General features: G+C 45.4%; 58 protein-coding genes (1 of these 58 only partly in view). 40 read left to right on the top strand and 18 right to left on the bottom strand.

Features of this window, described 5'->3' with window-relative positions:
- Positions 1-13 precede the first annotated feature (13 nt).
- The gene (locus ACFTRD_RS16975; RefSeq protein ID WP_228469456.1) at positions 14-358 is read left to right on the top strand and encodes a cupin domain-containing protein; all 345 of its coding nucleotides are present in this window, start codon (positions 14-16) and stop codon (positions 356-358) included.
- A gap of 125 nt (positions 359-483) precedes the next feature.
- Here ACFTRD_RS16975 and ACFTRD_RS16970 read toward each other — a convergent pair whose 3' ends face one another.
- The 5 genes from ACFTRD_RS16970 to ACFTRD_RS16950 are packed head-to-tail and all read right to left on the bottom strand — an operon-like array spanning position 484 to position 3,278.
- Complete coding sequence (locus ACFTRD_RS16970) at positions 484-783, bottom strand: metal-sulfur cluster assembly factor (protein WP_379383096.1); 300 nt, start codon at positions 781-783, stop codon at positions 484-486.
- 31 nt (positions 784-814) lie between these two features.
- Complete coding sequence (locus ACFTRD_RS16965) at positions 815-2,047, bottom strand: YceK/YidQ family lipoprotein (RefSeq protein ID WP_379382082.1); 1,233 nt, start codon at positions 2,045-2,047, stop codon at positions 815-817.
- Between the two features lie 13 nt (positions 2,048-2,060).
- A complete protein-coding gene (locus ACFTRD_RS16960) occupies positions 2,061-2,666 on the bottom strand; it encodes a DUF2249 domain-containing protein (protein ID WP_379382080.1) in 606 nt (201 codons plus the stop codon).
- The gene (locus ACFTRD_RS16955; protein ID WP_379382078.1) at positions 2,653-3,027 is read right to left on the bottom strand and encodes a hypothetical protein; all 375 of its coding nucleotides are present in this window, start codon (positions 3,025-3,027) and stop codon (positions 2,653-2,655) included. Before ACFTRD_RS16955 ends, ACFTRD_RS16960 begins: the two co-directional genes overlap by 14 nt.
- Before the next feature lie 17 nt (positions 3,028-3,044).
- A complete protein-coding gene (locus tag ACFTRD_RS16950; protein WP_379382076.1) occupies positions 3,045-3,278 on the bottom strand; it encodes a DUF2249 domain-containing protein in 234 nt (77 codons plus the stop codon).
- Between the two features lie 317 nt (positions 3,279-3,595).
- Between ACFTRD_RS16950 and moaA the strand changes: the two genes are divergently transcribed.
- From moaA to ACFTRD_RS16920, 6 genes are read left to right on the top strand one after another with little or no spacing between them, the layout of a single operon-like run.
- Positions 3,596-4,597, top strand: coding sequence for a GTP 3',8-cyclase MoaA (gene moaA, locus ACFTRD_RS16945; RefSeq protein WP_379382074.1), 1,002 nt, complete (start codon positions 3,596-3,598; stop codon positions 4,595-4,597).
- Positions 4,598-4,654: 57 nt separating this feature from the next.
- Positions 4,655-8,407, top strand: a complete 3,753-nt coding sequence (locus ACFTRD_RS16940) for a nitrate reductase subunit alpha (RefSeq protein WP_379382072.1) — start codon at positions 4,655-4,657, stop codon at positions 8,405-8,407.
- Positions 8,397-9,866 (top strand): nitrate reductase subunit beta, encoded by a 1,470-nt coding sequence (narH, locus tag ACFTRD_RS16935; RefSeq protein WP_379382070.1) that lies wholly within the window; start codon positions 8,397-8,399, stop codon positions 9,864-9,866. The genes ACFTRD_RS16940 and narH overlap by 11 nt, the downstream gene beginning before the upstream one ends.
- Positions 9,867-9,889: 23 nt before the next feature.
- A complete protein-coding gene (gene narJ / locus ACFTRD_RS16930; protein ID WP_379383094.1) occupies positions 9,890-10,540 on the top strand; it encodes a nitrate reductase molybdenum cofactor assembly chaperone in 651 nt (216 codons plus the stop codon).
- Positions 10,537-11,262, top strand: a complete 726-nt coding sequence (narI, locus tag ACFTRD_RS16925; RefSeq protein ID WP_379382068.1) for a respiratory nitrate reductase subunit gamma — start codon at positions 10,537-10,539, stop codon at positions 11,260-11,262. Before narJ ends, narI begins: the two co-directional genes overlap by 4 nt.
- Complete coding sequence (locus tag ACFTRD_RS16920; RefSeq protein WP_379382066.1) at positions 11,263-12,777, top strand: nitrate/nitrite transporter; 1,515 nt, start codon at positions 11,263-11,265, stop codon at positions 12,775-12,777.
- A 156-nt stretch (positions 12,778-12,933) separates the two neighbouring features.
- On the opposite strand, the gene ACFTRD_RS16915 is transcribed toward ACFTRD_RS16920, so the two are convergent.
- Positions 12,934-13,635 carry a Crp/Fnr family transcriptional regulator gene (locus ACFTRD_RS16915; protein WP_379382064.1) on the bottom strand — a complete coding sequence of 234 codons (702 nt, stop codon included), beginning with the start codon at positions 13,633-13,635 and terminating at the stop codon, positions 12,934-12,936.
- Between the two features lie 49 nt (positions 13,636-13,684).
- Here ACFTRD_RS16915 and ACFTRD_RS16910 point away from each other — a divergent pair, with 49 nt between their 5' ends.
- Both ACFTRD_RS16910 and ACFTRD_RS16905 read left to right on the top strand, forming a co-directional pair.
- The gene (locus ACFTRD_RS16910) at positions 13,685-14,407 is read left to right on the top strand and encodes a YwiC-like family protein (protein ID WP_379382062.1); all 723 of its coding nucleotides are present in this window, start codon (positions 13,685-13,687) and stop codon (positions 14,405-14,407) included.
- Positions 14,408-14,600: 193 nt separating this feature from the next.
- Positions 14,601-15,332, top strand: a complete 732-nt coding sequence (locus ACFTRD_RS16905) for a ZIP family metal transporter (protein WP_379382060.1) — start codon at positions 14,601-14,603, stop codon at positions 15,330-15,332.
- 86 nt (positions 15,333-15,418) lie between these two features.
- Here ACFTRD_RS16905 and ACFTRD_RS16900 read toward each other — a convergent pair whose 3' ends face one another.
- The 3 genes from ACFTRD_RS16900 to ACFTRD_RS16890 form a co-directional block, all read right to left on the bottom strand.
- Positions 15,419-15,844, bottom strand: a complete 426-nt coding sequence (locus ACFTRD_RS16900) for a YlbF/YmcA family competence regulator (RefSeq protein ID WP_379382058.1) — start codon at positions 15,842-15,844, stop codon at positions 15,419-15,421.
- 119 nt (positions 15,845-15,963) lie between these two features.
- Positions 15,964-16,566, bottom strand: a complete 603-nt coding sequence (locus ACFTRD_RS16895) for a Crp/Fnr family transcriptional regulator (protein WP_192268146.1) — start codon at positions 16,564-16,566, stop codon at positions 15,964-15,966.
- A gap of 134 nt (positions 16,567-16,700) precedes the next feature.
- Complete coding sequence (locus ACFTRD_RS16890) at positions 16,701-17,702, bottom strand: multicopper oxidase domain-containing protein (protein WP_379382055.1); 1,002 nt, start codon at positions 17,700-17,702, stop codon at positions 16,701-16,703.
- A gap of 294 nt (positions 17,703-17,996) precedes the next feature.
- Between ACFTRD_RS16890 and ACFTRD_RS16885 the strand changes: the two genes are divergently transcribed.
- From ACFTRD_RS16885 to ACFTRD_RS16860, 6 genes are all read left to right on the top strand, one after another.
- Positions 17,997-18,605 carry a hypothetical protein gene (locus ACFTRD_RS16885; RefSeq protein ID WP_379382053.1) on the top strand — a complete coding sequence of 203 codons (609 nt, stop codon included), beginning with the start codon at positions 17,997-17,999 and terminating at the stop codon, positions 18,603-18,605.
- A gap of 31 nt (positions 18,606-18,636) precedes the next feature.
- Positions 18,637-19,293, top strand: a complete 657-nt coding sequence (locus ACFTRD_RS16880) for a hypothetical protein (protein WP_379382051.1) — start codon at positions 18,637-18,639, stop codon at positions 19,291-19,293.
- Entirely contained in the window at positions 19,290-19,847 is a 558-nt protein-coding gene (locus tag ACFTRD_RS16875) for a hypothetical protein (protein WP_379382049.1), read from the top strand. Before ACFTRD_RS16880 ends, ACFTRD_RS16875 begins: the two co-directional genes overlap by 4 nt.
- A gap of 118 nt (positions 19,848-19,965) precedes the next feature.
- Positions 19,966-20,718 carry an SMI1/KNR4 family protein gene (locus ACFTRD_RS16870; protein ID WP_379382047.1) on the top strand — a complete coding sequence of 251 codons (753 nt, stop codon included), beginning with the start codon at positions 19,966-19,968 and terminating at the stop codon, positions 20,716-20,718.
- A 3-nt stretch (positions 20,719-20,721) separates the two neighbouring features.
- Positions 20,722-22,023, top strand: a complete 1,302-nt coding sequence (locus ACFTRD_RS16865) for a hypothetical protein (RefSeq protein WP_379382045.1) — start codon at positions 20,722-20,724, stop codon at positions 22,021-22,023.
- 93 nt (positions 22,024-22,116) lie between these two features.
- Entirely contained in the window at positions 22,117-22,728 is a 612-nt protein-coding gene (locus ACFTRD_RS16860; RefSeq protein WP_379382043.1) for an SMI1/KNR4 family protein, read from the top strand.
- 106 nt (positions 22,729-22,834) lie between these two features.
- On the opposite strand, the gene ACFTRD_RS16855 is transcribed toward ACFTRD_RS16860, so the two are convergent.
- Entirely contained in the window at positions 22,835-23,143 is a 309-nt protein-coding gene (locus ACFTRD_RS16855) for a hypothetical protein (RefSeq protein ID WP_379382041.1), read from the bottom strand.
- Between the two features lie 106 nt (positions 23,144-23,249).
- On the opposite strand from ACFTRD_RS16855, the gene ACFTRD_RS16850 reads away from it, so the two are divergent.
- From ACFTRD_RS16850 to ACFTRD_RS16840, 3 genes are all read left to right on the top strand, one after another.
- Positions 23,250-24,071 (top strand): leucine-rich repeat domain-containing protein, encoded by an 822-nt coding sequence (locus ACFTRD_RS16850; protein WP_379382039.1) that lies wholly within the window; start codon positions 23,250-23,252, stop codon positions 24,069-24,071.
- 17 nt (positions 24,072-24,088) lie between these two features.
- Entirely contained in the window at positions 24,089-24,301 is a 213-nt protein-coding gene (locus ACFTRD_RS16845; protein WP_379382037.1) for a hypothetical protein, read from the top strand.
- A gap of 146 nt (positions 24,302-24,447) precedes the next feature.
- Complete coding sequence (locus tag ACFTRD_RS16840) at positions 24,448-25,152, top strand: cupin domain-containing protein (protein ID WP_379382035.1); 705 nt, start codon at positions 24,448-24,450, stop codon at positions 25,150-25,152.
- 164 nt (positions 25,153-25,316) lie between these two features.
- Here ACFTRD_RS16840 and ACFTRD_RS16835 read toward each other — a convergent pair whose 3' ends face one another.
- Positions 25,317-26,333: a Rieske 2Fe-2S domain-containing protein gene (locus ACFTRD_RS16835; protein ID WP_379382033.1), complete on the bottom strand. Its 1,017-nt coding sequence runs from the start codon at positions 26,331-26,333 to the stop codon at positions 25,317-25,319.
- Positions 26,334-26,692: 359 nt separating this feature from the next.
- Between ACFTRD_RS16835 and ACFTRD_RS16830 the strand changes: the two genes are divergently transcribed.
- Together ACFTRD_RS16830 and ACFTRD_RS16825 are read left to right on the top strand one after the other, a co-directional pair.
- The gene (locus ACFTRD_RS16830) at positions 26,693-27,139 is read left to right on the top strand and encodes a carboxymuconolactone decarboxylase family protein (RefSeq protein ID WP_379382031.1); all 447 of its coding nucleotides are present in this window, start codon (positions 26,693-26,695) and stop codon (positions 27,137-27,139) included.
- Positions 27,140-27,176: 37 nt separating this feature from the next.
- On the top strand, positions 27,177-28,103 hold the full coding sequence (locus ACFTRD_RS16825; protein ID WP_379382029.1) for a sigma-70 family RNA polymerase sigma factor: 927 nt from the start codon (positions 27,177-27,179) through the stop codon (positions 28,101-28,103).
- 153 nt (positions 28,104-28,256) lie between these two features.
- Here ACFTRD_RS16825 and ACFTRD_RS16820 read toward each other — a convergent pair whose 3' ends face one another.
- Both ACFTRD_RS16820 and ACFTRD_RS16815 read right to left on the bottom strand, forming a co-directional pair.
- A complete protein-coding gene (locus ACFTRD_RS16820) occupies positions 28,257-29,213 on the bottom strand; it encodes a hypothetical protein (protein ID WP_379382027.1) in 957 nt (318 codons plus the stop codon).
- Between the two features lie 275 nt (positions 29,214-29,488).
- Complete coding sequence (locus ACFTRD_RS16815; protein WP_379382025.1) at positions 29,489-30,130, bottom strand: spore coat protein; 642 nt, start codon at positions 30,128-30,130, stop codon at positions 29,489-29,491.
- Between the two features lie 118 nt (positions 30,131-30,248).
- Between ACFTRD_RS16815 and ACFTRD_RS16810 the strand changes: the two genes are divergently transcribed.
- Both ACFTRD_RS16810 and ACFTRD_RS16805 read left to right on the top strand, forming a co-directional pair.
- Entirely contained in the window at positions 30,249-30,782 is a 534-nt protein-coding gene (locus ACFTRD_RS16810; protein WP_379382023.1) for a hypothetical protein, read from the top strand.
- A 36-nt stretch (positions 30,783-30,818) separates the two neighbouring features.
- Complete coding sequence (locus ACFTRD_RS16805; RefSeq protein WP_379382021.1) at positions 30,819-31,535, top strand: DUF1361 domain-containing protein; 717 nt, start codon at positions 30,819-30,821, stop codon at positions 31,533-31,535.
- Positions 31,536-31,687: 152 nt separating this feature from the next.
- Here the strand turns inward: ACFTRD_RS16805 and ACFTRD_RS16800 are convergent, their stop codons facing one another.
- Positions 31,688-32,704, bottom strand: coding sequence for an alpha/beta fold hydrolase (locus ACFTRD_RS16800; protein ID WP_379382019.1), 1,017 nt, complete (start codon positions 32,702-32,704; stop codon positions 31,688-31,690).
- 104 nt (positions 32,705-32,808) lie between these two features.
- Between ACFTRD_RS16800 and ACFTRD_RS16795 the strand changes: the two genes are divergently transcribed.
- On the top strand, positions 32,809-33,402 hold the full coding sequence (locus ACFTRD_RS16795; protein ID WP_379382017.1) for a TetR/AcrR family transcriptional regulator: 594 nt from the start codon (positions 32,809-32,811) through the stop codon (positions 33,400-33,402).
- A 230-nt stretch (positions 33,403-33,632) separates the two neighbouring features.
- A complete protein-coding gene (locus tag ACFTRD_RS16790; RefSeq protein WP_379382015.1) occupies positions 33,633-34,679 on the top strand; it encodes a serine hydrolase domain-containing protein in 1,047 nt (348 codons plus the stop codon).
- Between the two features lie 127 nt (positions 34,680-34,806).
- Here ACFTRD_RS16790 and ACFTRD_RS16785 read toward each other — a convergent pair whose 3' ends face one another.
- Positions 34,807-35,793 carry a serine hydrolase domain-containing protein gene (locus tag ACFTRD_RS16785; protein WP_379382013.1) on the bottom strand — a complete coding sequence of 329 codons (987 nt, stop codon included), beginning with the start codon at positions 35,791-35,793 and terminating at the stop codon, positions 34,807-34,809.
- 303 nt (positions 35,794-36,096) lie between these two features.
- Between ACFTRD_RS16785 and ACFTRD_RS16780 the strand changes: the two genes are divergently transcribed.
- The 5 genes from ACFTRD_RS16780 (at position 36,097) to ACFTRD_RS16760 (ending at position 40,422) form a co-directional block, all read left to right on the top strand.
- Positions 36,097-37,164 carry an ankyrin repeat domain-containing protein gene (locus tag ACFTRD_RS16780; RefSeq protein ID WP_379382011.1) on the top strand — a complete coding sequence of 356 codons (1,068 nt, stop codon included), beginning with the start codon at positions 36,097-36,099 and terminating at the stop codon, positions 37,162-37,164.
- Between the two features lie 297 nt (positions 37,165-37,461).
- The gene (locus ACFTRD_RS16775; RefSeq protein ID WP_379382009.1) at positions 37,462-38,766 is read left to right on the top strand and encodes an SPFH domain-containing protein; all 1,305 of its coding nucleotides are present in this window, start codon (positions 37,462-37,464) and stop codon (positions 38,764-38,766) included.
- Positions 38,767-39,510 carry a hypothetical protein gene (locus ACFTRD_RS16770; RefSeq protein ID WP_379382007.1) on the top strand — a complete coding sequence of 248 codons (744 nt, stop codon included), beginning with the start codon at positions 38,767-38,769 and terminating at the stop codon, positions 39,508-39,510.
- A gap of 26 nt (positions 39,511-39,536) precedes the next feature.
- Complete coding sequence (locus tag ACFTRD_RS16765; RefSeq protein ID WP_192268102.1) at positions 39,537-39,926, top strand: hypothetical protein; 390 nt, start codon at positions 39,537-39,539, stop codon at positions 39,924-39,926.
- Between the two features lie 43 nt (positions 39,927-39,969).
- The gene (locus tag ACFTRD_RS16760) at positions 39,970-40,422 is read left to right on the top strand and encodes a hypothetical protein (RefSeq protein WP_379382004.1); all 453 of its coding nucleotides are present in this window, start codon (positions 39,970-39,972) and stop codon (positions 40,420-40,422) included.
- A gap of 127 nt (positions 40,423-40,549) precedes the next feature.
- Here ACFTRD_RS16760 and ACFTRD_RS16755 read toward each other — a convergent pair whose 3' ends face one another.
- Positions 40,550-42,082 carry a hypothetical protein gene (locus tag ACFTRD_RS16755; RefSeq protein WP_379382002.1) on the bottom strand — a complete coding sequence of 511 codons (1,533 nt, stop codon included), beginning with the start codon at positions 42,080-42,082 and terminating at the stop codon, positions 40,550-40,552.
- A 167-nt stretch (positions 42,083-42,249) separates the two neighbouring features.
- Between ACFTRD_RS16755 and ACFTRD_RS16750 the strand changes: the two genes are divergently transcribed.
- From ACFTRD_RS16750 to ACFTRD_RS16735, 4 genes are all read left to right on the top strand, one after another.
- Positions 42,250-43,056: a helix-turn-helix transcriptional regulator gene (locus ACFTRD_RS16750; RefSeq protein WP_379382000.1), complete on the top strand. Its 807-nt coding sequence runs from the start codon at positions 42,250-42,252 to the stop codon at positions 43,054-43,056.
- A 129-nt stretch (positions 43,057-43,185) separates the two neighbouring features.
- Positions 43,186-44,139: an aldo/keto reductase gene (locus tag ACFTRD_RS16745; protein WP_192272660.1), complete on the top strand. Its 954-nt coding sequence runs from the start codon at positions 43,186-43,188 to the stop codon at positions 44,137-44,139.
- Between the two features lie 117 nt (positions 44,140-44,256).
- Complete coding sequence (locus ACFTRD_RS16740; RefSeq protein WP_192268096.1) at positions 44,257-44,841, top strand: cupin domain-containing protein; 585 nt, start codon at positions 44,257-44,259, stop codon at positions 44,839-44,841.
- 170 nt (positions 44,842-45,011) lie between these two features.
- Positions 45,012-45,680: a hypothetical protein gene (locus ACFTRD_RS16735; RefSeq protein WP_379381998.1), complete on the top strand. Its 669-nt coding sequence runs from the start codon at positions 45,012-45,014 to the stop codon at positions 45,678-45,680.
- Positions 45,681-45,788: 108 nt separating this feature from the next.
- Here the strand turns inward: ACFTRD_RS16735 and ACFTRD_RS16730 are convergent, their stop codons facing one another.
- Complete coding sequence (locus tag ACFTRD_RS16730) at positions 45,789-46,676, bottom strand: LysR family transcriptional regulator (protein WP_379381996.1); 888 nt, start codon at positions 46,674-46,676, stop codon at positions 45,789-45,791.
- Positions 46,677-46,788: 112 nt separating this feature from the next.
- On the opposite strand from ACFTRD_RS16730, the gene zwf reads away from it, so the two are divergent.
- From zwf to ACFTRD_RS16710, 4 genes are all read left to right on the top strand, one after another.
- The gene (gene zwf, locus ACFTRD_RS16725; RefSeq protein ID WP_192268090.1) at positions 46,789-48,306 is read left to right on the top strand and encodes a glucose-6-phosphate dehydrogenase; all 1,518 of its coding nucleotides are present in this window, start codon (positions 46,789-46,791) and stop codon (positions 48,304-48,306) included.
- 51 nt (positions 48,307-48,357) lie between these two features.
- Positions 48,358-49,023: a fructose-6-phosphate aldolase gene (gene fsa / locus ACFTRD_RS16720; RefSeq protein ID WP_024630525.1), complete on the top strand. Its 666-nt coding sequence runs from the start codon at positions 48,358-48,360 to the stop codon at positions 49,021-49,023.
- 70 nt (positions 49,024-49,093) lie between these two features.
- Positions 49,094-50,512, top strand: coding sequence for an NADP-dependent phosphogluconate dehydrogenase (gene gndA, locus ACFTRD_RS16715; protein WP_379381993.1), 1,419 nt, complete (start codon positions 49,094-49,096; stop codon positions 50,510-50,512).
- A gap of 297 nt (positions 50,513-50,809) precedes the next feature.
- The gene (locus ACFTRD_RS16710; protein ID WP_379381991.1) at positions 50,810-51,913 is read left to right on the top strand and encodes a metallophosphoesterase; all 1,104 of its coding nucleotides are present in this window, start codon (positions 50,810-50,812) and stop codon (positions 51,911-51,913) included.
- 216 nt (positions 51,914-52,129) lie between these two features.
- On the opposite strand, the gene ACFTRD_RS16705 is transcribed toward ACFTRD_RS16710, so the two are convergent.
- The gene (locus ACFTRD_RS16705; RefSeq protein ID WP_379381989.1) at positions 52,130-53,152 is read right to left on the bottom strand and encodes a hypothetical protein; all 1,023 of its coding nucleotides are present in this window, start codon (positions 53,150-53,152) and stop codon (positions 52,130-52,132) included.
- A 261-nt stretch (positions 53,153-53,413) separates the two neighbouring features.
- Between ACFTRD_RS16705 and licT the strand changes: the two genes are divergently transcribed.
- From licT to ACFTRD_RS16690, 3 genes are all read left to right on the top strand, one after another.
- Positions 53,414-54,256 carry a BglG family transcription antiterminator LicT gene (gene licT, locus ACFTRD_RS16700; protein ID WP_379381987.1) on the top strand — a complete coding sequence of 281 codons (843 nt, stop codon included), beginning with the start codon at positions 53,414-53,416 and terminating at the stop codon, positions 54,254-54,256.
- A gap of 144 nt (positions 54,257-54,400) precedes the next feature.
- Positions 54,401-56,320 carry a beta-glucoside-specific PTS transporter subunit IIABC gene (locus ACFTRD_RS16695; protein WP_379381985.1) on the top strand — a complete coding sequence of 640 codons (1,920 nt, stop codon included), beginning with the start codon at positions 54,401-54,403 and terminating at the stop codon, positions 56,318-56,320.
- A gap of 53 nt (positions 56,321-56,373) precedes the next feature.
- Positions 56,374-57,671: the 5' portion of a glycoside hydrolase family 1 protein gene (locus ACFTRD_RS16690; protein ID WP_379381983.1), read on the top strand. It continues 166 nt past the right edge of the window; only the first 1,298 of its 1,464 coding nucleotides appear in the window; it begins with the start codon at positions 56,374-56,376; its stop codon lies off the right edge, out of view.

Here is a 57,671-nt window from a genome sequence, read left to right as displayed (position 1 = left end):
GAAGGAGGAAAAAATGATGAGTATTACGTCTTTGCAAGCAGTAAGGGAGTTTAACGCAGACCGTTTTACAAAACGTGTTTTATTTCAGCAGGGAGGTGGGGTCACCTTTGTGCTTCATTTTCTGCCAGGACAACAGCTTCCGGTTCACAAACATCCGGGGACAGACGTTATCTTGCTGGTGGTCGAAGGTACAGGAACCATCATTCTTGACGGGAAAGGACAGGAAGTGAAGCAGGAAGATGTGATCTGCTGCAGCGGTGAGACTGAGTTTGCATTCCACAATACTGGAGATCATGAAGTACGCTTGTTTGTAGTATTGAATCAAGTGCCGGATGCCTCGTACGCTCAGGATGTGTAACTTGACATCCTATCTGATGAATAACCCTGTTTAAGAACAACAAAAAGCGTACTTTACTCTGAGAGGATCAGAGCTTAAGTACGCTTTTTCCACGTTAGGAGCAGTCCTGAATAATTCATGTTCCATTAGAAATATCCTAGCATTTCCTTGGCTTCACTAGACATGAGTTGGGGGGTCCAATGAGGCTCCCACACGACCTGAACCTCAATATCGGTCTTATTCGTATTCTCCTGCAATACCCACTTCACAGCACCTACAATGGTGTCGTGCAGAGGACAGCCTGGTGTAGTCAACGTCATCCGTACGTATACCCGCTCCGGTTCTTCCCGTACTTCATACACAAGCCCCAGGTCAACAATATTAACACCTAGCTCAGGATCATATACTTCCTTCAGAAATTCCAGCAAATGAGTCGTTTGTTCCATCCTTTTCACTCTCCAGTCCACCTTATAAATATTAACGTCTGAATACCAAAGCAATATTTGCAATATAAACGATTGAGACAAGAGATAAAATCGTCCCTCCAACCATCATAACCTCTGCCACATTAATCAGAATTCCACTGACAAGCAGAAGGCTTCCAGCCACCATAGCGAGCATACCCCAATTGACGTTCCGTTCACTCAACATACCGGCCATCAGCGGTGTTCCGGGTCTGCCTGCCTGCTTGCCATATTTGTGGGTCCACCACAGAAAAGGCACGATTTTGGAGGAGTAGCCAAGTATGGTGAGTGACACCCAACCCCCGAGATATACCCATCCAGACAGTAGAACAACACGTGGATGGAGCAGCAGTTCGATCCCTTGTGCAGAGTAGATCAGCAGGGCGACAGCATATACGGCTAAGGCACGGCTTACATAAACAGACCAGCGGATGCCTGGACCAGGGTTGCTTTTGTGCCGGTTCTCCTGAATTTGTTCCAGATGATACACATAGAAGAGAATGGCTGCGGTAAGAAGTAATAGAGCAAACCAGAGCAATCCACCTTTTATTCCTGTCAGAAAAGCAACCACACCTGTGATTACAGCTGCATTCCACAGGATCAAGACCACTTTTTGCAGTCGAATGGAATAATTGTGGGACAAGTAGAACATGGGCAGCATTTTGTAACTGAACCCGGTAATTAACATGCCAAACCAGCCGAGTGTTCCCATCCAGATATGTGCGCCGAATAACCGTTCATGCAGGCCATTCCAATCCCCAAAGGCAAAATTCAGACCCATCAGCATACCGGATAGCCCGGTGAGCACCAGATAGAGGCAGGCGCAGGCGGCGCTAATCGTCACCGGATTCCACTGTGAAGCTCGGAAGAGGGTAACGGTCATATTCCAGCCGAACAAAAGTATACCCAATAGCGCCAGTGTGGCAGAACCCGCAATCCAGCTAACATCTCCTCGAATGAAGCTATATAACATGCCCGTAATTCCGATTGTGAACAAGACGTAATGACAATAACCGAGAAACAGACTGTAAATATTGGATTGCAAAATAACATGTATCAACTGATAAACGGCACCCATGGCCAGCATGGTTGCCCACCCGAGCACAAACAGATGGGCATGAAACCAGCCTTCGGGTCCTCTTAATTCATCACCAAGCCAGCCTGTCAGCGAGAGCAGGGAGAAGGCGTGATACATTACAAATCCAAAGATGCCCGTGATGATAAAAAGAAACGGCAACCTGGACATGGCTTTCGCCTCCTTACCCTTTTTCAATTCTCACTTTGGCCGTACCATCGGCCTGATCCTCAATCATATAAGGACAGCCCAGATTGTTCAGCTCCTCTATCAAAAATACAGGGACTCGATCGTTGTGAATCAGTACGACTTCCCCAGGTTTGCAACGCTCCAGTGCGGCAAGAGTTCGCATCATGGGCTGTGGCGGTTCCAATCCGCGATTGTCCAGTATAACTTTGGGCGACTGTTGAGCTTCAATGTTTTGATTTGCAACAGCATGCTCCTCTGGATGTCCATGGCATGAAGCTGATTCTTCTTCTGAATCGGGTTTCGTATTAGCATCTGATCCAGATAAAACCATTGCAGATAATGCCTTTGCACCGGTTTTATTTTTTTTGTGCACAAATGTGGTGACCCAGTGATCTGAACTCTTACGTTCAGATGAATTGGAGTATCCCTTCAGCTTGAGAATACCGAGCAGGGGGGTTGGTTTGAATGGAGCATGGAGTACAAACACATCCTCGGGTCGTAGCCCTTTTACCGTATCCATAATTAACTGGAACGGCTCCAGCTTTTTACTTAGATGAGGACGCACATCCAATTCAACAATATGGACATCAAATGGAGACATGTGCGTTCACATCCGATCCTGCACCAGCTACATCCGTCTGCTGTACCAACTCTAGAGATGATTCATACAGGGCAGCCATACCACCGTACAACGCATAGAAGAATGACTCCGGCGCATCGAGGGAGAACGACAGATACGCTTTGGGGTCCATGCCGAGCACATGTTCAAAAAGTCTTGCACTGTCATAGGCGTAAAAACAGAAATGAGTATATTCGAATACAGGCATTTTTTCGTAAATGGTAATAATCTCTTGCGCATATTCCGCTTGCTCACGCTGTGCCATTTGCACCATGGCGATTGCATCTTCCAGCCCAAGCATAATGCGAAGCGTAGTATCATTAATGATTTCAACGTGTGGCATAACGGTTCAGCCCCAATCTATAATTTGCTGATTTTGACCTGAAACGTTATAGGGCCCTGTTCAACATACTCCCACTCAAAGCCTTCAGGGTGTGTGGATTGGAACTGGAATCTCAAAGGTTTCGGATCGTGATCATTGATGAGCAGCATGGCTTCCTGAGGTTTCAACTGATCAAAGGTTTCGAAAATGATTTTATGCTTCAGGTGTGGTGGATACTCCGTGGCATTGATGGTAGCTGCATATGTGTTCATAGGTCGTTCCTCCTAATTGGGATGTTGTGTTGCAATTTGATTATAGAAAACGCAATGAGGGGTCTGTGTGAGTCCGCTCACATATTTTCGTTTGTCATAATCTTGACTTATTTATAGCAAAATCCTGTTTGGAAAAGGGTTCCTGGAGCATATATAAGTGTGCAACTGTGTGCTATGTTTCACTTCTTGTGATATTTTGCACAGTTCGGCGAGAGAGACATCCTTATATTTAGCGTCAAGATGACACTGGATGAGAGGAAGCAGGTTTCTCCTTCGGCTGATGTTAAGACAGCACCCTAGAGAAGGGAGGTACGTGTATGGAATCAAAATTAATGGACCCGTTTGGAAGAGTGCATGATTATTTAAGAATTTCGGTTACGGATCGCTGTAATCTCCGCTGTGTGTATTGCATGCCAGAGGAAGGAATGCAGTTTGAACCGACAGAACGAATTCTGTCCTATGAAGAAATCACGTCCATCGTTAAGGCGCTTGCTCCACTGGGCATTCGGAAATTGCGTTTGACCGGAGGGGAGCCTCTAGTTCGCAAGGGGCTGGATCAACTGATTGCGATGTTATCCGCTATTCAAGGAATTGAGGATATTGCACTGACAACGAATGGCATCTACTTGGCAGCTTATGCCGATTTGCTCAAAGCTGCTGGGCTGACTCGAGTCAACATTAGCCTGGATTCTTTAAAGCCTGATCGTTTTGCCAGCATTACAAGGGGAGGGAAATTACAACGTGTGCTTGAAGGCATTAGAGCCAGTCAAAAAGCCGGATTTCATCCAATCAAGCTGAACGTGGTGCTGATGAAGGGTGTGAATGAGGATGAGGTGCAAGATTTTCTGCAGATGACCCAGGAAGAACCGATCCATATTCGTTTTATTGAATACATGCCCATAGGTGAAAGTGGAGAAATCTGGAAATCAGGGTATATGCCTCTTGAACATGTTCTGGAAACGTGCGGAGCCCTATGGGAGTACGAAAGCTGCGCAGAGATCTATGGTAACGGTCCGGCAGATAGTTACCGCATACGGGGAGCGGCTGGAACCTTTGGTCTGATTCATCCGGTGAGCAGTCACTTTTGTGGAAACTGCAATCGGTTAAGACTAACGGCAGACGGCAATATCAAACCATGTCTCTACTGGTCGGATGAATTCAATGTTCGCCCCTTAATAGGTGATGAGAAGGCGGTTCAGGCTCTGTTTTACAAGGCTCTCGGTGCTAAACCCGAGACACATGAGATGGTCAAAGCTTTGAACGGGCAGCTGATCGAGGGCGTTCCGACGGTGCGACATATGTCGCAAATCGGAGGTTAGAAACAGCAGTTCAGGATTCAGATTCACACTATAGGTCATATTTGTGGGAGGACAACAATGAGTAAGCAAAGCACGCCCTGGATGGGCAAACTCAAATATTTCGCCAAACGTGAAAAAAATGCGGAAGGCTGGAGTGAAATGTCCCCAGTAAACCGGGATTGGGAGGACGTGTATCGACGCCGCTGGCAGCATGACAAAGTGGTGCGATCTACACACGGAGTCAACTGTACCGGATCATGCAGCTGGCAGATCTATGTGAAAGACGGCATTGTAACTTGGGAAACGCAGGCTACCGACTATCCTTCAACCGGACCGAATATGCCGGAATTTGAACCACGGGGATGTCCACGTGGAGCGAGCTTCTCCTGGTATCTGTACAGTCCGCTGCGTGTCAAGCATCCTTACGTACGCGGTGCATTACTGGATCTCTGGCGTGACGCACTTCAGGTGCATGGTGATCCGGTCAAAGCTTGGTCCAGCATTGCAGATGATCCTGTCAAAGTGAAAAGATACAAGTCCGTACGTGGAAAAGGTGGTCTGATTCGTGCGTCCTGGGGTGAAGTGACACAGATTATCGCCGCTTCGCTGATTCATACGATTAAAGCATACGGACCGGACCGAATCATTGGCTTTTCGCCGATTCCAGCCATGTCGATGGTGAGTTATGCAGCAGGCTCGCGATTCTTATCCCTGATGGGATCACCATTGCTCAGCTTCTATGACTGGTATGCGGATCTCCCTCCGGCTTCACCTCAGATCTGGGGCGATCAAACGGATGTGCCGGAGAGCAGTGACTGGTACAACTCGGGATACATTCTGGTTTGGGGCTCCAATCTGCCAATGACTCGGACACCGGATGCCCACTTCCTGGCTGAAGCACGTTATCGGGGAACGAAAGTGGTGTCGATCAGCCCGGATTATGCGGAGTATGTGAAATTCGCTGATACGTGGATGTCAGTAAAACAAGGAACGGACGGCGCTCTGGCGATGGCTATGGGCCATGTCATCTTGAAAGAGTTTTATATTGAAAAACCTACGGACTATTTCATGCAATATGCCAAACAGTATACGGACTTTCCAAATCTGCTGATTGTGGAAGAAAAAGATGGCGTACACACAGCAGGCCGATTTCTCGTTGGGGAAGACCTGGGCATCACGGGCAATAACATGGCATGGAAAACGCTTGTTTACGATGAGAACACTGGAACCTATGCGGTGCCAAAAGGCAGTTTGGGCTTCCGCTGGGGGGAAGAAGGCACCTGGAATCTGAAAATGGAACAAGTAGAAAACGGCGATCCGATTGATCCACGCCTCTCCATGCTCGGTGTTCACCAAGATCTGTTGACGATTCAATTGCCATACTTTGATGACGTGGGAAAACATGTGATGCAGCGGCAGATTCCTGTTCGTCAGATCTGGGTGGGAGACAGATGGATTACAGTGACAACAGTATACGATCTGGTACTTGCGAAGTACGGCATTGAACGGGAGATGACCCGTTCTGCGGATTCAACAGAAGTAGTAGCTGTTACAGATAAGGGCGGTCCGCAGAACAACGGAGAGCAGGAGAAGTTGCATGGTCAGCAAGAACAGCCTTTTACCCCTGCTTGGCAAGAGAAAATTACGGGTGTAGACCAGAAGACCGTAGTTCAGATTGCCCGCGAGTTTGCACAAAATGCGATCGATACCAAAGGTCGTTCCATGATCATCATGGGAGCCGGCATTAACCACTGGTATAACTCCGACGTAATCTATCGCGCGATTATCAATCTGATCCTGATGACTGGCTGTCAGGGTGTGAATGGCGGCGGCTGGGCCCACTATGTCGGTCAGGAGAAACTGCGTCCAGCTGAAGGCTGGCAGACGATTGCCTTTGCACGCGACTGGACCGGACCTGCACGTCTGCAGAACGGAACATCGTTCTTCTATTTTGCAACAGATCAGTGGAGATACGAGGAAACCCAAGTAGGAGAGTTGACCTCGGCGCTTGAGGGAGAACCGCGGTTCCAGCATGTGGCTGATTATAATGTCATGGCTGCACGTATGGGCTGGCTCCCGTCCTATCCACAATTCAATCGCAACTCGATTGATCTGCATCAGGATGCATTGCAAGCCGGAGCAACGACGAAGGATGAGATTGGTGCTTATGTAGCCTCTGAATTGCAGAACAAAAATCTGAAGTTCTCGATTGAGCAACCGGATGATCCAGCGAATTTCCCGCGTGTGTTATTTGTATGGAGAGCGAATCTGATCTCAAGTTCCGGGAAAGGACATGAATATTTCCTCAAGCATCTGCTTGGTGCAACGAACGGATTGCTAAACGATGACGATCATGGACTGCGTCCAGAGCATGTGGAGTGGGTGGATGAAGCCCCGGAAGGCAAGCTTGACCTGATGATTAATATGGATTTCCGGATGGCAGGTACAGCGATGTATTCCGATATTGTTTTGCCAGCAGCGACCTGGTATGAAAAAAGCGACCTGAGCAGTACGGATATGCACCCATTTGTTCATCCATTCAACCCGGCTGTAGCCGCACAGTGGGAATCCCGTTCAGATTGGGATACCTTCAAGGAAATTGCGCGTGTGTTCTCCGAGATGGCTGTGCAGCAATTCGATGGGCCGAAGAAGGAGATCATAGCTACACCGCTCTTGCATGATTCACCGGATGAGCTTGCTCAACCGTACGGAGAGATCAAAGACTGGAGTGCGGGAGAATGTGAAGCGATCCCTGGGAAAACGATGCCGCATATTCAGGTCGTGGAACGTGACTATGCTGCCGTATATAACAAAATGATCAGCCTTGGACCTGTTGTGAAGGATAAACCAATTGGTACCAAAGGCATATCCTGGTCTGCTAGTGAAGAGTATGAAAAACTCAAGGGCATTCTGGGCGTTCACCGTAAAGATGGTGTTGGAAAAGGATGTCCGGATCTGAGCACAGACCGTAATGTTGCAGAGGCCATTCTGACCTTGTCGAGTACAACGAACGGCAAGATGGCTGTACGTGCGTGGGAAGCGCTTGAACAGAAAACGGCGTTGCATCTGAAAGACCTGGCTGAAGAGCGGTCGGAGGAATGCTTTACATTTGATGAGATTACTTCGAAACCGAAAACGGTCATCACGTCACCTGCATTCAGCGGATCGGAAAAAGGGGGCCGTCGATATTCACCATTCACCACTAACGTTGAGCGTCTGATTCCTTGGCGTACATTGACGGGTAGACAGCAGTTCTATATTGATCATGCCATGCTCCGTGAGTTCGGGGAGACGCTGGCGACGTTTAAACCTGTGTTGAAACATACGCCATTCCATCCAAACAGCAAACGTCCGATTGAAGGTGGCAAGGAAATTGTTCTCAACTATCTGACCCCGCATAACAAGTGGTCGATCCACAGCATGTATTATGATGCTCTGCCGATGCTTACCCTGTTCCGTGGAGGACCGACGATCTGGATGAACCATGAGGATGCGGAGGAAGCCGGGCTGGTCGACAATGATTGGATCGAATGCTTTAACCGTAACGGTGTCGTGGTTGCCCGAGCAGTTGTGACACACCGCATTCCTCGTGGGATGGCGTTCATGTACCATGCCCAGGACCGACACATTAACGTTCCGGGAACGAAGATATCACAGACACGTGGCGGTACGCACAACAGCCCGACCCGTATTCATGTGAAACCCACCCATATGATTGGCGGTTATGCCCAGTTAAGTTACGGGTTCAACTATTATGGCCCGACAGGCAACCAACGTGACCTGAACGTCATCATAAGAAAACTGCAGGAGGTGGATTGGCTTGAAGATTAAAGCACAAGTCAGCATGGTCATGAATCTGGACAAATGTATCGGGTGCCATACATGCAGTGTAACGTGCAAAAACACGTGGACAAACCGACCTGGTGCAGAATATATGTACTGGAACAATGTAGAGACCAAACCAGGTGTGGGTTACCCGAAACAATGGGAGGACCAGGAGCGTTATCGCGGCGGCTGGGAAATAAAAAATGGCAAACTGGAGTTGAAATCGGGCACACGTGCCAGACGCCTGCTCAATATTTTCCACAATCCGGATCAGCCGACCATCGATGATTATTACGAGCCGTGGACGTATGAGTATGAGAAACTGACGAATAGTCCGGAGAAGAAACATCAGCCTGTTGCGAGACCGAAATCCCAGATTACCGGAGAATATATGAATCTGGAATGGGGACCGAACTGGGAGGATGATCTGGCGGGTGCTCATGTAACAGGTATGGAAGATCCTAACATGAAAGATGTCGAGGAATCGATCAAAATGGATTTTGAACAGGTGTTCATGATGTACCTGCCCCGGATCTGTGAACACTGTCTCAATCCATCCTGTGTGTCCTCCTGTCCTTCCGGAGCGATGTACAAACGGGAAGAAGACGGCATCGTGCTGGTAGATCAGAATGCTTGCCGGGCCTGGAGATTTTGTGTATCGAGTTGCCCGTACAAAAAAGTCTACTTCAACTGGCAGACGAACAAGGCCGAGAAATGTACCCTTTGCTTCCCACGGATTGAAGCGGGTCTGCCAACGATCTGTTCCGAAACCTGTGTGGGACGTATCCGTTATATCGGCTTGATGCTGTATGATGCAGACCGTGTAGAAGCTGCAGCTTCTGTTGAAAATGACCAGGATCTCTATGAATCCCAGATGGATATTTTTCTTGATCCGAAAGATCCTGAGGTTATTCGTGAAGCGCGCGAGGCAGGAATCCCAGAGGATTGGATTATTGCGGCCCAGCAGTCCCCCATTTACAAAATGGTTATAGACTGGAAAATTGCGCTCCCGCTTCATCCTGAATACCGGACCATGCCAATGGTATGGTACATTCCGCCGCTTAGTCCGATTACCAATCGGGTAGAGGGACAGGGAAGTTCGCTGGAGGCCAATGACATTTTCCCGGCAATTGATAACATGCGTATTCCGGTGGAATACCTGGCCAATCTGCTTACGGCAGGAGATACGGGTCGAATCCGTGAAGTGCTGCGGAAAATGGCAGTTATGCGCATTCACATGCGTAACCAGCAGACTGGTAAGACCAGTGAGTCGGTATTGCTGGAGGGTGTAGGCATGGATGCTCAGGAAGTGGAGGACATGTACCGTCTGCTCGCCATAGCGAAATATAATGACCGTTTTGTGATCCCGCCAGCTCACCGTGAGGAAGTGGAAGATCTCTTCAGTGAACAGGGCAGCTGTGGACTTGATTTTGCAGGTGGTCCGGGTTCCTGCGGGGTATTCTGATGGGAGAGGAGACAACGACAGTGATGACAATCGATACTAATGGAGTGACGAGCCCGACTCTCGGTTGTGGAACAGATCTGAACAGAATGGTATGTAAACTCATCTCCTATCTGTTGCAATATCCCGATGCGGAGTGGAGAGAAGGACTGCCGGGTGTCCGGGAAGCTGTACAGTCGATATCGGATGAAACGATAAACCAAATCCTGTTGACGTTTGTAGATGAAGCCATGTCTTCCGGTTCCATTCCGTGGCAGGATGCCTATGTTCGTACTTTTGATTTTGACAAAAAATCCAATCTGTATCTGACCTACGCCATACATGGAGATGAACGGGATCGAGGCCCGGCGTTGATTGAATTGAAGCGCAGATATGAAGCTGCGGGATTTTATATGGAAGTTAGTGAGTTGCCGGATTATTTGCCCATGGTACTTGAATTTGTGGCTGAGGCTCCCGAAGAAGATGCAATGGGAGTTCTCTCCAGCTGCCTTAAGGCTCTGGTCACGATGACAGAAAGCATAGCAGGACAGAGCAGCCCGTATGCACCATTGCTCAGCCTGATGCTACAGGTTATCCTTGAGCCTGCTCCTGCACCAACGAAGCCTGGAGAAGAGAACAGCCAACTTCCTGAAGCAAGACAACAGATGGAAGCTCAGATGAGGAGGGGGAATCGGTGAGTACACTGGAACTGCTATTGTGGGGCGCTCTCCCTTATATGGTCATTGTTTTCTGTATAACAGCGACGATCTGGCGATATGTGACTAATCCCTTCAGCTGGACGTCCAAGTCCAGTGAGATGCTGGAGAAACGAATGCTGAAATGGGGCAGTCTGCTCTTTCATATTGGAATATTTGCTGTAATCTGTGGGCATATTGCCGGTTTGCTTGTTCCAGTGGAATTCTATCGGTGGATTGGTCTTAGTGACGAAGGCTATCACCTGATGGCTATTGCAGGTGGACTGCCTGCAGGGATTATTGCATTTGCAGGTGCAGTCATATTGCTGGTACGCCGATATGTTGCTCGCAGAGTGCGGGCAACAAGCAGTATCGGTGACTGGCTGGCACTCGCCATGCTGATCATTGTCATTGTAACCGGGATTCTAGCGACCTCAGCGAATGCGGTGAATCATAGTGGATTTGACTATCGAACAACGATCAATCCATGGCTGCGCGGCCTGATGGTGTTTCAGCCTGACCCGGTTCTGATGCAGACGGTGCCGCTGAATTTCAAAGTGCACATTCTGCTCACATTTGTATTGTACTGCGTTTTTCCATTTACACGTCTGGTTCATATGCTGAGCATGCCTCTTGGTTATCTGAAACGCAGTTATGTGTTATACCGGAGAAGAGACGGAGCTGTTTATCCTGATCAGAAATCAAAAAAAGAAAGGGCGATGTAAATGCAGCATAAAGGAAAAGTTCAACTGCCCTTGCAAACGGCAAGTCTGATCCTTGGCTTCATGGTATGGGTTATCCTGTCCTCCCTGATGCCGTTTATCAAAGAGGATATCGCTATGACCTCCTCCCAGCTTGCATGGGCGACAGCCATTCCCGTATTGATTGGCTCGATCGCCCGTATCCCGATTGGCTATTGGACGAATCGATACGGGGCACGGAACATATTCATCATCAGCTTTGTGCTGCTATTGGCTCCTATATGGTGGATTAGCCGTGCAACGACCTTTGGTGACCTGGTTACGGGTGGTCTGTTTCTCGGTATTGGAGGAGCTGTCTTCTCGGTCGGTGTAACTTCACTACCCAAATACTATCCCAAAGAGCGACATGGATTCGTCAATGGAATCTATGGCATTGGTAATCTGGGGACGGCACTTTCGGCGTTCGGAGCCCCGCTTATCGCGGATCGACTGGGGTGGTCTACAACCGTTCTGCTATACAGTATTTTGTTAATAGGCATGGCGTTGTTGAATTTTGTTCTGGGTGACAAACAAGAAGCCCGCGTTAACGCTCCACTGATGCAGCAGTTGAAGGCGGTGTCACGCAACAATAAACTATGGCTGCTCTGTTTGTTCTATTTCCTGACCTTTGGTTCGTTCGTGGCGTTTACGGTTTATTTGCCGAATTTCCTGGTCAGCTACTTTCAGATGGACAAAGTGGATGCAGGGATTCGCACAGCAGGATTTATTCTCGTTGCAACCATCATGCGGCCAGTTGGAGGATGGCTGGGAGACCGTTTTAATCCATTTAAGATATTAATATTTGTTTTTGGCGGATTAACGATCGCCGCGATCGTATTATCCTTCGCACCATCAATCTACATCTACACAATCGGGTGTTTGACGGTGGCTTTGTGCGCAGGTACGGGTAACGGTACCATTTTCAAATTAGTGCCAATGTATTTCGTTAAACAACCAGGTATCGCTAACGGGATTATATCCGCCATGGGTGGCTTGGGTGGGTTTTTCCCACCACTTATGCTCACTTTGCTCTACAGCATGACTGGACATTATGCCATTGGTTTCATGGCTTTATCCCAGATTGCATTGGTCAGTCTGGTACTCGTTATCTGGATGTTCTATCAGGAGAAACTTCAGTTATCTGCGAGCATTCTGGAGAATACAATTGAAGCGATATTGATTACAGATACGAACAGTGTTATTCGTAGTGTGAACCCAGCCTTTACTGCGGTCACTGGCTACAGTGCTGAGGAGGCAGTTGGACAGAAGCCAAGTCTGCTGAAATCGGGCAAGCAGGATAAAGGTTTCTATGAACAATTATGGCATGAGTTGAGGCAAAAAGGGTATTGGCAGGGCGAGATATGGAACCGGAAGAAAAACGGAGAGATATATCAGGAATGGCTGAGTATTACGGCAATCCGTAACGAAGCTGGCGAAGTAAAATATTACGCGGGCATGTTCAGTGATATGGGCAAACCAGATCTCTCGATTGCCAGATAGTTGTACGGGTGATTATGCATACAGCAAGAGACCTTAACAAGGAGTATCAGGCGTTAAGGTCTCTTTTGCACACAGTATTGTGTAAAGTGTTGTGGTGCACAACCTGTGATATCGCCACACTCACAGGGGGGAGGAAGAGATCAAAGGGCTGGGCGATCAGCTATCTCTTTGTTGCTTCAACCCTTGCAAATCATAAATAATAATTCGGCTGCGATCTACCTCGAGCAGATGTTCCTTCGTAAGCTGATTCAGGAGACGATTGGCCGTTTCCCTTGTTGTACCGATGGAATTGGCAAACTCCTGATGGGTCATGGGCAGGTTGATGATGACTTTCTGACCATCCGACTGACCGTGCTGCTCCGCTAACATCAGCAGGAAGGAAAGCACACGGTTTCGTACGTCCTGACCGGAGAGTACCTGCAATTTATCCTGTAATTCGCGTATTTTATCGCCTAGCACTCGCATGATTTTGATCGCAATCGACGGCGTGTTCAGCATTATTCGTTCGAACAGCCTGACGGGAATGGCAAGAAGTTCGGTAGGGGTGATTGCTTCAGCTGTGGCAGGGTAGGGATGTGTGTTGAAAAAGCCGGTGTGTGGGAACATATCGCCTGTTTTCAGGAAGGAGACAATTTGTTCATGTCCATTTTCGTCCGTTTTGTAAGCTTTAACGATTCCGGTTCGGATGAAAAATACGGCTTCCTTCTCACTGCCTTCGGCAAAAATCACCGTTTTTTTGTGAATGGTTCTGGAAATGGAAATATCCTCTATCTGGTTCAGTTCCTCCGGGGTAAGATCCTGGAAGATGGGGAATTGCTGTAAAAACTCCGCTGCCGTATCTTTGTTTTCCCTGCGCATAACTATTCGTCCTTTCTAGGTCATTAATATTAAGGAGGTTAACTGTGAAGTGTCAAATCATAAAATCGTTATCCCTCATGAACATGGCGGATGGGCCATGGTTAGTGTGCCTTTTTTCGTAGGTGTAGTCGCGAGCAATCCACAGTGGCTGCATGTCCCGTTATTTATCGCCTGGCTTGGACTCTATCTCGCCGCGTATCCGATGCTTCAGTCTCTGAAAAGAAAGTCCAATCGAACTCGCTTTTACAGATGGGCCGGAATATACGGTTTGGCAGCCGTGATCTGTCTGATCCCACCGATCATTAAACAATCCTCCCTGTTATTCTTCGGTCCGGTCTTGGGCGGGCTGCTGCTTGTGAACATTTGGCATGTCAGGCACAAAGCTGAACGCTCACTGACCAATGACCTTTGTGCGATGTTGATGTTCTCTCTCGGAGGTGCGGCTGCTTATCTCATTGGCGGCGGCAGCTGGGATATCAAAATGGGTGCAGTCATTCTGTTTTGTTTTCTTCATTTTACAGGAAGTACGTTTTTTGTGAAATCCGTCTTCCGGGAACGGACCAACAAACGCTGGTTAATGTTGACACGTCTGGTCCATCTGCTCCTGTTAGTGATCCCTGCAGTGATCGGTTATCCATGGATGATACTGGCTTATATCTATTCGGCTGCACGAACCTTCATTTATGCGGGAAAATCTCTACGTCCCATGAAGGTAGGCGTCATTGAGATTGTTGGTGCGGTGCAATTTTTGTTATGGTCTGTCCTGTTATAAGTCTGATCCCTCCATCATACCGTGATTACGGATTCTGACAGGTGATATAAATCACAAGGGTATCTTTTCATTGCAAATGATCGGGTGATTTACTGAGGGGCGTACAGTCATTAGTCCGGTTTCCTGTTTTTGAAGTCATTCCCCGGGTTAATGGATGGATAGATCTAAATGGACAGAAGAGGGGGCGGCCTGGATGTGGATTGCGCTCATGTGGGGCGGCATCTCCGCCTCAGCGGTTGTGATTGGGGCGCTTGCGGCGCTGTTTCTGAAGATTCCGAAACGGGTCATCGGTTGGATTATGGCTTTTGGTACAGGGACTCTGATCGGTGCAGCTGCATTTGAGCTTATTGGTGATGCATTGAATGATGGAGGAATTGTACCGACAGCGATCGGTTTCACTTCGGGGGCGGTTGTATATACGCTGTTCGATCTGCTTATTTCCAGTAAGGGAGGGGCAGGGCGTAAACGTTCAGGAGAGGTTGGCACAGGAGAATCGAACCAAAGTGGGCTTGGCATTTTTGCAGGTACGGTTATGGATGCCATTCCGGAATCAATCATGCTTGGGGCAAGTCTGCTGACCGGGAATGGCATCAGCGTTGTACTTGTCGTCTCCATCTTTGTCAGCAACATTCCTGAAGGTCTGTCCAGTACCGTTGGACTGCAGCGTAATAAATATACACGGTCCAAAATTATGTTGATGTGGCTGGGTGTACTGCTGATCTCCGCGCTGGCAGCCCTGGGTGGATATTTGTTCCTGGAACAGCTGCCCAAGGAGATGGGAGCGGCTATTGGTGCATTTGCAGGTGGAGGAATTATAGCCATGATCTGTTCCACCATGATGCCTGAAGCCTTTGAAGAAGGTGGTCCCGTAGTAGGATTTATTGCTTCCATGGGATTGTTGGTATCACTTTTGCTTGATTTATAACGATGATATGGAAGTGCAAATAAGAGTATCCATTCAGATGATGAACTGATCATGGATACTCTTATTTTTGCGTTCAATGTGAGATTCTAGTGTCCACCGGAACAGTTTCCTCCACAACCGCATGCTTCCTTGTGTAGTTCCTTCGGTTCGGGTAAACGGTTCAACTCAACCGATTTTGTAAAATAGTGGCTGATCTGCTGATGCAGCTGGCTAAATTCGCGTTGTGCATATATGAATCTGCGAATGAGCGGATGATCATACAGCGCACGTTCTTCCTCTTCATACACCTGAATTTCGGATGCAAGCAGTTCGATGTTTTGCCGTTCTTTTTCCTCCAAAGCCTGATATTTCTCCATAAACCGTTCGTATTGCGCTGTGGCCTGCTCATCTGCGGCAAACTGATCTATCATGTCGCGCATCTCTTTGTAGCCTTCATCTTGTAATAGGAGTGAGCATAACTCCTGCATTTTGTGCATGATGATCTGTTTGTCCAATTTTACAATTGTACTCATATCGTCAACCTCCTGCAGAGCTTTTCTTAACTGTATAATGGAACGGGAAGGTGTACTGTGACGTTACTCACATTCAATGTTAAATATGAAACCTACACGGAGTTAGATAGACTTCTTCATTATTGAATCTTTTCCTTAAGTTGCTCCAGTTGAAGAATCAGAATGCAATTTCCTGTAACCTGAAGCAGTCCCTGTTTCTGCATGGCGGCCAGCTTGCGGCTAAGTGTTTCGGGTGTGATGCCCAGTAGCAGTGCCATGTCTTTTTTGAAAACAGGCAATCGGATCTCATGTGGTGCATGATTTCGAGTATGAAAATACAAGAGCAAATTTGCTATCTTTTGTTCAGTATCCATGGAACTGAGGGCACTATTCCATTCATCTGTCGTACCGAGAAGATCGGAAACGGCAAGCAGGAAATGATATGCGAGCTTAGGATATTGTTCGAGAAGAAGATCAAAGTTGTGCTTGTTCATGGAACAAAGGGCAGAAGACTCCAAAATTTCGGCATTCGCATCATGAGGTTTCTGGTGTAACAGGGCAGCTTGCCCAAAGAAATCACCCGGAAACAGGAAACGGATGATGTGTTCTTTGCCGTTCTGGCCGTATTTTGATAACTTGACACATCCCTGATGAACAATGTACAGCGTATCCGAGCGTTCACCCTCCTGAACGACATACTCGCCTTTATCATACTTGCGGGAATGCAGGAGTGAGGTCAACATTGCAGATTCTTCCGGGCCAAGATGTTGGAATAGAGGCACTTTCAAAAAACAGGGGTCTTGAGTTTGATGTGTACAGATCATTTCATGTCTCACCTCAAATCGTCCAGGATATGTATAGTTCCCGTCAGGATGTCTCAGTGTGACATTGCCTGACCTCCATGGTCTTTGCCATCCTTGGTTACACGAAGAACAGCAGAAGCCCCTTTGGATACATGGTTAAACTGATGCGTTACAATCGGATAATCTCCTTCTTCTGTTACGGTAAATTCCACGACAGCCCCACCACTCGCCGGAAGCATAACCGTCTGCATTCCATATTGTATATTTCGGGGATTTCCGTCTATATATACTCGGTCCATGATCGTACCAACAATGTGGAAAGAAGAGACTTCGTTCGGTCCGGCATTGCTTACATAGAGTCGAACTGTATCTCCAACTTTGGCAAGCAGAGGATTACGGGTCAGTCCGTAATCATTCCCATTGAACACAACATAGTCCGGTTCTTCGTTCAAAAAGGCATCATAACTATGCTCCTTGTACCATTCACTCTGAACAAGCGTATACTCACGATGAATCAGATGATCAGAAGGATAACCGGCTTCGGGTTCAACAATAATCATGCCATACATACCGTTGGCAATATGAGCGAGAACCGGTTTTGTCCCGCAGTGGTACATAAATACGCCAGGAGAGGAAGTTGCGTAGGTGAAAGTACCTTCCTCACCCGGCATGACATCGATGAATTTGCTGCTGGGTGAAGCATGAACGGCATGAAAATCCATAGAATGAGGCAGGCTGGAATCTTTGTTTTTTAGCGTGAATATCAGGGTATCTCCCTCAGTCACACGAAGTACCGGCCCGGGGGCTGTACCATTAAACGTCCAAGCGTTATACATGACGCCTTCCGAGATTTCGATATCCGTTACTTGAGCAGTCATCTCAATATATACTGTGGTGCCTTCCCTGCGAATGACCGGATCCACTGGCGGCTGACTTGGTTGACTGACCCCGGTAGAGGGGACTTCACTGTGCTGAGCAGGTTTAATGGTTTCGGAAGAACTGCAATGCGAGAGTACAGAGGTGAATACAACAAGCATTATCGAAATCTTGGATACATGATTTGACAAAGAGAACATGGAGAACACAACCTTATTCAAGTAATATTTTTCACAAATAAAATGAAACGAATATATTTCTTTTGAATATAGGTTTAGATTACGACATTGAACCGAGGTCTGGTGTGATGCAAAACACACTTTATTACGTCATTTTTTGGTGCATACGATGATCTTTCTGGTGGAGGTTTCTTGTGAAAAGCAACAGAGTTTCATATAATTTTAGATAGTACATTTGGGAAATGTTGATTGTTTCGATTCGGTCATACTTCATGTGAATGGAGATCGAGAAAATCAGAGGGAGGTGGGCTCGAAATGAAACGTTTCGAAGACGAAGGGGCATATAAATACAGCTTCTACGCTGTTCTTCGGCGGTGCGAGCAGGTTGATGTAAAATGCAAATGCTGTGGTGGTCATGCCTATATATTAAACCAAGATGGTCACCTGGCATGGAAATGTTCACAATGTTTCGCTCACGGAGTTCATGAGACGGAATATCACTATAAAGCCAAGAGCAATTGTGTCCAATGTGAACGCTGGTTCAATGTTGAAGTGAGAGATGAGAAAAAGACGTCCCACAAATCATCGCATATCGAATGCCCGCATTGTGGAAGTGTCAATCATGTCGTATTACATAAAAATCCAGTATATAGAGGGTATTATCCCGATATTCGAGACGGACGAGATCCTATATTTAAAATGGAATTGTATTTTCTAGACTATATCAAAGGAAAGATGGTATGGGCCGTTAATCGGGCGCATTTAAATTATCTGATTTCGTATATTTCGGCTGATTTGCGCGTTAAACCTGGAAATGTCCCTGTGAAGACGGCTTCACATACCATCCCTGCGTATATCAAGAACGCCAAGAACAGGGAGTTGGTGGTCCGCACGTTGACCAAACTTCAGCACACGACAGGATGAACCGGTAGAACGCGGGTCGCTAAGGAGGAGGATGATGAAAGTTCGTCTAAAGATCACGATTTTTTCAGCAATTATAGGCATATTACTCATTCCGGCCTATTTTATTTTACAGACGTATGGTGTGTTTCAAAAAGAAAAGGTACTGTCCGACTATACTCTCGCTGTGGACGTGAACGGCAAATCTTATGATGCCTTGCCGCTCATTAATAGTTTCGCTGCCATGGATAAGGAGGAAGACAACCGTCAGTTATATTACCGGGTCGATATGAGTCATATCCAATACCTTTTTCGCATCGCTTATCAGGAGTTTGATATTAAACCCAGTGAAGACAATCCCTATCTGGCGGGGGCGATCAGCTATCAATCCACGGAAAACGAATATGTAAAAACCGAAAAGCAATATACCAATGCCAAAGATTTTACAACGGTGTTAAATTTTTATAATCAGGATAAAGAGGTGATTTATAGTTACAAAAATACCGGAAAAGGGGATGGACAGCTGGTACAATCCATTATCCATCAGGGGATGAGTCGTTCTACCAATGGAGGCGGCGAAGCTGTCCGTGATCCTTATATCAACATTACGGCCCTATTCCATGATAAGTTGGACATCGATGTGAAGCTGGATGTCGATGAAGAACATAAAGTCGTAGGCATTCGAATGAATAAAGCGGAGGCGAGATCATGAATTTGTTTGGTGTACATAAAGGACCTGCATATTTGGAAGGTTTGGTTGAGGAGATTTCGGATGTTCAGACGCATGAAGTAGAATGGAAAGGCAAGTTGCAAACGAGGGATGGACATGACAAGTTCCATATTTTTTATTATGGTGACTTAACCGAAGATGATCTGATAACCTGGCATGATTCGACACCGCTCATCGTATATGCGGAGCACACCATAACCGGAGAACGTTACTTGCTGATCGATGCAGCCAAACACGGTTATGATGCCATGTTATGCGAGACCTATCCGGAGGAAGACCTGAACAACAGGCCGCTGCGACCTTATTTGGACGTTGAAGGAGAAGATATATTTGAAGTACAGCTATCTGCTTATTACAACGTGCCGTGGGATGAAGAGTTTGGGGAAGATGTGGATGAAGACGGAAACTACGAATTGATTACGGGAGGGAGCATGGATTTTGAGCAAGTGAAACGTGACGGCTATGATGCCTTTGCCATTAGCATTGTAAACCGCAAGGGTGTAGTGACCGAAATTGTGCAGGAAGAACTGGCATAGCTGATTGATTTGCTGAAGGATGGAATGAATCATCACGTCCGGATATGGAGTGAACGATCTTCATGAACGGAATGAATTGTACGAACTGATCGAACAGATCGTAGGGAGATGTCGTGAAATGTATATTGTAACCCGTGCGTTTAAACCCGTGCCCGCTGAGGAATTGGATCAATTTGAAAAACAGCATTCCATCTCGTTGCCTTCCTCTTATCGAAAATGGCTGGAACAATACGGGGAAGGGACGTACACAGGCTGGATGAATGTGCAGCGGCCGGATCAGGAGGTATTGAAACCTTTTGCTGAATATGATTTTTGGATGCATACGGAGGATACACCGGTCACTCAAGATCAGCTTCAAGAGTGTATCAGTATTGGCAGTTCGGTGGATGGGGATTTCCTGGCAGTTCATCCAGACGTGGAGGGATTGTTATGGCTCCCGCGTCATGATGAGAATATCATCCTGTGGACATGTCCTGAAGCTGATTTTGCAGAGACGCTGAACCGGATCTATTGCGCCTATTACCATCAGGATAAACCGCTGACCCCAGCCTATTTTGAACCCTGGAATGAACTGCGAAACCACACATTTTACCACTTGGCTAACACCACGCGTGAAGGCTTCATGAAAGAACTGGCTGATTTGTGCAAAGCGAGATTCAAGTGGGATGCCGTGCTGGAAAATGAATATATGTGTAAGCTGTTTATGGCTTCCATGGGCGGATATTTGCGTTTTAATTATGCAAATGGACGAGAAATTGCGCTCTTCTATGAAGAAATGGATGGAGGCGAAGGGGCGATGGATCATGAGATTAATCTATTTTTGCTGGCCCATCATTGTGAGACTCTGAATAAAGGCAGAGGAGAGGAATAATCATTGAGCTGGATAAACGAAGATATCGCGAAATCATGGCGTAATGAAGGCAAACGATATGCAAGGGATGTAAATGCCTTTGTGCGCAGAGGCATGGCGGGAGAGCAGCTGGATGAAACGGAACTTGCGGAGGATGCCAGAGCTCAGATCAGCACTGAAGTGTGGGAGATGGTGAAGCAAGCCAATCTTCAAGGAGATTTGGAACGGCTCCGGCTGGAATTGCCTGCTGCAACATGGCCATTGAATGAACATTTTCAATCCTACATGCAGGCTATACGCGTGGTTGGCTATTTGAATGTGGACACATTGGTATTTTCGCTCGGTGCCTTTACAGAGAATGGTTGTGTGTACACGGCTAATGTACATGGATGGGTACCTTTCTCCCAGTATACCTTCGCAGGCTGTTCACCGGATGGGATGGACTATGCCCTTGCCGGACCTGAAACTATTCGTGTCATTAGACAACCTGATCGCCATCTGGAGGGACAAGAGCTCGCAGTGTATCGTTGGGAAGATATTCAATCCAGTATTCAGCAGGCTTTGCCGCGTATCGAATCCCTTGCTGACTGTGAGCACCCGGAGCGTACACTTGAAGGACTCATTCCGTTTAATGCAGGAAAATCCGTTCTCATTTTCTCCAATTACGGAATTTACCTGGTAGAGCAAGATCGTGTATCCCTGCTGCACCCGGATCTTGCAGAGATCGAAGAGTACGAGTTGGAAGATACGCAGATTGATATGGGTCATGCAGCAGTTTCGCGTGACGGTCGCTGGATTGCCTATGGCAGCCAGGTGAGTAATCACATGCTTCTGGATCGTGAGCGGAGTAAGACGTATTCAATTTATCCCGAATCGAGCTACCCTCACTACGCCGTATTTACCGCGGACAGCCTGAACGTATGGTTTAATGCATGTCACTTTTATAACGGTGCTACAATTCAGGTTCAGCTGGAAACGGTGGATGGGAATGAGCGTAAGGAAGATTGGTCTGTCATGGATGAGAATGCCCGTGTATACGCTGCAGTGGAGATAAATTCAGGCATGGTGCTAGGGGACGCATACGGATATTTATATTGCGTGAATGGTGACGGACAGGAAGTGTGGAGACATTTTGTAGGCAGCACCATCTATTCCCTTGTCGTTTCTACTGATCAATCGAAGCTTGCTGTGGGTACGTTTGGAGGCATGCTGCACATCCTTGATCTGCATTCCGATAAGATGGATGAGTATGGCATTGGCACAGGAAACCTCCGTGAGTTGGAGCGTTATGTGTTATGGCGCGGAGAAGAACCTGTGCGCTGGTAATGTCCGACGTACAGAATGACGGATTTAACCGAAAAATTAGCAGGAATATGTGCGGGAACCGGCAGAGCTGAGTGAAGAAGGAGATGAAGCTTCGTGACACATGAGAACACCGCAAGATGGAATGACTTGTTCGACACGCTGAATGAGCTTATGAACGAAAAAATCCAAGATGACGAAATTCGGCAATTATACGAGGAATACCAGCATCGGGAGGGTGCTTCTGAGCAATACCTAACCGCATTTGAAACTGAATATGGTGTCCGGCTGCCGGAAGATTTTCGGGCCTTCTATCAGCGTAAGGATGGCAGTGGTTATGCATTTCATATCTTGTATCCAGGCGATGCGGAAAAAGAAGAGTGTACCCCGTTTTATCTGATGTCACTGGAGGACATACGTGAAACCAAACAATACTTTTGTAAAGCAGACATGAAACTGGATGAGTATTATTCCGCGGAAGAGATCAGTAAGCTGGACCCGGAAATCAAGCCGTATCTGTTTCATAAAGAATGGATTCCTTTCGCAACGATGGCCGGGGGTTCCCTGTATTTGATGCTTGATTTTGATCCGGCTGAACAGGGGACCTATGGACAGATTATTATGTATGTGCATGATCCGGATTTTGTTTATTATTTGACAGATACATTTACAGAATTGCTGGAAATGTCCACTCGGAATCTAAGGATCATGGATGAAATTGAGTATTGAGCAGGTAGAATGCTTTACGAAAGAAGGACATCCTTAGGTATTTTAAAAGAAAGTTGAATAAGGACAGGAGTTGCCAATAACAGCTCCTGTATTGCTCATATTATCATTAAAAGAAACGATGGCCGTGGTAACCTCCGCCAGGACCCCCAGGTCCTCCAGGTCCTCCGCCATGAGGACCGCCTGGATAGCCACCTCCAGGGTATGGACCGTGTGGTCCGCCTGGGTAACCGCCACCCGGATAGCCACCATGCCACCAAGGTCCGCCAATCGGGAATGGTAGTGGAAACGGGACGATGGGCGGGTATGGATAGGGATATGGATATGGATAAGGGTAGGGATAGGGTGCTGGTGGATAATAAGGGTAAGGATAACCCGCTGATTGCGGGGATGAAACAGAATCAGGTCCGTATGCCATGCTGCATGCCTCCAATGACTCGATTGATGATATCAGCCTATGCCAAGATGTAAATAGATGATACAAAGGATTCAACATAAGGATGCAAGCGCAGAGAGGGAGATGAGTGTTGACCGTTTTTTTTCATACCGATCCTAGAAGCTCTGCCTATGAACAATTAATTGACGAATTAATCGAGAAGACTGATCGTTTTTTACTAGTTGACAGACGACGGTACAATGAAGACGAACCACCAAGGGTTTCCAAAGTATTGGGAAGACTCCAGCCTCATCTTATTGAAAGCTGTACGATGGAAGAAATGATGATGCAGAGTGGTGCCATGTATTCAGAGGGGATTTATTACATATATCGCTGCACGCCGGAATCAGGTCAGATCCTTAAGGAAGAAGCAAATCGTTTTCATGACTGGTTATATCCATCACTGCCGGATGATCTTTGTTTCTTGAAGCAGGATGGAAGTGATTATTTCTTTAACGTTGCACATGAGAATATATATGGAATGCATATTACCCAAGAAGAGGCTAGCGACTTGATGGAAAGGATACCTGGCTTGTTTTTCAGGTTGGATAGGCATCGTGAATTTGAAAGTTATCTGGACGATGCGATCAATCATCAGACCGATGTTCTCCAGATCTGCTCCCATCATTTGACCGAGATTCCGGAACGGATTCGGGAACTAGAGCATGTGAAGAAACTTGAGATTTTTGAGCAGGATGTATTTAAGCTTCCTCTAGCTTTGTTTGAACTGACCACTCTGGAAGAATTGGAAATTATGACGGCTGATCTGGAGTGCATTCCTAAGGGGATCAGACAGTTAAAGCAGTTACAGAGACTAACGATTTATTGTGGAAGTTCTCACCGTGTGGTGCCGGGATGGAAACCAAAGTCCAAATCAGAGCTTAGTTTTGATTCCATTCCTGCGAGATAGGAGAACTGACCGAATTAGTGAGTTTAAACATTGCTTATTCTGGGATACGTGTTCTTCCTCCTGAGCTTGAGAAGCTGAAGAATCTGCGTTATCTGGGTGTGACGAATAGCTTAATTGAAGAGACTCCTGAAGTCGTTTCGCGGATGAATTGGTTGCAGCACGTGGACTTGACCAGTACACCTGTGGGCATCGGTTGGAAAGAGATTTTGGCGGAAGAAGAAAATGAATAACGAAAAACCCCTGATAAGGCTTCCTTTGTCAGGGTTCTTTGGGATCAGCGAGCCTTCAACAGAAATGGGCTCACGCATAGATGCCCAGAGCATAAGCTGGCGTATAGGTTATCACCTAAACCGAGAGCGAAGGGCAGGCGTTTATTTTGGCAACTTCCTATATGGACTATACCTTACCAACTACTCAATTTACATTTGACTTGAACCAGAATCCTTTCTTCAAAAAAGATGAACAAAACTATATTAATTACCTATCCATTAAACAATTAAATACGTTGGGGAATAATTCCCTTCTGGATATTTACTTGAATACCGGCAGTGTAGTTGAACCTCATATCCATCAGAATGCATCCGAACTGGTATATTGCATCCGTGGTTCAGCCGTTGTTTCCCTCATTAACCCGTTTACTAATGAGTTGTTAAACTTTACGATCACCCCAGGCCAAGTAGCCAATGTTCCGCAAGGCTGGTGGCACTATGAAATGGCAACGGTAGATCAGACCCACCTGCTGGCTATCTTTGATGCTCCAATCCCTGAAGCCATATTTGGTTCAGATATTTTACGTCTGACACCAGCGAGTGTTCTGGCCCATACGTATTGTCTGGATGAGAACAAGGTGAAGGAGACGCTCGCTCCAATTCAAAAAACAGTGATTGTGGGACCACCAGCAGATTGTGTAACTCAAGTTTCCCCGACCACAAATATGCCTCATCCGAACAGTCAGCCCAACGAACAGCCATATGTGAATCGCCTTCCATATTGGGGAACGTGGGTAGATCCTCGTATTATTCACGAACCAGGCTGTCCGTACTATACAGAACCTCCGGTGAACAAAAATATTCAAGGGTAAGTGACAGATCTAAGACTTATCAGGAGTGGGCTCAATCCCGTTATGCCGTCATGAGTGAGATTGCAGCCACCATGGAAAAAGAAGCAGATCGTTCATGGGAACGTTTCTGCTTCTTTTTCCATTTGTTTTTGGATTTACGATGTGTAGTTTCGTCCCAACCCAAGTTAGGTCAATAACTGACGATAAGCAATGGAGGTGCGATCTGCGGGAATATGTGCTTCCGCATACAGGTCCAGTGGCAGATCCTCTGGCTTCTGTGATTCCACCATCTCACGGTCTTCCTCAAATACCTGTAAGTTAAACTTGATTGTATCTTCGATCGGAGCATCCTTGTCAAAGTTGCGGGTAATGGGACAGAATAAACGCGTATAACGTGCAGAGATGGGGGAGGCACAATTTAGAATGTTCAGCTTGTCGTTTTCCGGGAAGTGAACCGTAAGTGATGCAGCAAAGGGCGGGAATACCCGAAATTCGCGCAGCCATTGAAATCCTTCCGGCGCCACGTTATCCTGGCCCTTGCCATAATTGCTAACAGAACTCCAATACTCGGCAAGCAGTTCATTGCCTTCGCGTTTTACTTTGTACTGGGGTACCTCTGTATTATTTCGGTCGCCAAACGTCTCGGTATGCACATAGGCAAAATGGGATACATCCAGAAATCCTTCCATTTGTCTTCCGGCAGAACCTACAATATCAAAGTTCGGAGGTAAGATATTAATATAATCCGGATCATCCCAACCTGGGAATGAAGGAATCTGCTCATCTGTTCCGGCAAGTGAAGTCCAGATCAGACCATAACGTTCGACTGCTGGATATACAATAAGTTTCAGTTTGGGAGAGATTTTGGAGCTGGGGTGAGCAGGTACGGCGGTGCATTTCCCCTCACAGTTATAACGGAAACCATGATAAGGACAGACGATTTCCCCATTTTCGACCCATCCTTTACTAAGCGGGGCCCCGCGGTGAAAACAAAGATCCTTGGCGACCACAACGTTGTCGTTGCTGCGATACAGGACCAATCGGACATCAAGCAATTGAGCTGCGAGAGGTTTATCTGTTACTTCGCTTGCCTGGGCAATCGGATACCAATATTGGGATAAGACATGCCAGTCTTCAGCAGAGAATGTGCAGCCACGGGGCAGTTCAGATGTAAGTTGAGGATTGGAATTGGAAGTTATCATGGAAGTCACTCCTTGCTAGGATAATAAATCATTCATTTTTAATGTTAGAAAAGTTTACTTTGTAGTCGTATGTTACTACTCTTTTGTTTGGTATATCAATATGTGTAATCCTTTTTTGTTTGAAATGACAAACGTAAGAGCAGATACCTAACATAAAAACGGAAGGATCGGTTTGGGCATAACACTTTATGTAAACTATATAACTATTGGGCAACGTTTCATTTGTGCTATTCCTTTTGATGTCGTCGCGCATTTTTTTTGTCTTCAAATGTAATAGGAATTTTTTTTGAAGAAAAGTGTCACAGATGTGAGTCTTGATTTGTCTTCAGGTTGTAGACCAATATACGGAGGCGAATGAGATGAATTTAAGAGTGAATTACAGAGTGGCTAATCCAGGGGCTTTCAAAGCGATGATGGCCATGGAGCAGCATGTTTCGGGTCAATTTGAAGATAAAGTGTTATATGAGCTGTTGAAAATTCGTGTATCACAAATCAATGGTTGTGCCTTTTGTCTTGATATGCATGCCAAAGATCTGTTGAAGCTGGGCGATTATGCCGATCACATTTTGCTGCTGAGTGTGTGGCGAGAGGTACCTTTGTTTACGGAAAAAGAACGTGTTATGCTGGAGCTGGCTGAAGCCGTAACCCGTATTTCGGATCAAGGTGTGCCACTTGAATTGTTTGAAAAAGTGAAAGAACATTTCAGTGATGCCGAGCTGGTGGATCTGATTCTGGCGATTAACACCATTAATAACTGGAACCGGATTGCGATTACAACGGGGATGTACCCTGGTTGCTTTAACTAAATGAAACGACAACCATCTGCCAGAGGAGGCCATTTTCATGAAATCCAATGTATTCACCAATGAGCCAGAAGGGTCTTCTCTGGAGATTGGTGAACTGTACATTCGCTACAAGTCCTATGCCTTTTCCATAGCCTACCGCATGCTTGGCAGTGTTGTAGAGGCTGAGGATATGGTGCAGGATTGTTTTGCCGAGCTGCAGAGCAAGCCTCTTCATGACATCCGTAATTCCAAGGCCTATATTGCCAAACTGGTCGTAAACCGGAGTCTGAATCTGCTAAACTCCGCCCGCAATCAAAGGGAAAGTTATGTTGGGGAATGGCTTCCGGAGCCGATGAGTGATGGCGGGTTAGCCAACATTCCGGAGGAAACCGTGCAGCAGAAGGAGATGATTTCCTACGCTTATCTGGTTATGCTGGAGCAGCTCTCTCCGATAGAACGTGCTGTTTTTGTTTTGCGTGAAGCATTCCAGTATGAGTATAACGAAATCGCGGATTGGTTAGGCAAATCGGAGAGCAATTGTCGTCAGATCTTTAGTCGAGCCAGACGCAAGCTGCCGGATCGCCTTCCAGCCATGGAACATCACCCTGCTAATTATGCTGCAAAGGAAGAATTAATCGCCCGCTTTACAACCGCTTTTCTGAGTTATGATGTTTCTGCCATGCTGGAGCTGCTGGCTGAACAGCCTGTGTTTACCGCAGATGGCGGTGGGCGTGTGCATACGGTCATGCGAACGATGAGAGTTCGCAAGGGTGTACTGGCTTTGTTGACCTCTCGTCGGGTGTTGACCCGATTGCGAGAACGAGAGTGGATGCCCACAGTGATCAATGGAGAGCTTCACCTTGCGTTATTGGAAAACGGGCAGTTGTCAGAGGTACTGTGTCTGGAACTCGATTCTTCAGGTGAACGGATTGAGGGAGTTTATCTGGTTGTGAATCCAGACAAATTAACATCGGTATCGACATAATACTGTTTTGGATGGGTACAGGATAAAAGGTATGGAAACAAGCAAAAACGGCACACCTGTAAAAAGGAGTGCCGCTTTTTTGGCTTATCGCTTGCAGCGATTTTGATCGCGGCCAACAAAGGGTCGTTGAACCGTTTCCATGAGTTACCTTCATCATTCATTGGTAAATTGTTTCTCAACATGTTCTATAATTTCTTTGATTTCCGGCGTGAGTTCGTTATTGCTCTCATCAAGGAGATGCAAAATCTTCTCCACTGTGTCGAGAAGTATACTCTGAGTATTAGGCTCCCTCTTAGCGACAGTCTTTTCGTATGCTTTTTTTACTTCTGGATCGATTGTACGGATTTCTTCTTCCGAGTACCAGTCATAGGCCGGAGTGTTATCACTTCCGTAAAACAGGTAACTGACGTACAGTAAATTCTTGACTGCTGACGCACGATTGGAGGTTGGGAAGTTGTTCAGGAAAGCTTCCTTTTCCAAGGTGCGACGGATGAGCTCATTCCAGGTTATCATAAAAGCCGCATCTGAAGTGGTAGGCTGGTTGGATTCCGCAGCCATAATATCAATGTAAGCAACAATGTCAGGTTTCACGTAGGGTTGAAACTTTTTGTACATTTCATAATTGATGATGGGATAGTACAGACCTTCACTGGTTTCCAGTTTGAACCCCAAATCAGATGCTTCCTGCAAAAGCTTGTGAACCGCCGGATCTTTAATCTCTTTGAGCAGTCGGCTGTATGTAAGCTGTTGTTCATATCCTATCTTGGAATGGGCTTCGGAAAGAACATGTTGAAACAACTCTGTATACATTCTTTGATCCAGGTCAGCCAGTTTGATCTTTTGCAAATTTTCCAGTTGAAGAGTCATCAAGGTGGCCTGCCATGGGCCAACTTCATCGATATGATTCGATAGATATTTACGTGCCTGAATCAGGCTGGACGTGGAATGGATTGCATTTTTCCAGTACATTTGAAATTGATGATATACCGTTTTGGAAGCTGAAACAGGCGCAGCCAAAGCAGTTTGGGATGTTGTCCATGTTGCACCCATAGCCGTAATGCTTAGGGTAATGGCTAGAAAACCGAGCTTAATAGATGATTTCAATCGCATTCAAGGTCCTCCCTTAATACATAATAAGTGGTCTCCAATTATACTTATATTTTTATGATTGCATTATAACATTAGACGTGTGGTTCGCAGGTCGCACTGTAAAGGTTTCACTTGATTAAATCAGTTTCTGGTAATCTAATCAAGTATATATTCACTGAAAAATGTATAACGGGGGTAAGCCATAGAAATCGGATGTTTCTGAAAACAAAGAACAGGCTCGTCCAACCTGTACGGGTTGAAAAGCCTGTTCTTTGTTGATCCTACATCATTTTAAACTAATGGAGAGGAGCTTTATTGTTCGTTGGCATCTGCGGTGCGCCGGTTGCTGGTACGTAAGCCTTAAGCATTTGCTGTGTGTCATTTGCATTGAGTTGCGGAACTTGGTAATAAGCATTTTTGTTTTGATACATGAAAATTTCGTAAGCCATCTCGACAAAATGTTGAACCTGAGCAGCAACCACACGGCGTACTGTCGGATTTGTAATTTCAGGAGCAGACATGGCGAGCAGAGAAGCGTGTGTTTTGATCAGACCCAGCATATGACCGCTGATTCCGGCATCTTTTACATCAGCCAGGGATTGGTTTGGTTTTTTTGGTGCAGCTGGCTTAAGACCATAGATAGGCGGAACCATGTCTGGAATCATGTAGGTCCCTGTCTCCTGCCCGGGTTTCTGTCCAGTGGAGAAACATTCAGCAGTCAGATTGTACTGGGACAACATGAAATTGTACTGGCGGTCAAGTATATCAAGCAGTTCGGTATCTTGCACAAAAGTTCTGAAGATCATGTATTGATCCAATACGTTGATTGCACATGAGAGGACTTCATGCATATCGAACATTTCATGTCCGCCATGGTTCATATGGGGTGTGAGGCCTGGGTTTGCTTCATTTCTGAATTGCATTTGATTTTCATTCATGTGAATTTGATTCTCCTTTGGGAAGTGGTATGATTCTAGTATGGTTTTTACCAGTAAAATTATGTAATCATTTAATTTAATTTAATTTATGAACTAGAGACAGGTGTGGTGGGAACGGATGGAGACAGAGTGGGATATTCCAAAAGCACTGTTCATTACACATTATGGCAGCGCTATTAAAATGCATCGTGAAGGAGTCTATACGGAGTATAAACGCTGGGATGTACCGAAAGAATTGGAAGAGACATGGATGGCTGAAAGAATCCGTCATCTGACCACTGAATTATCAATTATGAACTGGGATGCAGTTGATGAGTTGGCACTGATTGCCAAGCATTTTGCAGATCCGGCCATAGTTGCAGCAATAACGGCATTCGCTTCTAGGCAGCTGATGAGTGCAGACAGTATGGTTCGTCTGATGTATGCTGAACGTCTCATTGAATTGATCAAGCGTTATGAATCAATCCTTCCCATGGATAAGCTGCGTGAGACGTATCAACTGACCATGACTTTGCTGGAAGATGTGGCTGCCAAGCCACTGGTGCTAGACCCGGGGCATGAATTGCAACAACACGGCATGAAAGACAAACGGGGACTGAACCTTCGTGTAGAGAAGGACAAGGAAGAAATCATCCGATATTTTCGAAAATAATGGAATTTAGTTCCATTTCAAGCGAGGTCAAAATCATTGAGAAAGCTGAACTATATCCAAATTTTTGTTTTCCTGATTGTGGTCACTGTCGTGACGGTGGGCTTGTATTATACAGCCGCGGATTGGCTGGATCAGCGTTATTTCCGGTTTCTCATCTGGAATCTGTTTCTGGGCTGGATTCCTTTTGTCTTTTCTTATATCGCCTATGGCTTCAGTCAAGCAAAATGGAAAGGTGCAGCATGGATTGCTGTAGCAAGCGGTTTACTGTGGTTGCTGTTCTTTCCAAACTCGTCTTACATTGTAACCGATCTTGTTCACCTGACGGCGCGAAGTTCCCGGTATTACAGCGGGAATGGCCTGGATTACAAGTACTGGTACGACTTGATTGTTGTATTAATGTTTGTATGGACCGGACTTCTGCTTGGATTCCTGTCGATGTACCAGCTTCAGGAAGTGATCTACAGGAAAATCGGAAGTGCAGCCTCATGGATATTTGTACTGGCGGGTTGTGCTTTGGGGAGTTACGGCGTGCTGCTTGGACGCGTATATCGTCTGAATAGCTGGGATGCGTTAACCAATCGGAACACGCTGGTTGAACTGATGCATGAGAGTGTCAGCCGTCCATCGCTCGCCTTCTGCATGTTTTTTGGTATCTTTATTCTTACGATCTATGCCACATTGTATTATCTGATCAATACAAGGTCTTTGGGTGAAGCCAAAAGGGAGAATAGGGGTCAAGAGACGGGACTGTGAGCGCAATATTATGAATCGCATGATTTTGGAAAAATGCTAATATGCCATGACAAAGACCTCTTTCACAAATATTGTGAGAGAGGTCTTTGTCATTATGGACAATCTCTGCAGAATTTTTCTGCGAAACAGGGCTTCAATTCATGTCGTCCCGGTCATTCTATATTCGAAATCAATTCAAGAATTGTCTGTACAACCAACTCCGGTTCATCATGAATAACCATATGACCACTCTGCTTGGCAATGATAAACTCGCTATCACTAGACAGATTCATCATATTACGCTGACCGGTTTGCCATATGGATTCAAGTTGCTGCCCGACTTCAGTTGAAATTCCCGCCTGGGCATAGTTCTGGGGAAGCCCCCTAGCAATGATTCGGATCGGAATGGACCCGAGATTCTGTCCACGAATGGCATCTTCGGTTGTATATGCGAGAGCAGCTTCTTCTTCTTTGGCATGAAAAAAAGAAGGTGTTGCTATCACGTTAATAAATGCATCCCGATCGTGCTCTGCAACCAGTCCTTCCAGCATGAAGTCTGGAAATAGACGGAAACTTCCGGATAACTTCAACAATGATAATAATGAGGCAGGCGGGTTGCCTTTGAAATTATCCTGTTTGAGTAAAGCTTTCGTATTCTGATCATCATCCTCGGGACGGGCATCAATTAAGACAAGTCCCTGTACTTCCTTTGAGTACATCTGCGTAAATAGTCTGGCATACATACCCCCCAAGGAGTGGCCTACCATGACATATGGTCCATCAATACCTTCATTCTCGAGAGCCAGATGTAACTCTTGTACGATGTTGGCTCCTGTACGCTCTGTGGGCGCGGCCTCGCTCCAGGCGTATCCTGCCCGATCATAGGTCACGACAGTTGCGTGTTTAGCAAGCTCCGAGGGGATATCTCTCCAGGACAAACTGGTCTCACCACTACCGGCCTCCATAATAATGGTAGGTGATCCATTCCCCTGTTTATGAATATGAAGCTTGTAACCCCCTGCTTCAACCAACTTTCCTGCAGGAGGGAAATCACTTTTGGCCTGAGACGAGGCGTACCACTCATACAGGAAACCTCCACCAATAATCAATAGAACGGTGCAGAACAGCCCGAGGGTGAACTTCAATACTCCAAATTTACGTTTGTGTTTGCTTTGAATACTTGTGTCCATCAGCCACTAAATCCTCTCTGGTTAATATTTTTTAATACGTTGTATTATAAAAATATTATAACACAACGTATTAAAAAAGGAGAAGCTTGGTGTATAATGGGAGTATGCCAAAAATCGTAGATCATGAAAAACAACGAAAAATTGTTGCTGCTGCGGCGATCCGCGTCATTCGGGATAACGGACTGGATCATGCTACCGTACGAAATATTGCGAAGGAGGCCGGTTTATCTGTAGGTTCCATGAGGCATTATTTTGCCACGCAGGCTGAACTCTTTGCCTTCTGCATGAACCTTTTTGCCGAAAGGGTGCGACAGAGAGTAGAAACTTTACAGATGACTGACTCTGTGTTGCAAAATATGAAACAGCTGCTACTGCAATTTCTTCCTTTAGATGAAGACAGGATAATGGAAATGGAGGTCTGGTTCTCTTTTTCAGCTAAAGTGCTGGTTTATCCCGAACTGCAAAAGTTAAGTGATCAGATGCATCAAGGCATGTATCGTTCTGCTCAATTTGTAATTCAGGAGTTGCAGAAACAGGGCATGACACGTAAGGGAATGGATGCTGAGATCGAAACCGAAAGGTTGTATGCCTTGATTGATGGACTTGCCATTCATATGTTGATGCAGCCCGAAAGGCTAACTTTTAAAAAGGTGGAAAATGTGATTGAACAACATCTGAGTATGCTTTGTCAGGCATAATTTGAATTAACTTAAAAGGGGATTTCCTTTACGAGATAAGGAAATCCCCTTCTTATTTGTGAAAATATGAAGGTATACAGGTTCTGATAAAGAATAAATAATGAGGAAGATAACTATTACATAGAAAAGTTTGCAGGTGATTACATTCCTCATTCAATTGTTGATATGACATCGTATTATTTCCAGCCGGAGCATAGAAATCAAATCAAAAGAATCAGGTGAATGATAGAATGACGAAAATAACGGATCTGACACGCAAAATAGAAGAAGTGATGGAGAAGATTGATTTTTCGGGCGTAGTTTTGATAAAACAAAACGGAGATACGCTATTGAATACGGCTCGTGCATATGCCAATCGAAGTGATGAACGGTTGAATCAGCCAGATACACGGTTCGGCATTGCATCTGGTTGCAAAATCTTTACGGCAGTGAGTATATGCCAATTGATTGAACAAGGAAAATTATCGTACGATTCCAGGTTGGCAGATGTCTTGAGCATTAAGTTTCCTCTATGGGATCAGGGAGTTACAATCCATCAGCTGTTAACACATACTTCAGGCATCCCGGATTATTTTGATGAAGAAGTGATGGAGGATTTTGCTGAATTGTGGAAGGATAGGCCCGTCTATTCGATGCGGCAATTGAATGATTTTTTGCTGATGTTTCAGCATCTGCCTATGAAATCTGCCCCGGGTGAACGGTTCCACTATAATAATGCGGCATTCATCGTATTGGGCCTTATTGTTGAAGAGCACACGGGACATTCGTTTACGGACTATGTAGAGGAATATATTTTCAAAAGGTGCGGCATGTCGAGTTCGGGTTATTTCGTGACAGATCGGCTTCCGGGTAATACTGCGATCGGATATATGGATCATGAAGACGGCTCATGGACAAGCAACATTTTTTCCATTCCTATTAAGGGTGGGGCAGATGGTGGAGCTTATACGACAGCGCCGGATATGATTCGATTCTGGGAAGCGTTATTAAGTAATGAACTGTTAAGCCAAGAAACAACTGAAAAGTTGATTACGCCATATGTGCATGAGGATGGTGAAACCTTTTATGGGCAGGGGATCTGGATTGATCGAAGAGGGGAGGACCTATTCAAATTGCATGTGATGGGTTTCGATCCTGGGGTATCGTTCATGTCTTCCGTATATCCGAATCATAATGTGCAAGTAGTTGTCCTCTGCAACAAAGAATCGGGTCCTTACCCAATAACTCTTGCAGTGGAAGAGACATTGATGAGACAACCTGATTCTCATGAAAGTTGAAGTTCAAGTTGATATGAATAGTTATGGAATGACCTGAAAAAATGATTGAATAACCCCGTAGTTACCGGTGAAGTAGCTGGTAAGCTACGGGGTTATTTTTGTGTAACCAAAAATCAATCGAATCTGATTATAAGAGTTTCGCCAGTTGAGGTGCAATCCGTTTGGGGAACACATCCAGCGGAGGTTTTTCCTTCTTTCGTTTGTCATTGGTCAGCACGGCAACGAGTTCCAGAGCAGGGACGATATATACAAATTGACCGCCAAATCCGCGGGCATAGTAATAATCCAGTGGAGGCAGGTTCTGTTCTGATGAAATGGTTGTATCAGATAAGGAAGGCGTCTCGTCTGAATAGACATCGACCCACCAATGCCAAGCATAGCTGCCATGATTGGGTGGGCTAACCGTAATTGCAGGTTTGGTAGAGCGGCTAACAAGATCACTCGAAATCAGCGACTGCCCGTTCCACATGCCTTGTTGCATAAACAGTTGTCCGAATTTTAGCAAATCCTGCGGCAGCATCTTTAAACCAAATCCCCCGGTGTGTACACCTTGAGGGTCGCTTTCCCATTGATATTCTTGAATCTCCAAGGGGCCAAATAGATAACGTTCCGCGAACTCAGCTACCGACATATCTGTACTTTGCATGAGGATGGCAGACAAGATCTGTGATACCCCCGAATTGTACTCCATATGTGTACCTGGTACATGACTTAAGCGTTGCTCCAACGCAAAATTCACCCAGTGATCTGTACGCGTCATGCGCGGAAATGAATTCTGCCCTCCGAATTCGTCCCAGTTGAATCCGGCCGTCATGGTTAGTAACTGCTCCAATGTAATTTTCGCTTTGCGTGGATCAGGATCAGATTCCAGCTGTGGGAAAAAAGTGGAGATCGGTGTGCCTGCCTCGGGCAGCACCCCTTGATCCATCGCCATACAGATGAGTGCGGACAGCACACTCTTGGTACAGGAATTGATTTTAGCAATATGGGCTGCTGCTTCTTGGTTGCGGTAGTGCTCGTAAATGAGTTCACCACGTACGCTGACAAGGCAGCTGCGCAGATCCAGCGGCGGGATGATGTGATGCAACATAGATGATATGGATGAAGGATTCATAATGTCCTTTCTTATTTGGGACATATCCCATAAATTGAGTATTCAGTATAAAAAGGTTTGAACCATTATCTTAGCATATGAATAAATAAGTTCTCAATTCTACACCTCAGAAATTCCGGAACTGAACCGTAGACTGTTTCGGATATTCGAATTTACTGATACACCGGAGCAGACCACAGAACATTGCATCTGTTGAAAGTTGGAGGGTTTGTACAAAAGAAATCGATAGCAGGTATACTATTAGTATTGAGCATCACAGGATATGTAGTCGTGTAGTTATTAACCAGAGGGAGGTAACACCTTTTGTTCAAAATCGGAAATCAAGGTACATTTGAAACGTTGCCCGATCACGCTATGGCGATTTACAAGGGAGATACTGCAGCGGTAGAAAAATTTATCACAGAGGGCATGGATCTCGAACAAGAGATTACGCTTAGCAAGTACATAGCTTTGACTCCATTGGATATGGCTCTAATCACCGATCAGCAGGAAGTGGTCAAGCTGTTGGTAGAGCATGGAGTGAACCTGAATGTGAGGGATAACCCGGCAATTCTGAAGGCGGTCCGATATGGTAGAGAAGAGATTATCCGATATTTGCATCAGAAGGGCGCCAAATTGAACGGTTTAAACAAGGTCAAGTCCAGTGCATACGATGAAGCGTATTATGGTAACAAAAAGAACATTTCAGTGCTGAATGAACTCGAACTGGATATTCGAAAATATGGCGGCAAAACGTTACGTAAAGCTGTTTCGGATCACGACATGAAGATGGTCCAGTATTTGTTGGACGAGGGCGTGGACATCAATTACAACGAGCCCGATATGGTATATCCCTATAAGGCTACCCCGCTTACGGTAGCTGCTCGCAGCAACAATATGAAGATGGTTCAATTTCTGGTGGAACAGGGGGCGGATGTAACCATTCAGGAAAAGGATGGGGAACGGGCATATACGATTGCCATCAGTCAAAAGAATGAAGAAATGGCAGAATATCTGAAGGCTCATGAGCCACAAAAATTTCACGATCTGAGCAACAAATTGCATGCGCTCAAATCGTACAAGCTGCCTGATGCATTGATACATTTTCTGAACGAAGGCCCGCACAGAATCGATTTGCCGGACAATCCGTCTGGCGTGGGGTACATCGAATTCTTCCGTCTGGTTGATACGGTAGAAATGAAGATGGGCAGACAGAAACTGCTTCGCATATCTTCTGACGTGGATCAGTACTCCCATATCCTGATCGTCTGGAATCCGAGTAAAAAAATGATTGGTTATGCTGACATTGAACATCAGGAGCATGGAACGATATGTTCTTTTGAAGACTTCCTGGCCGAACCTGAAGTACGTTTGGAAAGTCTCCTGAATTAACTGGAGTGTTTTAGGAAATTTCATAAACCTCTTGTATGTAGCTATATGCAAGAGGTTTTTTAGTATGTTTATAACATTAAAATAGGAAAAAAATCTCATAAAATATGAACTATACTAGTGCGAAAGGAGGTTGGAAATGGTAAAATAGCAATGCCTAAACATGAAAAATATTTTTGTTGAAAGATTAATAGATAAGAAATATATCAAATGGTTCAACTTTAGATTGTTAGAAATCGATTGTTAGTGCAAGTGATTAAGTGAAATTATAGTATTCTACAACTGGAGTGAGGAAGAGAAATGGCCATTATTGACGTAATCAAGTATGACGGTTCACCTGATGTATTTGCTTGGAAGCATCCTGAGAACGAATTGGGAACATGGACCCAGTTGATTGTGAATCAATCCCAACAGGCAATCCTCTTTAAGGATGGAAGGGCGCTTGATATGTTCGGGCCAGGAAGACATACGCTAAGTACGGCGAATATCCCGATTTTAAATCGGATAGTTAACCTTCCGTTCGGAGGAAAATCACCTTTTGCAGCAGAAGTGTGGTATGTCAATCAAGTAAGTGCATTAGACGTGAAATGGGGAACAGCAAATCCAATTCAGATACAGGACCCAAAATATAATATTATCGTTCCTGTGAGAGCCTTTGGGCAGATGGGAATAAAAATAGCGGATTCTCGCAAATTTCTGGTTAAACTTGTGGGAACGCTGCCCGAATTCAACCAGGTTAATATGGTCAATTACTTTCGCGGGCTGATTATTATGAATATTAACTCGATGCTGTCTTCCTATCTAATACATAGAAAAGTAAGTGTACTGGAAATCAATGCTTATATCGCCGAAATATCACGACATTTTGCTGATACGATCGCACCTGCTTTTGAAGAGTTTGGTATTGAGTTAATGAACCTGTATATCCACAATGTCAATCTGCCTGAAGAGGACCCTTCGGTCATTCGATTGAGAGAAGCGCTGGCACGCAAAGCCGAAATGGACATTATCGGGTACACCTATCAACAGGAGCGTTCATTCGATACGCTTGAAGGTGCAGCCAAAAATGAAGGAAGCATGCAATCTGGCTTAATGGGAGCTGGACTTGGAATGGGCATGGGGGTCGGCCTAGGTGGCACATTCGGGGGCGAAATGTCCCAGATGTCACGGGTAATGTCTACTACCGAAACACCAGGCATGCGCTTATGTGAGCATTGTCATCACCCGAATCAGGCAGATGCTTCTTTTTGTAGTAAATGCGGCAAGACTTTGGGAATTGAAACAGCAGTAAGGGACTGTAATAAATGTGGTCATTCCATGCAAAAAGGAACCAAATTTTGTCCTAATTGTGGAGACAAATACCATGCTTGTCCTTCTTGCGGAGCAGATAATCCAGAGAATGCCAATGAATGTGTTCAGTGTCATCAACCTATGCCAAGTCCATGTCCATCGTGTAATCATATCAATTTAGGCAATATCAAATTTTGTGGCAATTGTGGCTCCAGCCTGGTTTTGAAATGTAGTCATTGTCATCACGAAGTGAAACCCGGTCAGAAGTTCTGTCTGGAGTGCGGCAACAAATTACAGGATGGGAGTGACACATAAATGTTTCTAAAGCGTGGTAACACCCTAATCTTGAGCCTGATCTATATAGTCGGTTTGTCACTCGTATCCATTATGTCATTTACACTGTTTGGAAAATCAATCCTAACTGTTTCCTTCTGGATTAATCTTGCAGCATGTTATGTTGGAGTTACCGCATTATGGGCATATACCATGTATGTTTTACAGCATTGGGAATCTGTCAAACGTTTGATTCCTGGTTATGCTTCTCTGGGTGTTGTGGTCGTAGTATATTTAATCTGTGTGCTCACTTATTCCCTTGTCACGGGCATAGCAGATGTTGCCTTAACCTGGTTTATCGCTCTGCATGTTTCAACCTTATTATTAGCGACCATCATAAGTGGAATTTTGGTCATTTACATTCGATCAGCAAACAGTAATCAGGAGAATATACAAGCCAAAATCGGTACGCTGAAACAGGTTGAATTAGTTCTTATACAACTGCAGCACAATCTGGAGAAGACCCCTAGTGCTGCAATTGATGGCGCTAAGGCAACGTTAGAAGAAATGATTGAAATGGTGAAATATAGTGATCCTCTTCCTCCAGATTCGTACGTTTATAACGATCACAGGATTTTACTGGACGTTGAGGCGTTAAACCGTGAATGGGCAGACTCAAATGCAAATGATAAGGCACTAGACTATGATACCATTTCAGCTCAGTTAACTACATTAAAATGTCGTTTGATTGAACGGAATCAGCAAATATTGATTCAAAAATCCTAACTTTTTATTTTTCAGGGGGAGAAGTTGTGAAGAAGTTTTTTGGAATCATTTTAATCATATTTTCATCCATATGTTTATTGATGTCGATTTTAATGTTAGTCGATGGAGGAGATGTAGCAGTTGTTGGCATGATCTTTTTAATGTTCCCAGGAATAATTGTGTTTATTACGGGGGTCAGACTCTGTAGGAGACCAAAGGTACAGCATCAACCGTATTTAGGAGATCGTTATTATCCCCCTCACTCGGATCATGACGAATTTGATGACAAGAACGAAGAGTATTTTAAAAAATCCGATTATGAAGAGCTACAAGAACCTGTAGCTGTGAATTGTTCCGGATGTGGTGCCAAGGCCAAGGTCTACCCCAATTTATCGACGAATTGTGAGTATTGCGGGACAACGATTAGGATCTCGTAGACTAATAACATATATACCATGGTCGTGGTTGTTGGGAGGAATCATGTTGAGAAAGTTTTTCGGTATATTATTTATTTTTTATGCAATTATGCAAGCAATCGTATTTTTTAATACGGAGAATGGTACTATATGGGCATTTCTTCTTATTGAATTTATCTTTTTATTTTTTGGTATTCGATTGCTCAGAAAAAAAAGAGTCCCGCAACGCAAGTTTTATGGTGGAGACTATGGAGGCGATCTTGATCGCGAAACAGAGAGTGCCAAAGTTTATTCAAGTTCCAATAGTAACACTGTGAGTTACACCAGTCACAATACAATCAACTACACAGAAATCAATATAACAGATGTGGCAGACGTTGAAGAAAAGGTCGAAAAGGCCGAAGAGCCTCAAAAGCAAGTTTCGGTAAGTTGCCCGGGATGTGGGGCGAAGGCGAAGGTATTTCGGAATCAATCCACGGATTGTGAGTATTGTGGAACAATCGTTGAAGCGTCGTAAATTTGAATTAAGGATCGAGAAAGATCTTGCCTGATTCCAATAGGGAGTCAGGCTTGTTCTTTCAACTCATTTTAGAAAAACAGAACTTTCATATCTCAGAACTTTCATCTCTCATTCATCATCGAATCTAAAAATCCCTCATGCGATCAAACACCTCATATATTTCTTCACGATTCATCTCTATAGCGCTGTCTTGGCCCAATTCCTGTTCCAGTTGATCCAGCAGTTCCATAAGAACAACGTAAATTTCCTCGCGCTCAATCGTTTCAATAAAGCCTGTCTTGGCATCCATCTTGTTGAAGGTTTGAGTATAGGTTTCAACCATGGAAATGAGTTGTTTCTGGAAAGCTTCTTGGTCATTTACGTTTTGACCCAGAAGACGAATTTCCTTTAGACATTGCTTGTACAGTTGGGCCGCTTTCTTGGCATGAGTTGCCTGGATATGGGTCCGTCCATCCCAATCTCGGAAAGGATTGTTCAGATTTTCCGCAAGCCATTCCGGTTTGCGTGGTTTGCTGACTTCCAGTTCAAGCCCGGCTGCGGCCGCTTTTTTGTATCTTGTCTTGATTGATTTGGCCGCATCTGCTGGAAGGCTGGTTAGCCAGAGTCTAGCCAGTTCAGGGAGTTGTTCGGGGCCAGGAAATTGTTCCCCACTGAATCCGAATGGGTCATATGTGGTGAACTCTTGCAAATGTGTTAAACACTGAAGCGACTCCAGATTGGATAAGTTACCGGGTTTACCCCATAGACGTAATTCAGACAGTTCGGGATAAAGCTGTACAATCTGCTCCAAGTCGAGTTCCTTGATATCTCTGATAAGCAGACCTCCAAGACGTGCAACTCCGCTGACCTGTGGCACATCTGATGCAATATTCAACGTGATCCATCTTCCATTTTCTGATGCCTCAATATGGAGCTCGGGAGAGAGGTTTCCTGTGAAATTCAGACTTTTCATCTTGGGGTTCAGAACTAGCAGTTCCAACCCGCTGACATCCAGAACGAGTTTGGTCAGATGACTCTCACTGAAATCCAGCGATATTTGATTATGATTCATCAGGTGAAATTCATTCACCAAAGGGTTATCGTTTATAAACGGAATGATCGATTCCGAATATCCGTTTATTTCAATGTGTGTCAGACAGGGGAGCTTTGCAAGTTCAGCCATATCTTTCGCAGAGTGTGGGCTGAAATCACGAATAGTACTGGTGTTACGCCTCATTACACGATCACCAACCGTGATATTTTGATAATCGTTCAAAGCTTGTTTGAACGGAGATCTCCGTGTTTCGTCAATGGATTCCCATTCACGCTGGAGATACAGACTGTTCCCCGTCTGCCAACCCCCGTTATAACTATTGGTTTCCACTGTGACAAGAGGAGACACATTTCCGACAAGAACATAACCAGAAGGAACGTTCGCGTTCACGAAGCTGTGATCAAACTGGTCTTTCCAGAAATAAAAGTTACAGATTAACGGTTTCATCTGATGGAGCTCCACTTCATTGGGCAGTTGATCACCCGACCAGTCCAATTGAAGAACAGCGGCGAGCGGATAGGAACCTTTGCCCTCCGTTTCTTTCAGTCCAGTTACCTGACAGGCAGCATATTGTTGTATTTTTTCGACGTACACACAGTAAACATCTCCGACCGTTGGGACCATGGTATGCTCCTTTCGTTCTGCATGAATCAATGCTAATCTATTGGTTAACTAAGCATATACCATGTGATCATATAAAGAATTATATCAAAGCCATTCAGAGACTTCCATTTGTGGATAGAGTCTGCGTTGCTGTAATCCATTTTCACATAAAGGGCGGTGTATATGAGATGAGTACAGGAGTAAGCCGTAACAAAAGACTGGGTGAATTTTTGAAATCGCGGAGAAGTCGCATTCAGCCAGAACAAGTCGGATTAACAGGATCTTATGGACAACGAAGAACACCAGGTTTAAGGCGAGAAGAAGTGGCGGTATTGGCAGGTGTCAGTGCAACGTATTACACGTGGCTTGAACAGGGCAGGGAATTGGCGGCTTCGAGAGAAGTGATGGTGAGTATAGCGAATGCACTCCAGTTAACGCTGGAAGAGAAGGATCATCTGTTTCATCTATGGGACCCCAATGCGGAGCATGAATTCCTTGCTTCGTATTCTCAACTGGAGCCGGGATGGGAGAGTATTATTGGGCAGTTGACATACCCTTCCTTTATTACCAATGAACGCTCGGAGGTACTTGCCTGGAATGAAGCTGCAAATACGAAACTGTTCAACTTTTCCTCCATGCATGTTCATGATCGTCTCATGATGCGAATTTTGTTTCTGGATACAACGCTTAGGGAACGCATGCATAACTGGGAAGAATTCGCGCGGCACTCGGTAGCCGTGTTTCGGACGTACTATGACAAGTATCAGGTTGATCCTGAATTTACCAAAATAGTGAAACAGTTGAGCGAAGAAAGTGTCGATTTTCAAACGATCTGGAACCTGCACCAAGTTGGATTGAAACAAGTCAATCGGGTCCAGCTTGAAACGACGGATCGGACAGATGGTATTGTGTATACGTACGATATCTTTTCCATGAATAATCTGAACAGCCAATCAGGTATTCATTGTTGTATCTACGTTCCTGTTGCCGTATAGAAGAAGATTGATCAGACTGGTAATTCTAGTACTAGCATAAACAGACTGTGGTTGGGACTCCGTTTGTGAAATAGAATGAATACAAGTTCAATACTTTTTATTTTATTAACGAAAAGAGGGAACCACATGATCAAGACAAGGACGTTGGGAAGCGATAATTTGCAGGTATCCGGGCTTGGGCTAGGTGTGATGATGATGCCAGATAACGAAGAATCGGTACATACGATCCAGGGCGCGCTTGATGCAGGAGTAACGATGTTTGATACAGCGGATCTGTATGGTGAATACGAAAAGCAGCGGTTTGGTGGCAACGAGAAATTGCTTGGTCGTGCGCTTAAAGGGCGAAGAGCCGATGCGATTGTAGCAACCAAGTTCGGTATAACACATACCCAAGGCCCCAAGGGAGATCCGGCGTATATCAAAAAATCAGTGGATGCCAGTCTGTATAACCTGGGCATGGATTATATAGATCTCTATTATCAGCATCGACCTGATCCTAATACGCCAATTGAGGAAACCGTAGGAACACTTTCCGATCTGGTACAGCAGGGGAAAATCCGATATATAGGCTTGTCTGAAGCATCGGCAGAGACCATTCGTCGCGCGAATGCCGTTCATCCCATCACAGCACTCCAAACGGAGTATTCATTGTGGAGTCGTGAGCTGGAAGATGAGATCTTGCCCTTGTTGAACGAGTTGAACATTGGGCTTGTACCCTACAGTCCATTGGGCCGTGGCTTCCTGACAGGCCAGATTCAATCGGTAGACGATCTGCCGGAAGACGATTATCGTCGTCATTATCCACGTTTCCAGGGTGAGAATTTCCAGAAAAATCTGGAGGTTGTGCACTTGATCCAGGACATGGCTAAGCAAAAAGGATGTACGGCTTCTCAGCTCGCACTCGCCTGGTTACTTGGAAAGGGAGAACATATCGTTCCCATCCCGGGTACTCGCAGTTTGGAGAGAGTTCACGAGAACCTTGGCGCCCTGCAGGTCACGATTACCGATGATGAAATGGCAGAGATTGAACGGATATCTCCCAAAGGAGTTGCTGCTGGAGGAAGATATCCGGGGATTGCCTGATATAAACTTAATCGTTATAAATAAATGAAGCTGAAACGTTGTCCTCGGTATTATCTCTGCCGCATAAGGCATACAGTACTACAATGAGTTGTATGCCTATAAGGAGGAAACAGCGGTATGATTAATCCGATTCTGCAATCCCCGAATGTTCAACTGGCGGCCGATTCCACAGCGGTTGTATATTATCAGCGTGACTCGCGAAATTATGTTACCCAGTTGTTTGGGGAGCAGCTACCTACGATCAAGAATGGATTTTTCAATGTATACATGAGCAAAGGCATTATTGTTCAGCCTCACTGGCACACAAATGTGACCGAAATGATTGTTCTGATCAGTGGTGAGATCACTACCTCAGTCTTCGATCCGTTCAAGCGTGAGCGGATAAGTTATCACTTGAAGCCTGGTCAGGTGTCAATTTTCCCTCAAGGATGGTTCCATTGGTTTGTAGCAGAGACAGACGATGTGCACCTGTTAACGATATTTGACCAACCGACACCGGACATTGTTCTTGGGGCGGATTTCTTGGCTGCAACGCCACCAGAAGTTGCACATCGGGCATACTGCATTGATGAAGAGGCGTACGCCAAGGCAGTAGCCTCCATCAAGAATGACGCTATTTTGGGACCGCCAATCGGTTGTGTGGATTCCGTTTCAGATCAAGCGATCAAAGCCTCCAAATCATCCAAAGGCTCACAAGGATAACATTACATTCACTTTTCAAATGAACCAATTCAGGCCCGTAACCGGTACGATTCACCGGTTGCGGGCCTACCTTAGTCCAATTAACACGTTCGAAGTTCTCTGTTAAACTGAATAGTAACATTGGATTGTCACCGTATGGATCATACTCAAAGAACGTGGAGGAATCATTCATGACAAGAACGGATCAGGAAAAGCTTGAAATCGCATTGAGTTATGCCCCGGTATTGATGTTTGATCAAAATGAACCCTTTTACCCTGATTTTGTAGGTATTTCGGTATTGGATCGTTCCGGACCTTCCCCATCATTCAGAAGGGAAATTCATTTTCCAGCCGAGGCAGTCCAATATGTAATTGAATTTGCGATTTGGTGGGATTATGAGATTGGTCATTTGTACGAGATGGAGCATGTGTGGGTATATGTAGGCTATGACGGTGAAGTTGTGGACTGTGAAGCCAGCTTTCATGGCAGAGTACTTCGGGGATTGCTGAAGGATCGAGTTAATGTGGTTGGACGCCATGTGTGTCTATACTCGCAGCCAGGCAAACATGCCTTTTCTCCGATCCCTGTCGTGTTTGAACTGTTGCCGGATTTGTACAGTGCAGCAGGTGCAAATGCTGGTTGTGACGGCCTGCTCGTGAACGAGATGTTCAAAGGTTATTTTGAAACAAATGATGAGATCAATGCCAGCGTGCGGAGTTTCCTGCAGACTAAGGCGTTTGTTCCTTCTATGGAGTTTGAGGAGTTTTTGTTTGAGCCGAGTCTATTCATGCCCTGGGAGCAACTGTTTGCTATGATTCCTGAGAGAATTGAGAGCAGATTGAGAGAACTTGGAGTATGATGAGAATGGGTTGGTTGTGTACTTGGAAAAATGAAAATCACAAAAAGTGCTTCATCATCCTTTGGGGATGACGAGGCACTTTTTTTGTAGACTAACAGAGCAACGATCTTACTCCGTTTTGAAAATGAGATCCATAAACCGGTTGGCTGCCAAGGAGACCGGCATATTTCGCTTGGTCATGATGCCCACATGGGAAGGAGGGAGGGGAACATCCAATTGGATTTCGAAGAGTGAACCTTCCTCCAGCTCTTTGGAAATAAATTCACGGGTTACGTAAGAAATGCCCAATCCCCGTCTTGCAAACTCAATTAACAAATCTACACTTCCGACCTCAATCTCGGGTTTGAGTGTATAGCCATAGCTATTGAACAGCTCCGTAATCGCCATCCGAACACGGCTGTTTCTGGAGAAAAGAATCAGTTGATGCTCCAGCAGCATCTCCAGTGTCATGACTTTATCCTTCAGTTGAGCATAGCGTTCACCTGCGACGAAGCAGTCTTTGAGCTGGATACTTTCCCTGACTTCCAGCTGGGGATCAACAATGGGCATCCGTACAACACCCAGATCAATTTTGCCTTCTTTCAGGAACGTAATGACTTCCGGGGTTGTTCCGTGACTGAGATGCAGCTTGATGTTAGGATAGAGCACATGAAATTCTTCAAGATAGGACAGCATGTAATGCTTAAACAGCGAATCACTGCCCCCGATTCTGAGTTCTCCGTTGTCCAAACTCTTCAGTGCGGCCATTTTCTCCTCCGCCAGCGAGATCAGAATCTGGGATTGTTCAATATAGGAATACAGACTGACACCTTCCTGAGTTAGCGCAACTCCCTTGGAATTCCGATAAAACAACGTAAGGCCAAAGCTTTCCTCCAACTGTTTAATCGCATGGCTGACGCTTGGTTGAGTGATATATAACGCTTTGGCGGCTTGGGTCAAACTGCCCGTTTTGGCAGCCCAATAGAATACCTTATACAATTCATAATTTGTTGTCATAGATATCGTCTATAGCTCCTGTGAAATATATTAATTACTTGTATGGCTATGAAACGTATTATAGTGTAACTACAGCAAAGAAACCAGAGTTACTTGGAAGGAGAAACGTGAGATGGAACCAACGACCATTATTTTATTTGGTGCGACTGGCGATTTAGCCAAAAGAAAAATATATCCTGCCTTATATAATTTATACATTGAGCAGAAGCTTCCGGAATCCTTCTCGCTGATTGGCTTGGGACGCAGAGAATGGTCTGATGAATTCTTTCAGGCACAAGTGGAAAAATCATTAAATGAATTTTCCAGACGCCCGGCTGATCCTCAAGTGGTGAAGTCATTCGTGCAGGCTTTCCGTTATAGTGTATTGAATATAAGCCATAAGGAAGATTATATAGAGCTGTTGAATCTGGTTGAACGCAGAGAGGCAGAGCTTGGCATTCCATCCAATCGCCTGTTCTACCTCTCGGTTGGTCCAGAATTCTTCGAACCCATCGCGGAGAACATTCAGCAAAGTGGACTTGGATCTGCTGAGGGTTGGAAACGCCTTGTCATCGAGAAGCCATTTGGACATGATCTGCCATCGGCTCGTGATCTGAATCGCAAATTAAGCGAGGCGTTTACTGAAGAAGAAATTTATCGGATTGACCATTATTTGGGCAAACCGATGGTGCAGCGTCTTGAAACGTTGCATCAAAGCAATCCGATCATGAAGGCGTTGTGGAACAATCGTTATATCTCTAATGTGCAGATCACGGCGAATGAGACTGTTGGCGTGGAAGAACGGGCATCCTATTATGATCATGTAGGCGCCGTGCGTGACATGTTCCAGAATCATATGCTGCAATTGCTGATGATGATGGCCATTCAGCTCCCTTACAACAGCACCACGGAAAAAGTAGGCTTAAAGAAAAAGCATATTATGGAATCCATTGAGCCATTGCAAAAGCAGAACGTGGGTGCAAGTGTCATTCGCGGTCAGTATGCTGAAGGAAACATTCAAGGCAAATCCGTTATCGGCTATGCAGCTGAGCCGGGTGTTGCCGAGAATACGATGAATGATACGTTCATTGCTGCGAAACTGCAGATTGATGACTTCTTCTGGCGCGGCGTGCCTTTCTATATCCGCACAGGCAAACGAATGAAGGAGAAGTCAACTCGTATCGTCATTGAATTCAAGGAACCATCCGGTCAGGCTAACGTGGTTAACGGTTCCAAACCGAACCTGCTTGTTATTGAGATGAGCCCTGATCAGAGCATGACGTTGCAGCTTAATGCGAGCGATCCGCAAAACAAAGGCGAGTTCAAACCGGTTCATATCGATCTGTCACCGGATCGTGAGGATCTGGCGGAGGCCTATGAGAACCTGATTCATGATGCATTGCATGGCGATCCAACGTTCTTTGCCCATTGGGATGAAGTAGAATTGTCTTGGGCTTGGGTACAACCTATTCTGGATGCATTCCAGGAGAATTTACTGCCACTTCATTTGTATCCGGCAGGAAGCTATGGACCAGCAGAGTCGGATGCGATGCTGGCAGCCGATGGGCACCACTGGTGGTTTGACCAACCTGCCGATCAACAGGCTGAAGATGATATTGAAGTTCCTCTGGCTGTTAATGCCAACCTGTAACATTAAAAACTTGTAACATCAAAAAAACATATCCCTTGGAGGTAATTGATTATGAAATTTTTCATCGATACAGCAAACTTGGTAGACATCAAAAAAGCATACAAAATCGGCGTCCTGTCTGGTGTAACAACAAACCCGTCATTGGTAGCCAAAGAAGGCGTGAAATTCGAAGACCGTATTGAAGAAATTTTGCGTGAGGTACCTGAAGTTGAATCCGTATCTGCGGAAGTAACACCAGATGCGATCACAGCTGAAGAGATGATTGCTCAAGCAGACGAACTGATCAAAATCAACAACAACGACAAAAACATCACAATCAAGCTGCCAATGACACTTGCAGGACTGGAAGCTTGCCGCTACCTGACCAAAAAAGGCGTTAAAACCAACGTAACATTGATCTTCACCGTGAACCAGGCACTCCTGGCTGCACGCGCTGGCGCTACTTATGTATCTCCATTCCTTGGACGTCTTGACGATATTTCTGAAGATGGTGTTCAATTGGTTGCCAAAGTAGCTGAATTGTTCCGCACACATAACCTGGATGCACAGATTATTGCGGCTTCCGTAAGACATCCGGACCACGTTACACGTGTAGCAATGGCTGGAGCACATATTGCTACCGTTCCATTCTCCGTTATTGAACAAATTTCCAAGCACCCACTGACAGACCAAGGTATGGACAAATTCGCAGCGGACTGGAAAAAAACAGTTCAATAAGTTAGCTGCTGATTAGTGTGAATTAATCCGTTTAACGTTTATTTAAAACATGGGACATTGGGAGGACAAAATGAGTAAACAACAGATCGGTGTCATCGGACTTGCAGTAATGGGTAAGAACCTTGCCCTTAATATTGAAAGCAAAGGATTTTCGGTATCGGTATTTAACCGTTCCCCGGAGAAAACGAACGATCTTCTGAAAGAAGCCGAAGGCAAAAACCTGACAGGCGCATTCACGATTGAAGAGTTTGTAGCCTCCCTGGAATCTCCGCGCAAAATCCTGATCATGGTTCAAGCGGGTAAAGCAACGGACGCTACCATTGAACAACTGCTGCCACATTTGGACGAAGGCGACATCATCATTGATGGAGGGAACGCATACTTCCCTGACACCCAACGCCGCAGCAAAGATCTGGAAGCCAAAGGTTTCCGCTTCATCGGTGCGGGTGTATCCGGTGGTGAAGAAGGCGCGTTGAAAGGCCCGGCAATCATGCCAGGTGGACAAGAAAGTGCGTACGAGCTCGTTGAACCGATTCTGACAGCCATTTCGGCCAAAGTCGGCGACGATGCTTGCAGCACCTATATCGGACCAGACGGTGCCGGACACTATGTGAAAATGGTGCACAACGGTATTGAATATGGAGATATGCAGCTGATTGGTGAAGCTTACCACTTGCTCAAATCCGTGTTGAATGTGTCCGTTGAAGAATTGCACGCAATCTTCTCTGAATGGAACCAAGGCGAGCTGGATAGCTACCTGATTGAAATCACAGCAGACATCTTCTCCAAATACGATCCGGAAACCGGCAAACCAATGGTTGATGTCATTCTGGATGCAGCTGGACAAAAAGGAACAGGCAAATGGACAAGCCAAAGCGCGCTTGATCTCGGCGTACCTTTGTCCATGATTACGGAATCCGTATTCTCCCGCTTCCTGTCTGCGATGAAAGACGAGCGCGTGGCGGCTAGCAAAATTCTGAATGGACCTGCGACTGAAGCATTCTCCGGTGACAAAAAAGCATTCATCGAGAATGTGCGCAAAGCGCTGTTCTCAAGTAAAATTGTATCCTACGCGCAAGGCTTTGCTCAAATGCGTGCAGCTTCCGATGAGTACGGCTGGGATCTGAAATATGGCAACATCGCCATGATTTTCCGTGGTGGTTGCATTATCCGTTCCCAGTTCCTGCAAAATATCAAAGAAGCGTATGACAAGGATGCAGAACTGAAAAACCTGCTTCTGGACCCATACTTCCAAAACATTGTTGAATCCTACCAAGGTGCATGGCGTGAAGTCGTTGCAGCTGCGGTTACTCAAGGAATTCCGGTTCCTGGATTCTCCAGCGCGTTGTCTTACTATGACAGCTACCGTACTGAGCGTTTGCCTGCTAACCTGTTGCAAGCACAACGTGACTACTTTGGTGCTCATACATTCAAACGTGTGGACAAAGAAGGTTCATTCCACTTCCAATGGATGGATACCAACGAGTAATATGTAATTCGAGACCACATAGCATTCCTGCGATCGTTCATGATGTTAGCTAATCCTGAGCGGACGCAGGAATGTTTTTTATATTTCTTTCAGCCTAGTAATGCTGCTCCTTGATGTAATATCTGGAACAAAGTGATTGGAATTTAAGTATCCCAAATTGTAATAAAATGTACGCATATGAGGAATGGAAACGGATGTCCGAATCCCTTTAACTGCGTTATACTTGTTCAGATGGACTGGAATTCGTTTTGGAGAAAATTCAGCAATCAACTTATTGACGTGGAGGTTAACTGGGGCATGTTCGTACTTGCAGGCATCTTGTTTTTGGTTGTATACGGTTTATTGGTGTTTTACATAGGGTGGAGCGGTTGGACCTGGATGAAGCCTGTCGTATCTGCGAGATTTCGTTGGTTTTACATAGTCGCGCTTGTATTCCTCGCCGTGTCATTCATACTGGCACGGTTGTTTGGAAGTGTTTCTTTCCTGAGTGTTATCGGTTCTTACTGGCTTGCAATCTTTTCACTGCTGTTATTAATTCTGCCAGTAGTTCATCTAACGCTCTGGTTACTTAGACTAACCCGCATTCCAAGACATTACGCTCATAAATGGGCGGGCGTGGTCACCCTCGTGCTGTTGCTGTCCACGTTGGGCTACGGTATCTATAATGCCTATAGTCCAGTCGTAAGACAATACAGCATTCAGATTGATAAAAAAGTGGAAGGTGTCGAAAGACTCAACATTGTCATGGCTGCGGATATGCACTTTGGCCTGCTGTCCGGTCCTGCTCACGCTAAACGCATGGTGGAAGAAATTAACGCATTGAAGCCGGATTTGGTACTGTATCCTGGTGATATTATCGATGACAACCTGGATATGTACCTCAAGAGCGGGATCGCGGATATTATCAGCGGCATTCAGGCCCCATACGGAGTGTACGCTTCACTAGGCAATCACGACAAGTATGATGGTCCGATCGAGGATCTGATTGCGGCTCTGGAGAAGAGTAATATGCAGGTCCTGTATGATGACAAAATTACAGTAGACGATAAGATTACGCTGATTGGGCGTAAAGACCGCACAGAGAAGGATCGGGCAGAAGTAGCAACCTTGATGCAGGATACCGACTTGAGCAAACCTGTACTTATGATGGATCACCAACCTTATGATTTGGATATTGCGGAGCAAAACCATGTGGATCTGGTTGTGTCTGGTCACACCCATCGTGGTCAGATCGCACCGGCTCAGTTCATCACACAGGCTATTTACGAGAATGATTGGGGTTATCTGCAAAAGGGTTCCATGCACTCCATCGTGACCTCTGGATTTGGCTTCTGGGGACCTCCAATTCGTACGAGTAGTCGTTCGGAGATTGTTCAGATTAATGTGACGTTCCAACAATAATGATAGGCCCTCTGTGAAAAGGGCTACCTTATAAGTATGTCATGCGTAGATTGATGATACCGGCTCTGCTTTATAATGACAAGATTAAACAGAATGTCATCATAAAGCGGAGTATTTCTTATGCAAATTTTAGATGGGTAATGATTAATTAGTAAAATAAAACGGCTCGATCTCCCGGAAATCGGAGTTCAAGCCGCCTGTTTTTTATTATGTAAGTTAGTTTCTTTCCCCTTTTGAAGGAATGGCTTCAAATGAATAAAATGCACCTTTTTTATTGATTTTACCGATAATCGTTATGGCTCCTTTTTTCGTGAAGGTGTATTCGTTTTCTTGGATACGAACGGAATAACCTTTTAGCTCAATACCGAATATAGATCTGACTGTAGGTGCAGCGATGGATAGTGCTTTGCTTTTGCTGAGCTTAGGCTTGGCAAAAGACTTTTTGAAATCAGTATCATTTTTCCAGTTAATACCTAGTTCGTTGGTGACTTTCCATACCTTTCCGGTCTTGCTGCCGATATGCACGTAATTTAGATTGTCGTCATCCCGATACTGCCATAACATATCTTTTCCTTCTACGGTAAATAAGGTGTAATCAAAAGCTTTTACTGAGGGGATTCCAAGTTTTTTGAGTGAATTTCGTGCTATGTTTGTCATCCAGGCATAGGCATCATCGATTTTATATTGCAGGATTGCCGACATTTGATTACCTTTGTCCACATCGATGTAAAGTTGTTGACTTGGTCCAAAGATGACCCAGTAGTTTTGGAGTAAATGTCCATGTTCCTGATCATTGGCTTTGAAACGCCAGAAAGCACTTTTAATGAAGATATCTTCATCTTCAAATGTTTTTAAGAAGGCATCAATCTTCAGGCGTAGAGTATTATCCATGACTTTATTCAGTTCAGCGGCATCATACATGAGAAGGGTGGACACGACACGATTTGTATCAGGATCGTATCTTTGTGTGAAATCGGCGAACCCAGTTCCATCTATAGTTCCGTTAATGACCCACGGATCAAATGATGTGTCTATTTTGATGAATTGAATGTTCTGTTTCCCCATGATTTTAACTAGTTCATCACTCAAAAGTTTTTGTATCTTTCGATCCAGATGCTCAGCAGACTCGTGATTCTCTATCAACGAGAGATTATTGGATTTTGCGGCCAAGGTTAGTGGGGCAGACAACAATAATGACATGGCAGCAACGACTACGGTCATTGAAACGATTTTTTTCAAAGTGAATCCTCCTGTTTAGTTTAGGTCATATTATTAAATATCAATGCTTATATATTCATTCAATGTAACATAAAAGTAAAATATTCATAACCATATAAACTCAAACATCAGCTTCCTATTGACACCGTTTTCAGGTTATGATAAATTAGGTCCGAGGCTTGTTACCGGTAATGCGGGCAAAACCACTATGGAAATGATTTTATTATTTCTATTTTGGTTTTGCCCTTTTTTTAATCCTCAAAAAAAACAGGTGGGTCCAACATGATTATTAAACAGATATTTAATAACAATATTGTCAGTACCGTGGATGATAAAAATCAGGAACTGCTGATCCTCGGCCGGGGCATCGGGTTTAAGTTCAAGGCAGGTGACGTGATTGATGAAGAGCGGATTGAGAAAGTTTTCCGGCTTCAGGATACATCGATCTATGAGAGGTTCAAGTCCATTGTAACGGAAGTCCCAGTTGAAATCCTGCAGGTGACGGATGATATCGTGACATTGGCACGTACACAATTGAACAAAACCATCAGTGACGGGATTTATGTCTCCCTGTCGGATCACATTCATTTTGCTGTCCAGCGTCTGGAAAAGGGAATGATTACACGCAACCCACTCTCCTGGGAAGTGCAGCATTTCTACAAAGCCGAGTTTGATGTGGCCCGGGAAGCACTCACCTTGCTGAAGGAAAGACTGGATGTGGAGTTTCCCAAGGATGAAATATGCAACATAGCGCTGCATTTCATCAATGCGGAAGTGAATGATTCCATGAACGATGTCACCCATTTGATGCAGCTGCTTCAAGAGATCATGAACATTATCAAATATCACTTCAATGTTGAATTGGATGAAGATAGCGTCAACTATTTCCGTTTCATTACTCATTTGAAGTATTTCTGCCAACGGGTAATTACTCACGCGTCACATGACGATGCGGAGGAATATTTATATGAGGTCGTACGGAAAAACTATCCCGAAACCTTCAAATGTATCGGCAAGATTGAGACTTTTATCCATAAGAACTATCAGTATGATATGACGCATTCGGAACAGTTGTATCTGACCCTTCATCTGGAGCGGTTAATGAAACCGAAGCGTGACCAATGAAATATCAGCACATGAACCAAAACCTAACTAAATATCAAATGGGCTTGTTACTGTTCGATCAGGCAATACCCGAATGAATAACACGTAGAAGACGTGGTTATTTGTTCGGGTATTTTTTATTGGAAAAATGAGGAGGAAACGATCATGAAACATCAGGAAACGGCACAGGAAATCATCAAAGCCGTTGGGGGAACCAACAATATCAACTCGGTGTATCATTGCGTCACACGACTGAGATTTGATCTGAAAAATAACGATAAAGTGGACAATAGCTCACTCAAGAAACTGGATAAAGTGATGGGAACGAATATCTCAGGCGATCAATTTCAGGTGATCATCGGAAATGACGTGTCCAAAGTATTCGATGCTATGGTGAAGGAACATCCGGCAATCCAGCAAAGCTCAGAGAATAAACAGGCTAAACCGGAAAAAAATAAAAATGTAATTCTTAATATTTTTGAGACGATTGCGGGTGTCTTTGCACCCATGCTGCCAGCAATAACAGCTGCGGGTATGCTCAAGGGACTGCTTGCATTATTCGTATCAGTGGGCTGGATGTCGGCAGGTACGGATACGTATCGCATTCTCTCAGCCATTGGTGATGGCGTATTCCATTACCTGCCATTACTGATCGCAGTTAGCGCTGCTCGTAAATTCGGCAGTAATCCGTTTGTTGCGATTGCACTAGGCACCGCGCTGATGTATCCGGATATGAGTGCATTGCTCTCCAGCGGTGAGTCGGTTGCCTTTATTGGCATTCCGGTAACAGCTGTCAGTTATGCCTCATCGGTTATTCCGATTTTGCTTGCCGTATGGTTAATGTCCTATGTCGAGAAGTGGGTTGACCGTGTGATTCCGGCAGCACTGAAGTTGCTGCTTGTGCCACTGATCACTTTACTAGTTATGGTTCCGGTAACGTTGATTGCGATTGGTCCACTGGGTACATTTGTAGGTAGTGGATTGTCAGGTGGCATCAACTGGCTGCTAAATGAAGGCGGATTAATTGCAGGGATTGTTCTTGGCGGCGCGATGGCGCTCATTATTATGACAGGAATGCACTATGCGCTTGTACCAATCATTCTGAGCAATATCGCTACACTGGGCTTCGATAAATTCTTGCCACTGACGTTCATCTCCAATATGGGGCAGGCCGGAGCAACGTTGGGCGTATTCTTCCGTGCAAAAGACAAAAAGCTTAAAACCGTTGCATTGTCGACCAGCTTTACTGCTTTGATGGGGGTTACTGAACCGGCAATGTACGGCGTGAACATGAAATATAAAAAACCGTTTGCCGCGGCGATGATTGGTAGTGCAGTGGGTGGCGGATTCGCTCTTGCTTTTGGAGCCAAAGCTTATGTGCTTGCGGGTAACGGCGGTCTTCCGGGTCTGCCATCCCTGATCGGACAAACCTTCTGGTACTCCTTTGGCGGTATGATTCTTGCCTTTGTCGTGGGTGCAATTATGTCTACTGTGTTCGGGATTAAGGAAGAAGAGGGTGATGCAGAGGCGTTGGCTCAATTCTCACCAGGCGCTTCTACTGCACCAGCGACAGCACGGTCCAGCAATGCTGCAACCGTGGACGTGGAGGAGATGGGCGCTCCAACACCAACAAGTGATGCGGTAGCCGTTGCACCGATGACGGGTAAAGCGATCGCACTTAAAGAAGTTAATGATCCAACGTTTGGCGATGAATTGATGGGTAAAGGTGTCGCATTTGTTCCAACGGTGGGCGAACTGGTGTCACCAGTTACAGGCACCATCATGAATGTGTTCAAAACGAAACATGCGATCGTTGTCCGCAGTGATAACGGCATGGAGCTTTTGATCCATGTGGGGATCAACACGGTGAAACTGCGCGGACAGTATTTTGAAGCACATGTCGCTACGGGAGCACGTGTACAGGAAGGGGACAAGTTACTCACGTTTGAACTTGATCAAATCGCCAAGGAATATGACATTACAACGGCGATGGTCGTTACGAATACAGCTGATTACAAGCAAGTTCTGCCTGTGAAATTGGGCGAAATTACGATGGGTGAAGAAGTGTTGAAAGCCGAAATTTAAAGACTAAAGACGAACTAAAGACGACGGCATCCATAAGAAGAGGAGAGATACGCATGATCAATCGACAAGGGTTTCCAGAAGGTTTTCTCTGGGGCGGCGCTATTGCCGCCAACCAGGCTGAAGGTGGATTTGATGCAGGGGGCAAAGGATGGTCCACGGCGGATATGGTTCCTTATTTTGAGAAGAAGGATTACACCAACCTTAGAGAGCTGATGCACGTGACCAGTGCAACGGTTGAGAAAGCGATGGCTCACCACAGTGCAGAGGGATACCCGAAGCGTTACGGTATTGATTTTTATCACCGCTTCAAAGAGGACATTGCGCTGTTCGCCGAGCTGGGCTTCAAAACATTCCGCCTTTCCATCAACTGGCCGCGTATTTTCCCGAACGGGTACGATGCAGAACCGAATGAAGAAGGACTGCGCTTCTATGATGAAGTGTTCGACGAATTGCTCAAGTATAACATCGAACCTCTCGTGACGCTTTCCCACTATGAAATGCCGATGTCGCTGGTACTGAAGTACAACGGCTGGGCAGGCCGGGAAGTCATTGGACACTTTGTGAGATACGCCGAAACCGTAATGAGCCGGTACAAAGACAAGGTGAAATACTGGCTGACGTTTAATGAGATCAACACGACCATTATTGAGCCATTCACGGGTGGGGGCATTATCGAAGATCGTGTCGATAACGTGATGCAGGCTTCATATCAAGCACTTCATCACCAATTCGTTGCCAGCAGTCTGGTTACAGAAAAAGCACGTCAGATTAACCCGGATTTCCAGATTGGATGTATGCTCGCTCGTATGATTCATTACCCTGCAACGTCGAAGCCGGAGGATGTATTGCAAGCTCAGATCGACAATCAGCTGAACCTGCTGCATACCGATGTACAGGTGAGAGGCAGTTATCCAACGTTTATGGCTCGCTACTGGGCAGAGAACGGAATTACGATTGCCATGGAACCGGGTGACGAGCAGATCCTGCGTGAGCATACCGTTGATTTCATCTCATTCAGCTATTATACATCACTGGTCTCCGCGGTAAATCCGGAAGAATACGGTGTCACGGGAGGCAATCTGTACAGCACGATTAAGAATCCGAACCTCGAGCGTACTGAATGGGGCTGGCAGCTTGATCCGATTGGACTTCGTGTGGCATTGAAAGAGCTGTATGATCGTTACCAACTGCCTTTGTTTGTCGTGGAGAACGGACTCGGTGCCAAAGATACGGTAGAGGCAGATGGTTCCATTAACGATGATTATCGGATTGATTATTTGAGAAAACATATCGTACAAATGAAAGAAGCGGTCATGGATGGGGTAGACCTCATGGGTTATACCAACTGGGG

Origin of the sequence: Paenibacillus sp. NPDC056933 (assembly GCF_042674385.1) — a bacterium.
Taxonomy (GTDB): Bacteria; Bacillota; Bacilli; order Paenibacillales; family Paenibacillaceae; genus Paenibacillus.
Note: the sequence above shows the minus strand (reverse complement) of the source record. Positions and strands in the feature narration are given on the sequence as shown.

What these genes read in the sequence shown, in the direction of transcription:
- ACFTRD_RS16975 (WP_228469456.1), top strand. Translation starts at nt 14, where the DNA reads ATGATGAGTATTACGTCTTTGCAAGCAGTAAGGGAGTTTAACGCAGAC.
- ACFTRD_RS16970 (WP_379383096.1), bottom strand. Translation starts at nt 783, where the DNA reads ATGGAACAAACGACTCATTTGCTGGAATTTCTGAAGGAAGTATATGAT.
- ACFTRD_RS16965 (WP_379382082.1), bottom strand. Translation starts at nt 2,047, where the DNA reads ATGTCCAGGTTGCCGTTTCTTTTTATCATCACGGGCATCTTTGGATTT.
- ACFTRD_RS16960 (WP_379382080.1), bottom strand. Translation starts at nt 2,666, where the DNA reads ATGTCTCCATTTGATGTCCATATTGTTGAATTGGATGTGCGTCCTCAT.
- ACFTRD_RS16955 (WP_379382078.1), bottom strand. Translation starts at nt 3,027, where the DNA reads ATGCCACACGTTGAAATCATTAATGATACTACGCTTCGCATTATGCTT.
- ACFTRD_RS16950 (WP_379382076.1), bottom strand. Translation starts at nt 3,278, where the DNA reads ATGAACACATATGCAGCTACCATCAATGCCACGGAGTATCCACCACAC.
- moaA (WP_379382074.1), top strand. Translation starts at nt 3,596, where the DNA reads ATGGAATCAAAATTAATGGACCCGTTTGGAAGAGTGCATGATTATTTA.
- ACFTRD_RS16940 (WP_379382072.1), top strand. Translation starts at nt 4,655, where the DNA reads ATGAGTAAGCAAAGCACGCCCTGGATGGGCAAACTCAAATATTTCGCC.
- narJ (WP_379383094.1), top strand. Translation starts at nt 9,890, where the DNA reads ATGACAATCGATACTAATGGAGTGACGAGCCCGACTCTCGGTTGTGGA.
- ACFTRD_RS16920 (WP_379382066.1), top strand. Translation starts at nt 11,263, where the DNA reads ATGCAGCATAAAGGAAAAGTTCAACTGCCCTTGCAAACGGCAAGTCTG.
- ACFTRD_RS16915 (WP_379382064.1), bottom strand. Translation starts at nt 13,635, where the DNA reads ATGCGCAGGGAAAACAAAGATACGGCAGCGGAGTTTTTACAGCAATTC.
- ACFTRD_RS16905 (WP_379382060.1), top strand. Translation starts at nt 14,601, where the DNA reads ATGTGGATTGCGCTCATGTGGGGCGGCATCTCCGCCTCAGCGGTTGTG.
- ACFTRD_RS16900 (WP_379382058.1), bottom strand. Translation starts at nt 15,844, where the DNA reads ATGAGTACAATTGTAAAATTGGACAAACAGATCATCATGCACAAAATG.
- ACFTRD_RS16895 (WP_192268146.1), bottom strand. Translation starts at nt 16,566, where the DNA reads ATGTTGACCTCACTCCTGCATTCCCGCAAGTATGATAAAGGCGAGTAT.
- ACFTRD_RS16890 (WP_379382055.1), bottom strand. Translation starts at nt 17,702, where the DNA reads ATGTTCTCTTTGTCAAATCATGTATCCAAGATTTCGATAATGCTTGTT.
- ACFTRD_RS16885 (WP_379382053.1), top strand. Translation starts at nt 17,997, where the DNA reads ATGAAACGTTTCGAAGACGAAGGGGCATATAAATACAGCTTCTACGCT.
- ACFTRD_RS16880 (WP_379382051.1), top strand. Translation starts at nt 18,637, where the DNA reads ATGATGAAAGTTCGTCTAAAGATCACGATTTTTTCAGCAATTATAGGC.
- ACFTRD_RS16875 (WP_379382049.1), top strand. Translation starts at nt 19,290, where the DNA reads ATGAATTTGTTTGGTGTACATAAAGGACCTGCATATTTGGAAGGTTTG.
- ACFTRD_RS16870 (WP_379382047.1), top strand. Translation starts at nt 19,966, where the DNA reads ATGTATATTGTAACCCGTGCGTTTAAACCCGTGCCCGCTGAGGAATTG.
- ACFTRD_RS16855 (WP_379382041.1), bottom strand. Translation starts at nt 23,143, where the DNA reads ATGGCATACGGACCTGATTCTGTTTCATCCCCGCAATCAGCGGGTTAT.
- ACFTRD_RS16835 (WP_379382033.1), bottom strand. Translation starts at nt 26,333, where the DNA reads ATGATAACTTCCAATTCCAATCCTCAACTTACATCTGAACTGCCCCGT.
- ACFTRD_RS16830 (WP_379382031.1), top strand. Translation starts at nt 26,693, where the DNA reads ATGAATTTAAGAGTGAATTACAGAGTGGCTAATCCAGGGGCTTTCAAA.
- ACFTRD_RS16825 (WP_379382029.1), top strand. Translation starts at nt 27,177, where the DNA reads ATGAAATCCAATGTATTCACCAATGAGCCAGAAGGGTCTTCTCTGGAG.
- ACFTRD_RS16820 (WP_379382027.1), bottom strand. Translation starts at nt 29,213, where the DNA reads ATGCGATTGAAATCATCTATTAAGCTCGGTTTTCTAGCCATTACCCTA.
- ACFTRD_RS16815 (WP_379382025.1), bottom strand. Translation starts at nt 30,130, where the DNA reads ATGAATGAAAATCAAATGCAATTCAGAAATGAAGCAAACCCAGGCCTC.
- ACFTRD_RS16810 (WP_379382023.1), top strand. Translation starts at nt 30,249, where the DNA reads ATGGAGACAGAGTGGGATATTCCAAAAGCACTGTTCATTACACATTAT.
- ACFTRD_RS16800 (WP_379382019.1), bottom strand. Translation starts at nt 32,704, where the DNA reads ATGGACACAAGTATTCAAAGCAAACACAAACGTAAATTTGGAGTATTG.
- ACFTRD_RS16795 (WP_379382017.1), top strand. Translation starts at nt 32,809, where the DNA reads ATGCCAAAAATCGTAGATCATGAAAAACAACGAAAAATTGTTGCTGCT.
- ACFTRD_RS16790 (WP_379382015.1), top strand. Translation starts at nt 33,633, where the DNA reads ATGACGAAAATAACGGATCTGACACGCAAAATAGAAGAAGTGATGGAG.
- ACFTRD_RS16785 (WP_379382013.1), bottom strand. Translation starts at nt 35,793, where the DNA reads ATGAATCCTTCATCCATATCATCTATGTTGCATCACATCATCCCGCCG.
- ACFTRD_RS16775 (WP_379382009.1), top strand. Translation starts at nt 37,462, where the DNA reads ATGGCCATTATTGACGTAATCAAGTATGACGGTTCACCTGATGTATTT.
- ACFTRD_RS16770 (WP_379382007.1), top strand. Translation starts at nt 38,767, where the DNA reads ATGTTTCTAAAGCGTGGTAACACCCTAATCTTGAGCCTGATCTATATA.
- ACFTRD_RS16760 (WP_379382004.1), top strand. Translation starts at nt 39,970, where the DNA reads ATGTTGAGAAAGTTTTTCGGTATATTATTTATTTTTTATGCAATTATG.
- ACFTRD_RS16755 (WP_379382002.1), bottom strand. Translation starts at nt 42,082, where the DNA reads ATGGTCCCAACGGTCGGAGATGTTTACTGTGTGTACGTCGAAAAAATA.
- ACFTRD_RS16750 (WP_379382000.1), top strand. Translation starts at nt 42,250, where the DNA reads ATGAGTACAGGAGTAAGCCGTAACAAAAGACTGGGTGAATTTTTGAAA.
- ACFTRD_RS16740 (WP_192268096.1), top strand. Translation starts at nt 44,257, where the DNA reads ATGATTAATCCGATTCTGCAATCCCCGAATGTTCAACTGGCGGCCGAT.
- ACFTRD_RS16735 (WP_379381998.1), top strand. Translation starts at nt 45,012, where the DNA reads ATGACAAGAACGGATCAGGAAAAGCTTGAAATCGCATTGAGTTATGCC.
- ACFTRD_RS16730 (WP_379381996.1), bottom strand. Translation starts at nt 46,676, where the DNA reads ATGACAACAAATTATGAATTGTATAAGGTATTCTATTGGGCTGCCAAA.
- zwf (WP_192268090.1), top strand. Translation starts at nt 46,789, where the DNA reads ATGGAACCAACGACCATTATTTTATTTGGTGCGACTGGCGATTTAGCC.
- fsa (WP_024630525.1), top strand. Translation starts at nt 48,358, where the DNA reads ATGAAATTTTTCATCGATACAGCAAACTTGGTAGACATCAAAAAAGCA.
- gndA (WP_379381993.1), top strand. Translation starts at nt 49,094, where the DNA reads ATGAGTAAACAACAGATCGGTGTCATCGGACTTGCAGTAATGGGTAAG.
- ACFTRD_RS16710 (WP_379381991.1), top strand. Translation starts at nt 50,810, where the DNA reads ATGTTCGTACTTGCAGGCATCTTGTTTTTGGTTGTATACGGTTTATTG.
- licT (WP_379381987.1), top strand. Translation starts at nt 53,414, where the DNA reads ATGATTATTAAACAGATATTTAATAACAATATTGTCAGTACCGTGGAT.
- ACFTRD_RS16695 (WP_379381985.1), top strand. Translation starts at nt 54,401, where the DNA reads ATGAAACATCAGGAAACGGCACAGGAAATCATCAAAGCCGTTGGGGGA.